Annotated in this window: 51 protein-coding genes and 1 pseudogene (2 of these 52 only partly in view); 26 read left to right on the top strand and 26 right to left on the bottom strand. The window is 64.6% G+C overall.

All coding sequences use genetic code 11. The annotated features are described in order from the left end of the window. From ACIGJB_RS25415 to ACIGJB_RS25395, 5 genes are all read left to right on the top strand, one after another. A protein-coding gene (locus ACIGJB_RS25415) for an acetyl-CoA C-acyltransferase (protein ID WP_483732743.1) crosses the window boundary here: on the top strand, window positions 1-21 show its 3' portion. 1,182 nt of this gene lie to the left of the window's left edge; the window shows 21 of its 1,203 coding nt (coding positions 1,183-1,203); the start codon falls outside the window, past its left edge; its stop codon occupies window positions 19-21. Between the two features lie 238 nt (window positions 22-259). After that, on the top strand, window positions 260-1,222 hold the full coding sequence (locus tag ACIGJB_RS25410) for a WD40/YVTN/BNR-like repeat-containing protein (RefSeq protein WP_483732742.1): 963 nt from the start codon (window positions 260-262) through the stop codon (window positions 1,220-1,222). Between the two features lie 38 nt (window positions 1,223-1,260). After that, window positions 1,261-3,714, top strand: a complete 2,454-nt coding sequence (locus ACIGJB_RS25405; protein WP_483732741.1) for an efflux RND transporter permease subunit — start codon at window positions 1,261-1,263, stop codon at window positions 3,712-3,714. Window positions 3,715-3,742: 28 nt separating this feature from the next. Next, window positions 3,743-4,984, top strand: a complete 1,242-nt coding sequence (locus tag ACIGJB_RS25400) for an NADH:flavin oxidoreductase (protein ID WP_483734658.1) — start codon at window positions 3,743-3,745, stop codon at window positions 4,982-4,984. A 71-nt stretch (window positions 4,985-5,055) separates the two neighbouring features. Next, window positions 5,056-6,159 (top strand): 3-ketosteroid-9-alpha-monooxygenase, oxygenase component, encoded by a 1,104-nt coding sequence (locus ACIGJB_RS25395; RefSeq protein WP_483732740.1) that lies wholly within the window; start codon window positions 5,056-5,058, stop codon window positions 6,157-6,159. Between the two features lie 96 nt (window positions 6,160-6,255). Here the strand turns inward: ACIGJB_RS25395 and ACIGJB_RS25390 are convergent. The 10 genes and pseudogenes from ACIGJB_RS25390 to ACIGJB_RS25345 all read right to left on the bottom strand — a co-directional run. Further along, window positions 6,256-6,414 (bottom strand): annotated as a pseudogene (locus tag ACIGJB_RS25390) (3-keto-5-aminohexanoate cleavage protein); the annotation flags it as partial. A gap of 490 nt (window positions 6,415-6,904) precedes the next feature. Next, window positions 6,905-8,284 carry a DUF1329 domain-containing protein gene (locus tag ACIGJB_RS25385; RefSeq protein WP_483732739.1) on the bottom strand — a complete coding sequence of 460 codons (1,380 nt, stop codon included), beginning with the start codon at window positions 8,282-8,284 and terminating at the stop codon, window positions 6,905-6,907. Window positions 8,285-8,520: 236 nt separating this feature from the next. Continuing rightward, on the bottom strand, window positions 8,521-8,904 hold the full coding sequence (locus tag ACIGJB_RS25380; protein WP_483732738.1) for a hypothetical protein: 384 nt from the start codon (window positions 8,902-8,904) through the stop codon (window positions 8,521-8,523). 152 nt (window positions 8,905-9,056) lie between these two features. Continuing rightward, on the bottom strand, window positions 9,057-9,464 hold the full coding sequence (locus ACIGJB_RS25375) for an Hsp20/alpha crystallin family protein (protein WP_483732737.1): 408 nt from the start codon (window positions 9,462-9,464) through the stop codon (window positions 9,057-9,059). A 16-nt stretch (window positions 9,465-9,480) separates the two neighbouring features. After that, a complete protein-coding gene (locus tag ACIGJB_RS25370; RefSeq protein WP_483732736.1) occupies window positions 9,481-9,921 on the bottom strand; it encodes an Hsp20/alpha crystallin family protein in 441 nt (146 codons plus the stop codon). A 224-nt stretch (window positions 9,922-10,145) separates the two neighbouring features. Next, a complete protein-coding gene (locus ACIGJB_RS25365) occupies window positions 10,146-11,201 on the bottom strand; it encodes a YncE family protein (protein ID WP_483732735.1) in 1,056 nt (351 codons plus the stop codon). 18 nt (window positions 11,202-11,219) lie between these two features. After that, window positions 11,220-12,143, bottom strand: a complete 924-nt coding sequence (locus ACIGJB_RS25360; protein ID WP_483732734.1) for a DUF1259 domain-containing protein — start codon at window positions 12,141-12,143, stop codon at window positions 11,220-11,222. Between the two features lie 58 nt (window positions 12,144-12,201). After that, window positions 12,202-13,371 carry an MFS transporter gene (locus ACIGJB_RS25355; RefSeq protein WP_483734657.1) on the bottom strand — a complete coding sequence of 390 codons (1,170 nt, stop codon included), beginning with the start codon at window positions 13,369-13,371 and terminating at the stop codon, window positions 12,202-12,204. 90 nt (window positions 13,372-13,461) lie between these two features. Further along, window positions 13,462-14,667 carry a chromate transporter gene (locus ACIGJB_RS25350; RefSeq protein WP_483732733.1) on the bottom strand — a complete coding sequence of 402 codons (1,206 nt, stop codon included), beginning with the start codon at window positions 14,665-14,667 and terminating at the stop codon, window positions 13,462-13,464. Window positions 14,668-14,714: 47 nt separating this feature from the next. Continuing rightward, window positions 14,715-15,689, bottom strand: a complete 975-nt coding sequence (locus tag ACIGJB_RS25345) for a chromate resistance protein ChrB domain-containing protein (protein WP_483732732.1) — start codon at window positions 15,687-15,689, stop codon at window positions 14,715-14,717. A 259-nt stretch (window positions 15,690-15,948) separates the two neighbouring features. On the opposite strand from ACIGJB_RS25345, the gene ACIGJB_RS25340 reads away from it, so the two are divergent. Beyond that, entirely contained in the window at window positions 15,949-17,004 is a 1,056-nt protein-coding gene (locus ACIGJB_RS25340) for a DMT family transporter (RefSeq protein ID WP_483732731.1), read from the top strand. 100 nt (window positions 17,005-17,104) lie between these two features. Here the strand turns inward: ACIGJB_RS25340 and ACIGJB_RS25335 are convergent, their stop codons facing one another. Continuing rightward, window positions 17,105-17,905 (bottom strand): YecA/YgfB family protein, encoded by an 801-nt coding sequence (locus ACIGJB_RS25335; protein WP_483732730.1) that lies wholly within the window; start codon window positions 17,903-17,905, stop codon window positions 17,105-17,107. A gap of 190 nt (window positions 17,906-18,095) precedes the next feature. Here ACIGJB_RS25335 and ACIGJB_RS25330 point away from each other — a divergent pair, with 190 nt between their 5' ends. Beyond that, window positions 18,096-18,449 (top strand): hypothetical protein, encoded by a 354-nt coding sequence (locus ACIGJB_RS25330; RefSeq protein ID WP_483732729.1) that lies wholly within the window; start codon window positions 18,096-18,098, stop codon window positions 18,447-18,449. Window positions 18,450-18,542: 93 nt separating this feature from the next. Here ACIGJB_RS25330 and ACIGJB_RS25325 read toward each other — a convergent pair whose 3' ends face one another. Continuing rightward, on the bottom strand, window positions 18,543-19,511 hold the full coding sequence (locus tag ACIGJB_RS25325; protein ID WP_483732728.1) for a helix-turn-helix transcriptional regulator: 969 nt from the start codon (window positions 19,509-19,511) through the stop codon (window positions 18,543-18,545). A gap of 95 nt (window positions 19,512-19,606) precedes the next feature. Between ACIGJB_RS25325 and ACIGJB_RS25320 the strand changes: the two genes are divergently transcribed. From ACIGJB_RS25320 to ACIGJB_RS25300, 5 genes are all read left to right on the top strand, one after another. After that, complete coding sequence (locus tag ACIGJB_RS25320) at window positions 19,607-19,870, top strand: H-NS family nucleoid-associated regulatory protein (RefSeq protein ID WP_483732727.1); 264 nt, start codon at window positions 19,607-19,609, stop codon at window positions 19,868-19,870. A gap of 155 nt (window positions 19,871-20,025) precedes the next feature. Then, on the top strand, window positions 20,026-21,552 hold the full coding sequence (locus ACIGJB_RS25315) for a DUF1254 domain-containing protein (RefSeq protein WP_483732726.1): 1,527 nt from the start codon (window positions 20,026-20,028) through the stop codon (window positions 21,550-21,552). A gap of 58 nt (window positions 21,553-21,610) precedes the next feature. Then, window positions 21,611-23,149, top strand: a complete 1,539-nt coding sequence (locus ACIGJB_RS25310) for a DUF1254 domain-containing protein (RefSeq protein WP_483732725.1) — start codon at window positions 21,611-21,613, stop codon at window positions 23,147-23,149. Between the two features lie 150 nt (window positions 23,150-23,299). After that, window positions 23,300-24,064, top strand: coding sequence for a bestrophin-like domain (locus ACIGJB_RS25305; protein WP_483732724.1), 765 nt, complete (start codon window positions 23,300-23,302; stop codon window positions 24,062-24,064). Between the two features lie 487 nt (window positions 24,065-24,551). After that, window positions 24,552-24,902, top strand: a complete 351-nt coding sequence (locus ACIGJB_RS25300) for a hypothetical protein (protein WP_483732723.1) — start codon at window positions 24,552-24,554, stop codon at window positions 24,900-24,902. 54 nt (window positions 24,903-24,956) lie between these two features. Here ACIGJB_RS25300 and ACIGJB_RS25295 read toward each other — a convergent pair whose 3' ends face one another. From ACIGJB_RS25295 to ACIGJB_RS25285, 3 genes are all read right to left on the bottom strand, one after another. Next, the gene (locus ACIGJB_RS25295) at window positions 24,957-27,095 is read right to left on the bottom strand and encodes an ESPR-type extended signal peptide-containing protein (RefSeq protein ID WP_483732722.1); all 2,139 of its coding nucleotides are present in this window, start codon (window positions 27,093-27,095) and stop codon (window positions 24,957-24,959) included. Window positions 27,096-27,248: 153 nt separating this feature from the next. Next, window positions 27,249-28,973 (bottom strand): response regulator, encoded by a 1,725-nt coding sequence (locus ACIGJB_RS25290; protein ID WP_483732721.1) that lies wholly within the window; start codon window positions 28,971-28,973, stop codon window positions 27,249-27,251. 139 nt (window positions 28,974-29,112) lie between these two features. Further along, window positions 29,113-29,637: a MarR family winged helix-turn-helix transcriptional regulator gene (locus ACIGJB_RS25285; RefSeq protein WP_483732720.1), complete on the bottom strand. Its 525-nt coding sequence runs from the start codon at window positions 29,635-29,637 to the stop codon at window positions 29,113-29,115. 327 nt (window positions 29,638-29,964) lie between these two features. Between ACIGJB_RS25285 and ACIGJB_RS25280 the strand changes: the two genes are divergently transcribed. From ACIGJB_RS25280 to ACIGJB_RS25250, 7 genes are all read left to right on the top strand, one after another. Next, window positions 29,965-30,951 (top strand): Bug family tripartite tricarboxylate transporter substrate binding protein, encoded by a 987-nt coding sequence (locus ACIGJB_RS25280; protein ID WP_483732719.1) that lies wholly within the window; start codon window positions 29,965-29,967, stop codon window positions 30,949-30,951. Between the two features lie 52 nt (window positions 30,952-31,003). Then, the gene (locus ACIGJB_RS25275; protein ID WP_483732718.1) at window positions 31,004-33,301 is read left to right on the top strand and encodes a xanthine dehydrogenase family protein molybdopterin-binding subunit; all 2,298 of its coding nucleotides are present in this window, start codon (window positions 31,004-31,006) and stop codon (window positions 33,299-33,301) included. Then, window positions 33,294-34,160, top strand: a complete 867-nt coding sequence (locus ACIGJB_RS25270; RefSeq protein WP_483732717.1) for an FAD binding domain-containing protein — start codon at window positions 33,294-33,296, stop codon at window positions 34,158-34,160. Before ACIGJB_RS25275 ends, ACIGJB_RS25270 begins: the two co-directional genes overlap by 8 nt. A gap of 9 nt (window positions 34,161-34,169) precedes the next feature. Beyond that, window positions 34,170-34,646, top strand: coding sequence for a (2Fe-2S)-binding protein (locus tag ACIGJB_RS25265; protein WP_483732716.1), 477 nt, complete (start codon window positions 34,170-34,172; stop codon window positions 34,644-34,646). Next, window positions 34,636-35,385 (top strand): SRPBCC family protein, encoded by a 750-nt coding sequence (locus tag ACIGJB_RS25260; protein ID WP_483732715.1) that lies wholly within the window; start codon window positions 34,636-34,638, stop codon window positions 35,383-35,385. Before ACIGJB_RS25265 ends, ACIGJB_RS25260 begins: the two co-directional genes overlap by 11 nt. Before the next feature lie 150 nt (window positions 35,386-35,535). After that, window positions 35,536-36,360 (top strand): IclR family transcriptional regulator, encoded by an 825-nt coding sequence (locus ACIGJB_RS25255; protein ID WP_483732714.1) that lies wholly within the window; start codon window positions 35,536-35,538, stop codon window positions 36,358-36,360. A gap of 12 nt (window positions 36,361-36,372) precedes the next feature. After that, complete coding sequence (locus tag ACIGJB_RS25250; protein ID WP_483732713.1) at window positions 36,373-37,404, top strand: Bug family tripartite tricarboxylate transporter substrate binding protein; 1,032 nt, start codon at window positions 36,373-36,375, stop codon at window positions 37,402-37,404. A gap of 12 nt (window positions 37,405-37,416) precedes the next feature. Here the strand turns inward: ACIGJB_RS25250 and ACIGJB_RS25245 are convergent, their stop codons facing one another. The 4 genes from ACIGJB_RS25245 to ACIGJB_RS25230 form a co-directional block, all read right to left on the bottom strand. Further along, window positions 37,417-38,253, bottom strand: a complete 837-nt coding sequence (locus tag ACIGJB_RS25245; protein ID WP_483732712.1) for an IclR family transcriptional regulator — start codon at window positions 38,251-38,253, stop codon at window positions 37,417-37,419. A gap of 91 nt (window positions 38,254-38,344) precedes the next feature. Next, window positions 38,345-39,484 (bottom strand): FAD-dependent monooxygenase, encoded by a 1,140-nt coding sequence (locus ACIGJB_RS25240; RefSeq protein WP_483732711.1) that lies wholly within the window; start codon window positions 39,482-39,484, stop codon window positions 38,345-38,347. A gap of 243 nt (window positions 39,485-39,727) precedes the next feature. Continuing rightward, on the bottom strand, window positions 39,728-40,963 hold the full coding sequence (locus ACIGJB_RS25235) for an acyl-CoA dehydrogenase family protein (RefSeq protein WP_483732710.1): 1,236 nt from the start codon (window positions 40,961-40,963) through the stop codon (window positions 39,728-39,730). A gap of 51 nt (window positions 40,964-41,014) precedes the next feature. Then, window positions 41,015-42,160 carry an acyl-CoA dehydrogenase family protein gene (locus ACIGJB_RS25230; protein WP_483732709.1) on the bottom strand — a complete coding sequence of 382 codons (1,146 nt, stop codon included), beginning with the start codon at window positions 42,158-42,160 and terminating at the stop codon, window positions 41,015-41,017. 281 nt (window positions 42,161-42,441) lie between these two features. On the opposite strand from ACIGJB_RS25230, the gene ACIGJB_RS25225 reads away from it, so the two are divergent. Both ACIGJB_RS25225 and ACIGJB_RS25220 read left to right on the top strand, forming a co-directional pair. Beyond that, complete coding sequence (locus ACIGJB_RS25225; protein ID WP_483732708.1) at window positions 42,442-43,986, top strand: AMP-binding protein; 1,545 nt, start codon at window positions 42,442-42,444, stop codon at window positions 43,984-43,986. A 165-nt stretch (window positions 43,987-44,151) separates the two neighbouring features. Further along, window positions 44,152-46,935 carry a winged helix-turn-helix domain-containing protein gene (locus ACIGJB_RS25220; RefSeq protein ID WP_483732707.1) on the top strand — a complete coding sequence of 928 codons (2,784 nt, stop codon included), beginning with the start codon at window positions 44,152-44,154 and terminating at the stop codon, window positions 46,933-46,935. 36 nt (window positions 46,936-46,971) lie between these two features. On the opposite strand, the gene ACIGJB_RS25215 is transcribed toward ACIGJB_RS25220, so the two are convergent. Both ACIGJB_RS25215 and ACIGJB_RS25210 read right to left on the bottom strand, forming a co-directional pair. Beyond that, window positions 46,972-47,643, bottom strand: a complete 672-nt coding sequence (locus tag ACIGJB_RS25215) for a nitroreductase (RefSeq protein ID WP_483732706.1) — start codon at window positions 47,641-47,643, stop codon at window positions 46,972-46,974. Between the two features lie 12 nt (window positions 47,644-47,655). Then, window positions 47,656-48,531 carry a crotonase/enoyl-CoA hydratase family protein gene (locus ACIGJB_RS25210; protein ID WP_483732705.1) on the bottom strand — a complete coding sequence of 292 codons (876 nt, stop codon included), beginning with the start codon at window positions 48,529-48,531 and terminating at the stop codon, window positions 47,656-47,658. A 164-nt stretch (window positions 48,532-48,695) separates the two neighbouring features. On the opposite strand from ACIGJB_RS25210, the gene ACIGJB_RS25205 reads away from it, so the two are divergent. From ACIGJB_RS25205 to ACIGJB_RS25195, 3 genes are all read left to right on the top strand, one after another. After that, on the top strand, window positions 48,696-49,667 hold the full coding sequence (locus ACIGJB_RS25205) for an NAD(P)H-dependent flavin oxidoreductase (RefSeq protein ID WP_483732704.1): 972 nt from the start codon (window positions 48,696-48,698) through the stop codon (window positions 49,665-49,667). 4 nt (window positions 49,668-49,671) lie between these two features. Continuing rightward, window positions 49,672-50,139 (top strand): PaaI family thioesterase, encoded by a 468-nt coding sequence (locus tag ACIGJB_RS25200; RefSeq protein WP_483712060.1) that lies wholly within the window; start codon window positions 49,672-49,674, stop codon window positions 50,137-50,139. A gap of 115 nt (window positions 50,140-50,254) precedes the next feature. After that, window positions 50,255-51,433, top strand: coding sequence for an acetyl-CoA C-acetyltransferase (locus tag ACIGJB_RS25195; RefSeq protein WP_483732703.1), 1,179 nt, complete (start codon window positions 50,255-50,257; stop codon window positions 51,431-51,433). A 311-nt stretch (window positions 51,434-51,744) separates the two neighbouring features. Here the strand turns inward: ACIGJB_RS25195 and ACIGJB_RS25190 are convergent, their stop codons facing one another. The 3 genes from ACIGJB_RS25190 to ACIGJB_RS25180 form a co-directional block, all read right to left on the bottom strand. Continuing rightward, window positions 51,745-52,419, bottom strand: coding sequence for a histidine phosphatase family protein (locus ACIGJB_RS25190; protein WP_483732702.1), 675 nt, complete (start codon window positions 52,417-52,419; stop codon window positions 51,745-51,747). 213 nt (window positions 52,420-52,632) lie between these two features. Then, window positions 52,633-53,319: a TetR/AcrR family transcriptional regulator gene (locus ACIGJB_RS25185; RefSeq protein ID WP_483732701.1), complete on the bottom strand. Its 687-nt coding sequence runs from the start codon at window positions 53,317-53,319 to the stop codon at window positions 52,633-52,635. Between the two features lie 169 nt (window positions 53,320-53,488). Beyond that, window positions 53,489-54,379 (bottom strand): LysR family transcriptional regulator, encoded by an 891-nt coding sequence (locus ACIGJB_RS25180; protein ID WP_483732700.1) that lies wholly within the window; start codon window positions 54,377-54,379, stop codon window positions 53,489-53,491. A gap of 110 nt (window positions 54,380-54,489) precedes the next feature. On the opposite strand from ACIGJB_RS25180, the gene ACIGJB_RS25175 reads away from it, so the two are divergent. After that, on the top strand, window positions 54,490-55,158 hold the full coding sequence (locus ACIGJB_RS25175) for a glutathione S-transferase family protein (protein ID WP_483732699.1): 669 nt from the start codon (window positions 54,490-54,492) through the stop codon (window positions 55,156-55,158). A 55-nt stretch (window positions 55,159-55,213) separates the two neighbouring features. After that, window positions 55,214-56,260, top strand: coding sequence for a pyridoxamine 5'-phosphate oxidase family protein (locus ACIGJB_RS25170; protein ID WP_483732698.1), 1,047 nt, complete (start codon window positions 55,214-55,216; stop codon window positions 56,258-56,260). 14 nt (window positions 56,261-56,274) lie between these two features. Here ACIGJB_RS25170 and ACIGJB_RS25165 read toward each other — a convergent pair whose 3' ends face one another. Continuing rightward, window positions 56,275-56,727, bottom strand: a complete 453-nt coding sequence (locus ACIGJB_RS25165; RefSeq protein WP_483732697.1) for a hypothetical protein — start codon at window positions 56,725-56,727, stop codon at window positions 56,275-56,277. 119 nt (window positions 56,728-56,846) lie between these two features. Continuing rightward, window positions 56,847-56,971 carry the end of an exonuclease domain-containing protein gene (locus tag ACIGJB_RS25160; protein WP_483732696.1) on the bottom strand. It continues 1,468 nt past the right edge of the window, so the window shows 125 of its 1,593 coding nt (coding positions 1,469-1,593); its start codon lies off the right edge, out of view; the stop codon is at window positions 56,847-56,849.

Genomic DNA, 56,971 nt, shown 5'->3' with positions numbered 1-56,971 from the left:
GCGCTGTTCGACGTGCTGTAGTCCCAGACAGGGGGGCCACTCCCAGTTCAGCGATTTCGAAGGAGGTGGTCCCCACGCGCTTGGGCTTGTGCCCGCAGGAAAACGCGTTTTTTGGTTACTTTTTGTCGCTCGGACAAAAAGTGACTCGCCGGCTACGCCGGCGAAACAGCGGCGCTTGCCAGGCAGCCAAGCTCACAACCTCGCAGGAACCTGGCACGCCACGAGGCCGCCTGCCACCACTCCACACGGAGGAGACATCATGAAACGACTGATCGGCATCGCCATGTCGGTGGCCGTGCTTGCCACTGCGGTATGGGCCTTCGCCCCGCGTCCGCTGCCGCCGTTCCCGGCCACCGCGCTGCGTCCCGATGGCCTGCAGATCAACGGCATCGCCCGCGCCGGAGAGCGTCTGGTCGCAGTGGGCGAGCGCGGCAAGATCCTGTTCAGCGATGACCTGGGCCGCAACTGGCGCCAGGCAACTGTGGACAAGCCGCAAGGCGCCACGCTGACGCAAGTGTCCTTTGCCGACCGCCGCCAGGGTATTGCGGTCGGCCACAGCGGCCTGATCTTGCGCACGGAAGACGGTGGCGCGCACTGGCAGCAGGTTGCCTTCGATCAGCAATCCTCCGACCCGCTGCTAGGCGCCTTGGCCCAGGCCAACGGGCCGTGGTTCGCCGTGGGCAGCTTTGGCCGTTTCCTGGTCTCGCGCGATCAGGGCAGGCATTGGGAAGCCGCGCCCGACAAGGCCATGCAGGACCGCCACCTCAACGCCATCGCCGCCGACGCGCAGGGGCGCCTGATGCTGGTCGGCGAAGCCGGCCTGGTGCTGCGCTCGACCGATGGTGGCACCCACTGGGAGCCGCTCAAGACCCCGTATGAAGGCTCGCTGTACGGCGTGCTGCCGCTACGCGACGGTGCCTGGCTGGCCTACGGCATGCGCGGCAACGCACTGCGCAGCGAGGACTTCGGCACGACATGGCAGGCTGCGGAAACCGGCCTCAGGACTTCATTCTTCGGCGGCGCCGAGCTCCCGGATGGCCGCATCGTGCTGGCCGGCCAGGGCGGCATGCTGGTGATGTCCGCCGACGGCGGCCGCCACTTCGCTGCGCTGCCGGCCGGCAGTCCGCAGTCACTAGCCGCGCTGATCCCGACCGGCAAGGACACGCTGGCACTCGGTGGCAACGGCGGCCTGGCCGGCACCACGCTCGCAGCCACCCGCTGATCCCCGCCGAACCCGCACGAACGAACGCGAGAACCACCATGACCCGCCCCCATTCCCCCGGCCGCCTGGGCCGCTTCGTCGATGCCTGCGCCAGCGTGCTGATGCGCCGGCGCCGCCTGCTGTTGCTGCTATGCCTGGCCGTGACCATGGCGCTGGGCTTCTCCGCCACGCGCCTGCGGCTCGATCCCGGCTTCAACAAGATGATCCCGCTGCAGCATCCGTACATGCAGGTGTTCACCAAGTACGCAAGCACCTTCTCAGGTGCCAATACCGTGCTGGTGAGCCTGCGCTGGAAGGGCGACGGCGATATCTACAACGCCGCCTTCATGGACAAGCTGCGCCACGCCACCGATGAAGTGTTCTTCATCCCCGGCGTGGACCGTTCGCGCGTGTTCTCGCTGTTCACGCCCAATGTGCGCTACACCGAAGTGACCGAAGCCGGTTTCCGTGGCGATGTGGTGGTGCCCGGACGCTTCTCCGGCGCGCCGGACGAACTCGACAAGGTGCGGCGCAACGTGGCGCGATCGGGCCAGATCGGCCGGCTGGTCAGCAATGACCTGAAGTCCGCGCTGATCCGCGCGGAGCTGCGCGAGACCGATCCCGCCACCGGCAAGACCATCGACTACAGCTCGGTGGCGCACCAGCTGGAGAAGATCCGCGCGCAGTTCAGCGGCACCGATGTCGAAGTCAATGTGGTCGGCTTCGCCAAGCTGGTGGGCGATGTGGAAGAGGGCATCGCAGGCGTGATGGGCTTCTTTGCCCTGGCCTTCGCCGTCACGGCGCTGCTGCTGTGGCTGTACACGCGGTCGCTGCGCATCACCGTGCTTTCGCTGGTGGTGGCGCTGCTGCCCGTGTGCTGGCTGCTGGGCCTCCTGCCGCTGCTGGGCTACGGCATCGATCCGATGTCGATCCTGGTGCCGTTCCTGATCTTCTCGATCGGGGTCTCGCACGCGGTGCAGATGACCAATGCCTGGAAGCAGGAGGTGGTGCAGGGGCACGGCGCGCTGGACAGCGCCAGCGCAGCCTTTCGCAATCTGTTCATCCCTGGCACGGTGGCGTTGCTGACCAATGCGCTGGGCTTCATGGTCATCATGCGCATCGAGATCGATATCGTGCGCGAGCTTGGCATTACCGCCTGCCTGGGCGTGCTGCTGATGATCGTGACCAACAAGGTGTTCTTGCCGATCCTGCTGTCGTACACAACGCTGGAGCCGTCGGCGCTCGCCCGCGCACAGGCGCGGCGTGCGCGGGAGACAGGTCAGGGGAGTGGCGGAGTGTGGCAGAAGTTCGGCGCGCTGGCCCGCCCCGTACCTGCCTTCTGCGTGTTCCTGGCCGCGCTGGCGCTGCTGGCGGGCGGGGCCATCGCGTCGCGCGGCCTCAAGATCGGCGATGTGGGCACCGGTGCGCCGGAGCTGCGCGCCGATTCGCGCTATAACCGCGACAGCGCCAGCATCGTGAGCCAGTACAACATCGGCTCGGATGCGCTGACCGTGGTGGTGGAGCCGACCGGCTTCGACGATGGCTGCCTGCACTACCCGGTGATGAGCGCGGTGGAGCGCTTCGAAATGCATATGCGCGGCGTCTCCGGCGTGCAGTCGGTGGTCAGCGTGTCGTCGCTGGCCAAGGTGGTGATCGGCGCCTACAACGAAGGCAACCCGCGCTGGGAGGCGCTGCCGCGCAGCAGCGAAGGCCTGGGCCAGGGCGCCAAGGCCTATGACCCGGACAATGGCATGAACACGTCCAACTGCCAGGCCATCCAGGTGCTGATCTACACCGCGAACCATGAGGGCGCGACCATCGCCCACATCATCCGCGAGATCCGCCGCTTCAACGCCACCGACAAGACGCCCAACGTGGCGTTCCGCCTGGCCGGCGGCAATATCGGCGTGATGGCGGCCACCAATGAGGCCGTGGAAGAGGCCGAGGTGGCGATGCTGCTGGCGATCTTCGGCGCGATCACGCTGCTGTGCCTGCTGACATTCCGCTCGTGGCGCGCGGTGCTGTGCATCATCGTGCCGCTGACGCTGGTGTCGGTGCTGTGCAATGCGCTGATGGCGCGGCTCGGCATTGGCCTGAAGGTGTCGACGCTGCCGGTCATCACGCTGGGCGTGGGCGTGGGCGTCGACTACGGCATCTACCTGTACGAGCGCATCCAGCACCAGATCCGCGAAGAAGGGCAGGCACTGCCGCAGGCGTTTGCCGAAGCCATGCGCCAGCGCGGATCGGCGGCGCTGTTCACGGCGCTGACGATGTGCATCGGCGTGGGCACGTGGGCCTTTGCTGCGCTCAAGTTCCAGGCCGACATGGGCCTCCTGCTGGCCTTCATGTTCCTGGTGAACCTGTTCGGCGCGGTATCGCTGCTGCCGGCGCTGGCGGCATGGCTGGGGGTGGAGGGCGAGGAGCGCGCACGCGCGGCGGCGCGCACCGCTGCTGCAGCGGCAAGCGGCCAGGCCGTACCGCCGGCCCACGCGCTGAAGTCGGACGCGACCTGATCCTCGCAGGGAACACCGGAGAGACATGATGCGCGATACCCCGGCATCCGCGGCGGCGGCCTTCACGCCGCTGCGCATCGGCCCGCTCACGCTGCGCAACCGCTTTATCAAGGCCGGCGCGAACGAGGGCATGACCCCACATGGCCTGCCCACGCAGGCGCTCGTCAGGCATCACCGCGATCTTGCCGCGGGCGGCGTGGGCATGACCACGGTGGCTTACGCGGCCGTGGCCGACGACGGCCTGACCTTTGCGCACCAGCTCAGCCTGCGCGCGGAACAGGTGCCGCACCTGCGCGTGCTGACCGACGCGGTGCATCGCGAAGGCGCGGCGGCCTGCCTGCAGATCACCCACGCTGGCTCGTTCACCACCATGCGGCACGGCGGCAGCCGCGCGCCGGGCAGCGCATCGTCCGGTCTCAATGCCTTCGGCATGATGCATGGCGTGTATTTCCAGCGCGCCATGCGCGCGTCCGATATGGCGCGCGTTGCCTGCCAGTTCGCCGCGGCGGCGCGGCTCGCGCGCGAGGCTGGTTTCGATGCGGTCGAAATCCACATGGGGCACGGCTACCTGCTCAACCAGTTCCTGTCGCCGCTGAGCAACCGGCGGCGCGATGCCTTTGGCGGCAGCGTGGAGAACCGGACCCGCTTCCCTGCGGCGGTGCTGCGGCAGGTGAAGGATGCTGTCGGTGCCAGCATGGCGGTGTGCTGCAAGCTCAGCGTCAGCGACGGCGTACCGGGCGGCAACCAGCCGGTGGACTCCGCTGCGACCGCGCGCATGCTTGAAGCAGAAGGCGCAGACCTGTTGACGCTAAGTGGCGGTCGCAACGTGGAAAGCCCATGGGCGCTGTTCGGCAGCCCGATGCCGACCGCGCAGATGAAGGCCGCCGCGCCGACCGCGCTGGCGCGCTTTGGCATCACTATGCTGGAGAAGCGCACGCCGCACGATCTGGCTTTCCGCGAGTTGTACTTCCTTGAAGCCTCGCGCGTAGTGCGGCAGGCCGTGCGCATGCCGCTGGCTTATGTCGGCGGAGTGAAGTCGATCGGCAACGTGGCGCAACTGATGGAAGAGGGCTTCGACGGCATCGCGCTGGCCCGTGCTCTGATCCATGATCCGGCGCTGGTCGCCCGCTGGCACAGCGGCGCCGTGCAGCGCTCGGCGTGCGACAGCTGCAATGGCTGCGTGGCGCGCATCTACGATCCCGCCGGGGTGAGCTGCGTGCATGGCCCGGGCAACGATCCGGCGCTGACGCGCGTTGTCGCACTGCAGTAGTCCGATGGGACGATGAGCCGCATGCCGGACGCTCTTATCTTGAAGTTCCCACGGGATATCAAGGAGACACCATGAGCACGAACGGCACTAGCGGGACTAGCCGCATCAGCGGCTACAAGATCGAATCACGACCGCCGGAGGATCGCTTCGCGCGCGGCTGGCACTGCCTGGGCCTGGCCGATGCCTACCGCGATGGCAAGCCGCATACGCTGGACATCTTCGGCCGCCGCCTGGCCGCGTTCGCCGATTCGACCGGCGCCATTCGCGTGATCGACGGCCACTGCCCGCACATGGGTGCGGACCTGAGCACCGGCACTGTACAAGGCGACAACCTGGTGTGCCCGTTCCATGGCTGGCAGTGGGGCGGCGACGGCGGGTGCAAATCCATCCCCTATTGCAAGCGTGTGCCGCCCAAGGCCCGTGTCGGTGCCTGGGAGACCTGCGAGCAGAACCAGTTTCTGTTCATCTGGCACGATCCGGAGGGCCGCCCGGCGCCGCCGGAAGTGGCCATCCCGCGCATCGACGCTTGCTATTCGCCGGAGTGGTCGGACTGGGCCATCGACGAGATGCTGATCCGCACCAACTGCCGCGAGCTGGTCGACAACATTTCCGACATGGCGCATTTCGGCGTGGTGCATGGCGCGCCGGTGGACTACTTCGCCAACTTGTTCGAGAACCACAAGGCGACGCAGCTGATGATCGGGCGCAGCGCGCGCCTGTCCGGCGATGCGCGGCTGACGGCGCTGTCCACCTACTTCGGGCCGGCGTACCACATCACCGAGATGACCGGGCAGATGGGCGATCAGCAGATTCATTCGATCCTGCTCAACTGCCACGTGCCGATCGACCAGAACAGCTTCGTGCTGCGCTATGGCGTGCTGGTGAAGAAGATTCCGGGGCTGTCGGAAGAGCAGAACCGCGCCATGGCGCAAGCCTATGTGGAGCAGGCGCGCGGTGCGTTCTATGAGGACGTGGCGATCTGGGACAGCAAGATCCGCATTGACAACCCGCTGCTGTGCGAAGGCGACGGGCCGATCTACCAGATGCGCGACTGGTACCAGCAGTTCTACACCGACGTGGAACACGTGCGGCCGTCCAGCGTGGCGCGGCGCGTAGTCGAGATGAACCTGGCCAACATCGAGCCGCCGGTGCTGCGGCACGTGTTCGAGGGCTGAGCGGAAAGACTTCTGTCGTGACCGGCGCGGACTTCGAGATCTCGATGGGTCCGCGCTAGCCCAGGTTGTGTCGTAGCGAGTGGTGCGCAGATGCTGTCAGTTCAGGTTCAGCATCTCGCGAGCCTGCGCTGCGGTCGACAGGCCGGCCATATTCCTCAAAGATCGGCAACCTTGCGCACAGTGCGGCATTGGAAGGCGCGAGGGTTTCTTGTCAAGCCGCACATTGTCCTCGAGCCCGGTGCAGCAATGCCCGCCGGCGGCCCATTTCTTTGGTGCCTCCTGAGTGCCCCATCATTTCCTGCGGGACGCACTAGTCGAATGGGTAGCGGCGTCCTGTCGTCCGTTCGGTCTTTCACTGAGCCGCGCGCAGCGCAGCCGAAGGCGATAATGCGATATCGGGGACAGTGTCGGGCCACGGACAGTTTCGGGGCTGGTTCAATCATTGTGGGAGAGCCTGCAGGCGGACGCGCTCCACGCGGCAGGCAGCCGGGCAGACTCTGAAGCTCATACCCGTACGAAATTCTTCGCACACTACGATCAAAATTCGCCCGTTAGGGCAAGTAAACGCGTTCTTTGGTTACTTTCTGTCGCTCGGACAGAAAGTGACTCGCAGGCTACGCCTGCGAAACAGCCGCGCCTGCCAAGAACGATCCCATCACCGTCCCAAGCAATCCGTGGATAAAAAAATGCCCTTGCCATGACGACAAGGGCATCCGTAATCAAATTCCCAGTGCACTGCGATAAATCAGGTCCCCGATCCGCGCGCCGCGTCCGGCGAGAACAGCGCCTCGCTGAATTCCGGATTGCTGTTGAGTTTCGCCATCGGCCCCTCATTGGTCAGCCGGTCAGCTAGGTACGCCCCTGAGATAAGGTCGTGATAAAACACCGTAGCCGCAGAGAACCGGCGCGCATCATACGCATAGACCAGCGCCTGGAGGTTGGTACGCCACAGCTGCCCGCGCCCATCGTAGTTATCGGCCGCCACCGACTGCCAGGTATCCTCGTCGAGATACAGCACCCGTTTCGCGTACTGATGTCGGAACCCCGGCTTCAGCGTAGCCTCCAGAATCCACACCCGATGCAGCTCGTAGCGCATGACGTCCGGGTTGGCGTGTCCATTCGTCAGCAGGTCCTTGTACTTCACCGAAGCGCTCATCAGCTTGTAGGTGTGGTACGGGACATAGATCTCCTTCTTGCCGACGATCTTCCAGTTGTAGCGCTCGCCCGAGCCGTTGAACAGCCGGTCATCATCCACCGTGCGGAAGCCGCCGGGCCCCTGGGGCTGATCAAAACCATACTCCGGCGCCTGGCGTACGCGGCGCGTGCCAGGGTTGTAGATCCACGTCCGGTTGGTGTCCGAACCTTCCTGGTCCCAGACGGCATACCCGACGATTACCTGGCCGCGGTCACGCAAGGGCAGGTCGGTTGCCGTGCGGAAGAAGGTGCGTTCGTTGAGGGGATTCTTCGGGTCGAACTTGCCGTTGTTGCGCGGTGAAAAAATGCTGTACGAGACCCGGCCCCATGCGATCGATCCGTTCGGATAGACCACGGCCTGGTCGTACTGGGCCTTCTCGGTCCCGATGGCCGCTGAGAATCGCTGGTTCCACAGCAGTTCCATGGCCGTCTTCGGAATCGGGTACGGCACCTGCGGTCCCGCATCCTTCAGGCCATTCGCATCGGGCGTCATGCTGACGGTAGTAGCGTAGGTGCGGATGTCCTTGTACGCGGCGTCCTCGTAGCGGAAGTCGCGATGGCTCGGGTACACCGGCATCCTGAAGGTCTCGGGGTACTTCTTGAACAGCGCCTTCTCGCCTTCGCTCAGGCGCTCGGCATACTGCGCCATGTTTTGCGCGGTGATGACGAACAGCGGCTTCTCGTCGGCATACGGGTCGGGATAGCGGTCGCCACGCTGGTATTTGACGTGAGGCGGAGTGCCCTGCCACTTGCCCGACCAGGCCGGGATGTCGCCGTCCTTGCTGCCGGCACGCTCCGCGCCCATGGGGGTAAGGGTGCTGTCAAGCTGCTTGAGTTCTTCCGGGGTGGCCGCTGCCCACGATGCCGCGGCCAGTGCCATGCTGGTGACCAGCACGCTGCCGCGCAACAGGCGTTTTGTTGGGGATGTCATTGAAGTCTCGCTCCTTGTAAGGGATTGCCCGGCGGCGCCCGCGCCGGTACGGAAGCCGTCGGCTTTTTTCCCGATGGCGGCCGCAGGACCGATTTGATCGGCTCTACGGCGCATTGTCGGGGGACCAGGCACGCGGGGCGTGTGTCGGTGAGGACAGGGTAGAGAGCGAGGGCTGATGGTGAATCGTTGGAATGGACTAGAGGGTTTCCCTAGCCTATCAGTCGCTTGAAATTGCTTCACTGAATTTGCGGAACGATTCCGATCTTCTCGGCCAGCATCCGTTCGTACACGCCAAAGTGGAGATCCACTTCGGTCTGGCTGACCACCGTGACGTCCAGGCTGATCTGGTCCGCTTTTAGCCCGAGCACGGTGGCGAGCGCCACTTCCAGATGTGGCGCCGCAGCCGTGTCTTTGGGAAACGTCGTGCCAATATTGATGGAATAGGAATTTGAACGGTCAGCGACGACCTCCAGCAGTCGCGCTGCAGCACTCATATTGTGCTCGATGGCAATGCGCGAGAGTTCTGCGATGGTCCGCATCTTTTCAGTCGGGAAACCACGCACGCAGCGCAGCCGAACGCGATGGGGACCTAACGTTGTCCAATCGGTATCGAACTCCATGATGACCTCTACGGTGTAGGTAGTGACTTACCGGATCTTTGTCTTTCTAACCGACGACGATGATCCGTCTGCCCTGGGAAGCGCGGCAACACGAGAGATGCCCGGCTCGACCAGGGCGCCCGGTGAGACGTCCTGGTCGATACCATGCCTGCTTACGTCACATTGATCGCAATGCGTCGCGGTCGCGCTTCCTCACGACGCGGGATGGTCAGCTTCAGCACCCCGTCTTGCAACTGCGCGCTGATTTGTGTGCCATCCAGATCCGGACTCAGTGAAAAGGAACGCGCGAAGTGAGGCTGGCTGATTTCCGCGTACTGCACGCGCAGTCCGGAAGGCATTGGCACGACCGCTTCGGCAGCGATATGGAGGTTGCTGTCGTGGACGCTTACCTCGAGCTTGTCACGACTCACTCCCGGCAGATCGGCCCACAAGGTCACGCCGTTTTTATCCTCGATGATGTCTACTGCGGGCACGAGGGTCACCGTCCGCGCAGCTTTGTCCTCTTTACGTTGAGCCAACGCACTGTCGTTGCGTTCGGCGACTTGGTTGGTATCGTTCATGGCAGTCTCCTTCCCACTATTGCACGGCGATGGCACGCGGCTTCGATGCCTCACGTTTGCCCACGCTTACGGAAAGACAACCATTGGCATAGCGCGCCTGTACCTTGTCGGGATCAGCGCCGTCGGGCAATTCAATCACCCTTCGGAACGCACCAACAAAACGTTCCTGAGCGTACCGTCGCGCATCCGGCGCGTCGTCGGACCAAACGGAGTGCCGCTCGCCGCTGATTGTCAGCAGCCCTCTGTCGATAGAGACCTCAAAGTCCTCCTGCTTGACGCCGGGTGCGAACGCGACGATCTCGATGGAGTCGTCCGTTGCCCCGATATTGATCGCAGGAAAGGCGCCGTAACGCCCGGCGCGGATGCTGGAGGGAAACCCCCCGAACAGCCCCGACATCTGCCTTTGCAAGCGATCGAGGTCACCGAAGAGGTCGGTTCCAAAGAATGCGTCAGTCATGGTCGTATCCTCCTATCGATGCCAGCGAGGAGGAAGGGGCATTACGCGCTCCCATTCACCTGCCCCATTGCTGGCAAACAAACAGAAACACGCAGCGCGAAGTCGCGACTGCCTGAGCGGAAATAAAAATAGCAAGAGAAAAAGGCGATTTCAAGAGATGCATAAGGCACCTTCATGCCCCGAGCCGAGGGCTCGAGACGACCCCCTGGCGCTTTGCGGGCACGCTAATAGCCTCGAGGTTTCATGACCCGCATCACGGAGTGACGACCACCACCCTTCAAAGGAAGGTAGATTTCATGCGAGGCAGGGTCGATCGCCAAACTGTGGGCATTCGTTCCTACAAAGCCCTCCCCGATTTTTGCCACACCCGTTTCCGTGACTTTGAATATCGACAGCACCCCGGACTCGCTTGCCACATACACCCGGCCCAGGGCTGCGTCGTAGCCCATAACGTCCGGCTGTCGGCCGACCCCGAAGTTAGCGACGATCCGCTTGCTCTTCATGTCGAGTACGAGCAAACGATCATTCCCTTCGCAGGCGATAAAGGCCAAACGCAACTTTGGAACGATCAGCAGCCCGTGGTTGCCTTTCGCGCCGGGCAAGGCGATGCGATCGATCACCTGGTCGGTGTGCGGATCGACTTCGACCAGAGACTGGCGTCCCTGGACGTTCACGAAGATGTGTCCAGAGGCCGGGTCGTACTGTGTATTGCCCACAGCGCCTCCCAATTCAATGGTGGCGATGCGCTGGTTGGTGCGGACGTCGATCACGGTTTCGGCATGGCCGGTTTCATCAGAGACGTAAAGCTTGCCAGCTTCGGGGGCGTAGGCAATACCGTCCGGATATACGCCGCCTGGTACACGGCCCACGATCTTCAGGGTGGACGCGTCGATCGCTACGATTTCGTCGGTTGCGGTCGCCGACGCATACACACGATTGAGCTCAGGAATGGCGAGGATGCCGTGCACATGGCCCACATCGCCAATCGATGCCAGTATGGCTTTGGTTCTGGTGTCCATGACGACGACTGCACTATCACCGAGGTGCGCAACAAAGAGACTTGACCTCGTCGGGTCCAGGCTAAGATAGTCCCAGCGCGTCGTGCCGCCGGGCAACGCAAAATCGCCTACATGTTGGAGCGGTAAATCTCGGGACGGCAGTGCAGTTGTAGCGGCAAGGCTGTGAGCCGGGGCGAGCAACACGATAAGCGCGAAGGCCCAACCGGAAAAAAGTCGGCATCTCCGCGTTGGCGTTTGGCATAGGATTCGCCTCGTGGCCATCCCTGGCTTCCCACATTGCTACCGAAGCATGGTGGCCTGCGCATCCAGGGCCTTCTTGACGCTTGCCGCCAGATCGGTGGCCTTCCCCTTGCCCCAGTAGTGCAGGAACATAGAGCGCGGTTGTTCATCAATCATGTGCTGATGGATCGCAACGATGTTGATGCCGCCCGATCGCATGGCCTTCAGCACCGGCTGAAGCTCATCCTCGCGCATCACAAAATCGCCGTCCACGACGGCCATATCGTCAGTTCCGGCGAATGCCGCCCAGGTGTTGACGCCCATTTCATTGCCGAAGGTCACCCCATGCATGGTCGCTTTCGCGCCGACCACAACCTTGAACATCCCGTTGCTGGCTTGTCCCTTTTTCCCGAGGATAGCTTCCAAGGGCGCAGGGCTGATCGCGTTGTTTTGCCCAATGGTGCCCGGGAACGTGGATGCCACCGAGGGACTCGCGGCCCGGATTTCTGCGACCTTGTCATACAGCTTCTTTACGCTGCCGGCGAGCTGCGCAGGGTCCCCCATGCCACTGATGTGCATGAAGTACACCCGTGGCTGGTCAAAGAAGAAGTGGTTATGGAGTGCCGTCACCTGCAGTCCGGCGTCAAGCGCCGCGCTCATGGCCGGGTTCACCTCGTCTTCAAAGAGGACCGTGTCTCCCATTAGCATGACCTGACGCCCATGTGCAGGCGTGAACGCTGCCCAGGAGGTCAGCCCCATGAAGGGCGGCATGGTCGCGCCATCCACCTTGACTGGAATATCCGTACGCGGCTTCGAAACCTTGAACACATTCTCGGCCTCGGAGAAGCTGCCTTTCAGGCCCGTGATTTGCTCGATCTGTGCGGTATCCATCGTCGCGCGTCGATCGGCAGGCGCTGCCACGGCGATCGAACATGCGCCAAAAATGCTGGAAAGGGCCACAACAATTTGTTTTGCCATTCGCATGATTCACTCCAGTGTCACTGTTGGACGAACGCCAGGTTGGCTCGACGCCGATATCCGCTCAATTGAGCGGCTTGACACGCCTGAAGGCGTGCAACATGGCAAGGTCGTAGCCAATCTTCAACACTCCACAGGCCAGCAATGGCGCCCCGATCCAGCCCATCGCCATCAAGCCTCCCGCAAGAACCGGGCCGACTGCGGCGGCGAGGCTTCTGGGAACCGCTGTCAAACTGGCGGCCACAGTGCGCTCGGCTGGCGTGACTACTGCCATGACGAATGCGGTCCGGGTCGGCACATCCATTTGCGACAACGCACTACGCATCAGCAACAGCGTCAAGGTCAGCATCAATGACGGCGCGAAGGCTGCGGCAATCAGGAAAGCACTGGAAGGGATGTGCGTGAACACCATGGTGTTCAACAAGCCGATCCTTCTTGCCAGCGGCACGGCAATGAGCTGAGAGGCTGTTGTCAGCAATCCCGCCCAGAAGAAGAACTGGCCCGCTGCGGCGGGAGACAGCCCGAAGCGTTGCATCAGCCAAAGTGACAGCAAGGCGTTGACGACCAGGCCGCCTGCGAACGCATCCACGCTGAACAACATTGCCAGGTGGATGACAATGCGACGCGACGGCCCCAAGGGAGTTGTCGCCGACGATGCCTGCGGACGCTGCTCGGGCAGTCTCGTATAAAGCGCCCAGAGTGCTACGCCGGTAGAGGCATAGGCGACGAACATCAGGCGCATGGCAGCCATCATCGACAGACCGGCATGCACGGATATCCACGCTGGCAGGGCCGCAGCCAAGGCGCCGATGGCAGCGGAGAAGGCGCCAACAAGGCTGTAGCGGGCAAACAGCGACGTACGCGCTTCCGGTGTCGCCGCCTCGGCCAGGCGAGCGTGTTCGAGCGGCAAGAACACGCTGACATCCCCGGAGCTCGGGTTCAGGGTACCGATGAAGGCTACGATCAACAGTGGCCAGAGGGAGGACAGACCGGCAAAGCCAACTCCGGTGATTGCCATAAGGACTGCCGCCAAGATCAGCAGGCGACGTAGCGGAAAGCGGCTCCCGATGACTCCGACCAGGATGGTTGCGAGCGCCGAGCCGATCAGCGTGGCGCTGCTGATCAGGCCGACCGAAAACTGACCAAAGCCGAGACCCAGCAGGTATGCGGGCAGAAGTACGGCGACGAAGCCGTCGCATACGCCGCGCAGCGCCCGTCCAACGAGCAGCGGCATCACGCTTGTATCGATGCCTGGCGGAAGCAGCAGACCGGTGAGCTTCGAGCGGGCGACCGAGACGGATGTCACCTGAGGATCTCCTTTGACTCAGTGATGCAGCAGCGGATAGGCCACCAGGCCGATCAAGGCCGCTCCTGCAACAATCATGGGCTCGGACAGCTTCTTGAACTTCAGCAGCAGGGCCACGGTCACCAGCGCGAGCAGCGCGGTCGGGATATCGACGATCGAACGTTTGGCGAGCACGATGACCGCGCCGGTAATGGCGCCGATGGCGGCAGCGGTAACGCCATCGACGAATGCCAGAATGGCGGGCAGCTTGCCGTACTTCTTGAAGTACGGCGCAGGCAGGACAGTGAAGAGGTAGCAGGGCAAAAATGTCGCGGCTGCCGCCACGCAAGCCCCAGGGAGTCCAGCCACCAGATACCCGATGAAGCCGACAGTGATAACGACCGGGCCGGGTGTGATCATGGCCACTGCCACGGCGTCCACAAACTGCTTGTCGTTCAGCCAGTGGTGTTCGGTGACGACACCGCCGTACAGGAAGGGCACGATGGCAAGTCCCGAACCGAAGACGAACGCGCCGGCCTTGGCGAAGAACACCCCAATCTGCGACAAGAGCGGCCAGTCCACCGTGCTCATCATGCCGCTTGCAGCCGGCAATGGTATTGCCGCCAGCGCATTGAGCTTGCCTTGATGCAGCCACCTGGGCGGTGCGCGCCAGAACCAGGCCAGAACACCTGCCGCCACGAACAGCCAGGCTACCTCCGATTCGGTAATGACTGTGACTGCCACGAGAACCAGGTAAATAAACCACAGCAGCTTGTCCTTGCCCACGCTCTTCCTGGTCAGCTTGTGGGCGCTGATCGCGATGATGCCGATCACTGCCGCGCCGACCCCGTAGAACACCGACTGCATCCAGGTCAGGCCGCCGAAGCGCACGTAGGCCCAGCCGAGCGCGAGCACCATCAGGAATGACGGCAGCACGAAAGCGATGCCAACGAGCGTGGCGCCCACAATCCGATAGTGGACATAGCCGAGGTAGATCGCCAACTGAGCGGCCAGCGGGCCGGGTGCCAATTGCGCGAGCGCGAGGCCTTCCTTGTAGTCGGCATCGGTGATCCACTGCCGCGCATCAACGAGGTCTCGGTGCATATAGCCGGCGAGCGCTACGGGACCGCCAAAGCCAAGGGTGCCAAGGCGCAAGAAGTACAGCACCAGTTGCCGCAAGGTGTATCCAGGGCGTTCGTGCGGGGAATGGACCGGGGAGGTATCAGAAGGCTGGGGCGAATTCATCTGGTGTGGTCTGAAGGGAATCCGAACGTGGCTGGATGGGTAGCGACCTAGCGCTTGCGCGGGCCTGAGAAATGGGCGTACAGCGAGTCGAGGACACGGCCAACTTCGTCCAGCAATGCATCGTCATCAGGAAAGCGCTCGCGCGCGCCAGCCAGCATCGCCTCGAAGCCACTCGCTTCCGCGACCGGCGTGCCGCCGATGTCCAGCACATGAATCATCTGGCCAAGGCGCGACAGGCCTTTGTCCTCGTCGAGCCCGAAGCTCGCCAGCAAGACTTCAAACGAAACGCGGTCGCCAATATGGGTGAAGGTGGCGCCGTCGAAGTCGAACCCCAGCAGGTCCTCCGGGCATTGGCGAATGTCCTCGAGCCAGACGAACGTGGCATGGGGATCGATAAAGCGCCGGATCAACCAGGCGCAGGCGACGCGGTCTACCCAGAGATGCCGCCGGGTCCCCCAGCGTCGGCCCTGATACTGGGTGGGGTCGCGCCGCGGGATACTGCCCGCCACGCCATGCGGCTCACCTGGAGACAGCAAGATGTCGATGGCCGCATTGAAATCGCGCCATTGCGCTTCGGCGCGGGCGGAAGACTCGTTGGGGAAAAAATCGATCTTGCGGATCGCGTCGAACCCCCGGCCGTGCCGGCGAGCCATGCGCAGCAGTTCCGCCTCGTCCGCGTGGCTCAACGCCGCTCGGGCGCCGGAAAGCTCTGCCATCCAGGCTGCGTATTCGGCAGTCCGGTCGAACAGTGCGCGATACGCGGCTTCTTGCTGTTCGTCGTCGGCTTGAACGGACAGTATCCAGACTTTGCCGTCCTCGCTGGCCGCGTCCTCGGCCAGCGCTTGTAGCTGGACTCGCTGGCCCGGCAGGTTCGGCAGCAAATAGGCCCCATCGCGCAACGACGCGCTGCCCAACGACTTGATGCCACGCCACAGCCGCATGCGCGGCGTGGCGGCCGAGGTCGGCAGGCTGACGACGAGTAGTAGCCACGCGGCTTCGGGAATGGATGAAAGAGCAGTCATGGGTTCAGCTTAGCCGGGCGTAACGGCTCCTTCAATGTTGTAGAGATCTTTACAAACGCCAGTGACTTGGAGGACGCATTACCGCTACCGCTTTGACTTTGCTCGTGCTACCGGCCATTTGTGGCATGGTGCTAAGGAGCCGGGTCGCTAAGGATCCGGAACGGCATGCGGTACTCGAGCTGTGAGGCTTGAAACCACCCTCACGTGCGTCTGATACAGCGCAGCAGCATAACCACCCGTCCATTGGCCAGATCCGAGAATGTCTATTCGTACTGCGTCTCCCGCATTACTGGCCGCCTTGCTGTTCGGGGCAAGCACACCGCTCGCGAAAGCGCTAACTGGGTCCGTAGCTCCGCTCCTGCTCGCAGGCCTGCTTTATCTTGGCAGTGGCCTTGGGCTGGCGCTGGTGCTTGCTGCTCGAAGGATCTGGACAGCGCCAGACCCGGGCATTCATCAGAGCGGTATTCCGCGGGGAGAAATACCGTGGTTGATCGGAGCAATCCTTGCGGGAGGTGTTGCAGGGCCCGCCTTGCTGATGACCGGACTCGTCTCAACCAATGCAGCCTCGGCATCGCTGCTCCTGAATGTCGAGGGCGTGTTCACGGCGGTTATCGCCTGGGTGGTGTTCAAGGAAAACGCCGATCGCCAGATCGTCCTCGGGATGGTCGCTATCGTGGCCGGTGGCTTACTGCTTTCGTGGCAGCCAGGTAGCGTGCAGATCTCGTCCGGGGCGTTGTTGATCGTTGGTGCTTGCCTATGCTGGGCTATTGATAACAACCTCACCCGCAAGGTGTCGAGCAACGATGCACTGCTCATTGCATGCCTGAAGGGCCTGGTTGCGGGGTTGTGCAATACGGGGCTTGCCCTCACGCATGGGGCGGTACTTCCACCGATCAGTACTTTGGCGGGAGCGCTGATTGTCGGATTCGCTGGATACGGTGTGAGTCTCGCCCTGTTCGTGGTTGGCTTGCGCGTGTTGGGAACCGCGCGAACCGGGGCGTACTTTTCCGTCGCCCCCTTGTTTGGAGTCCTGATTTCCTTCGTGATTTGGCCCGAAGCGCCAGGCTTGGCATTCTGGTTTGCTGCGGCTTTGATGGCCCTTGGCGTGTGGTTGCATCTGCGTGAGCGGCACGAGCATGAGCATACCCACGAACCACTGGCGCACAGCCACTCGCACCGGCACGACGAGCATCATCAGCATGAACACGATTTCCCGTGGGATGGTAAGGAACCCCATAGGCACTGGCACGAGCATAAGGTGATGGTCCACAAGCATCCGCACTATCCGGACGTGCATCATCGCCATACTCATTAGTGTGGTGTTGCCAGTGTCCTGTCTGCCTGGGCGAGCGGCCGACCTGGGACGCGTCGAGTCGCCAGGGGGCAGCTATAAACCGCGAGAAAGCGCTTTTCCCTTATTTCCCGTGGCACTTCTTGAACTTCTTGCCGCTGCCGCAAGGGCACGGGTCGTTGCGACCGGGCTGGTCGCCCCTCACCACGGCCTCCACCCGGGGGCCCAGGCTCTTCCAGATCTGGCGCAGGTCGTAGACGGCCCAGATCGCCTCGCCGAAGGTTTCCACGCGCGCCAGGCTGGTGCTGGGCGGGCCGTCCTCGCTGTACATGCACACCTCGGGCTGGCCGGTGTCGTCCTCGGTCAGGGCGACGATGCCGTCGAGCGCGTCGTCCAGCCACTGGGCGGCCTCCTTGTCGCGCGGGGCAGCCCATTCCTCGGGCCAGCTCTCCACCGCGAACATGAAGCCCAGCGCCCACACCTGGCCAAACGACGGGATTTCCCGCCCGTCGATCTCGGCGCGCTCTTCCTGGGGCAGGCTCAAGATGGCGCCGCGCATGTCCATGGCCTCGGGATGGAAGGTGCGTTCGTCCTCCAGCGTCTCCACGGGCTGGTCGAGCTGGTACTCCACCTCGTTCCATCGGCGCTGCCACAGTTCCATGAAGCGGGCCTGTTGGGCCGCTTCATGGAACGCGGGCAGCAACGGCAGCGGGCTGCCCTCAGCCACGTCGAGCGCCGCGCCGTCGCCCAGCAGCATGGGCAGGTAGTCGGCAGCGGGGATGCGGCGGCGCGTGCAGACCAGGGCCGTGAGAAAGCCGTCGCAGAACTCCCATTGCGGGATTTCCTCAGCGCGCTGGCGCAGGTCGTCCAGTAGATCATCAAGCTCCTGGAGTTCGTCGGGCGTCAGGGCGGTGGCTTCGGTCATGGGTGGGTTCTCGCGGTGTGGGGGCAGTGATTACTTGGGGATGCGCTGAACGCATCGCCGCGAAGTATAGCGCCGCCCCTTTGCAGACTTGCCGGCCTACGACTTGCAAGACCGTGGCGTTCGGTCTCGCGCCTAGCCAGGTGCATGGCTGCTTTTAATTTCCGTCGTCTTCGCATTCGCTTCAAGCGTCGTGAAGGCGATCCGCAAGGCCCTGCCAGGGAACGACGCAGGCTATGCCTCCTGGGCCTATCTGTTTGCCGTCGGAGCCCTGGTCATGAGCGTGTTCGACACCCGTATCGAACGCATCTCCGGCGGAAAGGTCAAGGCCGGCGACGTGCAGCGCAAATCAGAGTATCTGGTGAGTTTTATCGCAGCAGGTATTCGTGCAGGGATGCGAACCGGCAAGAGCAGCGCGCTTGAACTCGCGGACGCCACCACGAAGCTGAATACCGAAACCGGGGCATGTGGCCCCGTAGCAATCGATATCGTGCGAGATGCTAGTGTGCCGTGGCGACGGCTGCTGCTGACGGCAGAGCCGCGTTGAATTCGGGGGCTTCGCTGAGCGCCTTCTGCAGATTGATGAGCACGTTCTCACTGGCGCTGGGCCGACAGCATTCCGTGCATTTGTCTTTCCGACTCATCGGCGCGCCCGCGCCAATGTCTGGCTCGGTGTTTCCCCGAATACCATACGGTACTGCTCTGAAAATCTAGACAAGTGCCTAAATCCCCACCTCAGGGCGATCTCTGAGACAGACGTTGCAGAGGCCGGGGTAAGCAAGTCGCGTAGAGCGCCGTTCAAACGAACGTTTAAAAACCACCGGCTCGGTGTCATTCCTACGCTTCGACGAAAAATCAGTTCGAGCCCGCGCAAGCTATAACCGCTGCGACGGGCGATTTGGGCGATCGCCACGTTTGGATCCTCGCCGGTCATCACGAGTCGTTCACAGGCGAGAATCAGATGGTAATGCCGCTGCGCCGTAGTGGTCTTTCCCGGACGAAAGCTGACATTAAACAAAGAATCCACATAGCCCGCTAGAAGGGCCTCCGACATGGCGTTGGCGAGATTCGGGTGAATTCCTCCAAATGGCACTAATGATCTAGCTAGTGCCATGGCATTGTCTGCCACGCGGGTCAGCAGAAAGCGCCCACCTTTCGCGAGCTGTACCGACGCGGATTCCCTCGTTGGTAGTTCCAGAGGCCTCCCCGTACGCGCCGTCGCTATTTTTTGCAGTGCTTCTTCCGCCACCGTCAGCGTGATCCAGCGGGACGCACCGCGCGCGTCGTATAGCAATTCTGCGCCTTGCGGGTAAATCTGTATCTCGTCTTCGTCGATCGATAGGGTGTTGTAGCGTGTGCATTCGCTCCCGGCGGCCACGAATCCTATGCAAATCGCATCGGGCGGCATATTGCCCTGAGCGATAACCGGAAAGTCATAACTTCCTGTCTCGACGCGGACATTGCCGACCACAAGCCGCTGGTGCTCCATGGCTGCGCGTTGGGCGGACAGCAGCCGATGTTCGAAACGCCCACCGTAGATGACGTCGAACGCCTGCGACGGCTCGAAGCCGGAATAGGTATGCCTCAGGTACGTGAGCGGCAGTTGCACGCCAGACCCTCCAACGGGCTTTTCGCTTTTCGGATAGCGCCCGTGCGTTGTGGTGACTATTTTAGCTGCAGGACGGCGAAATCGAGGTACGAGGGATGAGCCACCGCGAAGCAAAAGAAAGGATTCAATCGCTGGAGGATCGACCCGGGCCATTGCGGCGCGAGGCGTTGCGTCGCTTGCTCGAACAGATGCGGCGCTCCATTCGGGAATACGGCATTACGCCGGATCAGCTTTTCGGCCCCGATCTGTCGGACTCAGTGCGTTTCCGTGACCCAGAAACCGGGAACACCTGGAACGGACTGGGGCGTCCGCCAAATTGGATCCGGGGCAAGGATCGCGACCGGTATCGCGTCGGCTGAATCCATTTGTGCACTTTGCTTAACTCACGATTCCAAAAGATTCACTTCCGCGTGACACCGGCGCTGCCGGAGACTCCGCGGAGACAGGGGCGCTCGTCGTATCCACTGGCATGTGCCCAGGCAAGGCAACAATACCTCAGCAAGGAGTAGCAGCCATGAAGGCCCCCCTTCAGTCTTTCACGCGGTTCGCCGTCGCGGCGGCCATACTTGTCTGTTCGAGTGCATCGCCGGCCCAGACCTCGCGCTACGACGCGCTGGTCAATGCGCCATTCGAAAAGGACTATCCCACACCTGCCGCAGCCAGCCTTCTGCGCGAAGAATTGCTTTTCCAGCGTGCCGTGCAGGCCTATCTCTGGGCTCTGCCTGCGATGAACCTTTGGGCGATGAAAGAAGGCTCGGAGAAGATCTTTGGTGCCGGTTACAACGTGCTGCCCACGTGGAAGGAGCGCATCCGGACATCGACGCTCGTGACGACACCCAACTCCGACGTCGTCTATGCGATGGGGTATCTGGATCTGAAGAAAGACGGCCCACTTGTCGTGGAAGCGCCGGCAGGCGTCCAAGGCATCCTGGACGACTTCTTCCAGCGACCGCTGGTCGGTCCGACCGTGGACGGACACACGTGGATTGGCGACGTTGGCCTTGCGGGGCCGGACAAGGGCAAAGGCGGCATTTACGTCCTGCTGCCGCCGGACTACAAAGGCGACCCGCCAAAGGGCAGTCTGCCGAAGGGCGCTTTCGTCTACCGTTCGCGCACCAACAACGTGTTTCTCTTTTGGCGGACGTTCTTCACCGATCCCAAAGATCTTTCAAAGCCCAATGCGCAAATTGCGGCCACGCGAATCTATCCGCTCGGACAGAAGGCGAGCGCCAGGCCCATGCAGTTTCCGGACGGCAATGCAAAGCCCGCCGACCTGCTGTTCCCGCGCGACGGCACCTATTTTGACATGCTTGCACGGTTCATCGACAGTGAGTATGTAGATCCGTCCGACCTGGACATGCGCGGCTTTCTCCATACGATTGGCCTCGAAAAGGGAAAACCGTTCTCGCCGACGCCCGAACTACGGGCACTTCTCGATCGGGCCGGAAAATCCGCGTTTAAGATCAGCAAGGTGGTGATCGACGAGATGCTCCCGCACGAGCCAGGCGGAAAATATTATCCGGACCGCCAGTGGGTCAATGTGTTTGCCGGCGAGGACACGTCGTTTCAATCGGCCCGCTCTTACACCAATCTCGAACAGCGCTCAGCGTACTTTACGAGCGCATATTCTGCCAGTCCTGGCATGGTGAAGAACCTCGTCGATGCTGGCGCGAAGTACCCAGTCACGTTCCGCGACAGGGATGGCAACTACCTCGATGGCGGGCAATCGTACAAGCTGCATCTGCCACCGAACATCCCGGCGAAAAACTTCTGGTCAGCCACGGTCTATGACGCGACGACCGGGTCTGGTCTCGACAATGGCCAGGACCACCCCTCGCTGAACCAGATGGACAAGCCGGTGCAGAACGCCGACGGATCTACCGACCTGTATTTCGGTCCGACTGCCCCAGCCGGCCAGGAGAAGAACTGGCTCCGCACACTACCCGGAAAAGGGTACTTTGTGATCCTCCGCCTCTATTCTCCGCAGAAGGCATTCTTCGATCAGACCTGGAAGCCCGGGGATATCGAAAAGGCCAGATGACAATCTTCATCCCTTGGGATTCGTATGGAACCGGTGGTCGAACCCGTGAGGTAGAAAAATGGCTCAGAAAGACGATGTGGACATGACGCGCAGGCTGCTGACGGTGTTGGGCGGCGCATTGCCCCTCGCCGCTGGAGCGTCCCTGGCTGTGGCGCCAGACGTGGCCGTTTCCGCAGAACCGAAAAGTAATGCCGGGAAGTCTGCAGGCGCGGGAGGAAGACCCACGACAGCAGAATTGCTTCCGCCGGCGAATCTTCCAATGCATCCGGCCTATGCGCAAGTCATTGCCCGCATGGCTTATGTTTGGGGTTGGCCCATGGTCAACATGCTAAATCGGGAAGCGCGGATCACGCAGGCACCGCATCCGGGTCTTCTCAATGGTGTCTTGCCCGCTGCGCCAAGGGGGCAGGTGGGCATGCTTCATGACTATATCGATCCAGCCGAGACGTTTGTGACCTGTCCGAACCAGGACGTGGTCTATGGGCTTGGATTCTTCTCGCTCGATGAGGAACCAGTCGTCGCGCAGGTACCTGACTTTGGCGATCGGTTCTGGGTCTATGCGCTATATGATGCTCGGACCAACCAGTTCGGCCATGTTGGCAAGCCGTACAAGACACGCCGCGGGTTCTACCTGCTCGTCGGGCCGAACTGGAAAGGCAATAAGCCCGCGGGCATTACTGAGATCATTCGCTGTCCCACTGCGCTCGCCAATGCTATTCCACGGGTATTCCTGAACGATACGCCGGAGGACAGGAAGGCGATCCAATCGGTCATCAACCAGATTGTCTTCTATCCGCTAAAGCAGTTCGACGGCCGCATGAAGACGATCGACTGGGCCAACGCACCGGCGATCCAGGGACCAAAGTCGGACAGCAGCAACAGCGGCGAAACGAAGTGGGTGATTCCCGAGCAGTTTTTCGATCAGTTCCCGCAGGTACTTGACACTGTGCCGCCGCTGCCCGGCGAAGAAGCACTGTACGGCCAATTTCGTTCGATGATGGAAGCCGCGAAACGGGATCCGGAAGTCAAGAAGGCAATTAATGCGATTGCGCCCGACACGGAGCGCGATGTGATCGGACCGTTCTTCGAGTGGCGTCGGAACGGGCTTCCCGCTGGCAACGGGTGGAATCGCTCCACCAACAATGCGCAAACCGGACTCGACTACTTTGACCGAACCGGGACGGCGAAGTCGAACATGTTTGACAACCGGCCTAATGAGACGCAGTACTTCTATACCGACCTCGACGCATCGGGCAGCCAGCTCACTGGTGGAAGTGCTTACGAGATCGTCTTTGCCCCGGGGCAGGAGCCGCCAGTTAACGGGTTCTGGTCGCTGACCCTCTACAACGACAAGCATCTCTTTCATCCGAACGATCTGAAACGCTACTCACTCGGGACGAAGAACAAGAACCTCAAGCGTGGTGCGGACGGCTCACTGACGCTGTACGCCGGAGCTAAGTCGCCCGGCGGCGACAAAGAGACGAATTGGTTGCCGGCACCGGTCGGAACGTTCTCGTTGTACATCCGGGCTTATTGGGGTAAGCAAGGCATTCTTGATGGCTCTTGGAAGCCACCTGCAGTACGCAAGGTCGGGTAAATGATGGTTCCGCAGCTCGCGGCTCGATTGCTTGCGATCACGGATGCGCGATGTCCGCGCAATGCCAAGAGGTCCGCCGTACTGAGATGGACAGGGTTGCGGCCGGACCTGGCGCGTTCCGCCAGACAAGACAATGCCCTGTGAGGATGTATGCATGACTTGATTCGCCATCCCGCCATTCTCTTCGTCGTACTGTTGCTCTTCATGGGCGGCGCTACGGCCATCGGGGCACTCGTCTTTCGCCGTATCTGGCCTATTCCGAAGCAGAATCGGGATGACTTCAATATCATCCAGGGCGCTACGCTGACTCTTCTGGCGCTATTGATCGGGTTCACGTTGTCGATGGCCGTGGGCCGATACGATCAGCGGAAGAACCTTGAGGAGGAAGAGGCAAATGCGATCGGCACCGAGTATCTCAGGGCGGAGTTGTTGGCGGCCGACGCGCAAGTCATCAGGAAGCTGCTCGGTCAATACCTCGAACAGCGCATCCTTTATTACCAGACGCGCGATCGGGAGAAGGTAAAGGAGATAGAGGAAAGGACCACGCGCATCGAAGCGGAGATGTGGCGGGTGGTGCGCGACGCAGCCGGGGCTGCACCCAATCCGATCACCGCGCTCGCGGTGGCAGGCATGAACGACGTTATCAATTCGCAGGGCTATGCCGAAGCAGCCTGGTTGAACCGTATCCCCGTCTCCGCCTGGGGGCTGATGATTATCATCGCGTTCTTCAGCAGCCTGCTGCAGGGATACGGCATACGCGCAGAAGGAACGAAACTGTTTCTGCTGTTGATCGTGCCGCTGACGGTGTCGCTTTCGTTGTCCCTGATTTCGGATATTGATAGTCCGCGCGGCGGTCTGATCCGTGTCGTTCCACAGAACCTGCTAAGCCTTCAACAATCCCTGGATGTCCCATGATGCATAGGGGACACTGGCCGAAGCCGGCCTGCCACGAAATCGCGGTGAACTCATCTTGGGTCGATGTGGCCAGCCGGGACCCGACCATCTTGTTCCCCCGATCCTCACCATTCCCTCAATGCCCGATGTCTTAACTTTCACAGCATTCTGCGATTGATTTCCCGTACCAATCTTTCACAATCGCGAACTTGAGTGTGAACGGCAGGGTTCCCTAGACTGGTCGGGCTCCTGATACATCAGGAGTCGGGTGTGAGAGCCCGGTTCACACGAGCGAGTGATGGCGCGAGCCATCATTCGTCTTCCCGATGCGCGCAATTGCTTTTCGGCGGGCCGGGCGGGGCCAGCTTCGTGCTGGGCCGGTTTCCGTGTGTCCGGTCTCTCACCTCCGTCGTTAGGCCCGCCACCTCACGTGACAATGAGTGGTGGTCCCTTGCTCATCCCTTACTGAGGTCAGCAATGCCAGATTCCCTCAACGACCGGATCGACAGTGTGTATCAATCTGCCATCGATTCCAATCTTCATCACGCCATCGCTCGACGACCCAATCTCCTACTTCAGTCCCGAAACCCTGCGCGCAGCGCGGACCGATTCACTGTCCATTCCCCGGCAACTGTTGTTGCTCACCCTGCTGGACCACGCCCACTCAGTCGTATGTGGCGCAGCGTGTGTCCTGACTCTGCTCACTCAGAGCGATTGCAATGCCCAGGATGACGGGATCGTGGCGCTGCGTCCGACCAGCGCCGATGCACTGAGAGGCCTGTGCCAGGCCGCGCTGGCATTGCTGGGAGATCCCATCAGCGAAGTCGGCGATGGGATAGAAGCCGCAGCGGCGGCGTAGTCGGATACGGCATGGCACTGCCAAGGGGCAGTGCCGTGCTGTAGCGCACCATCATTACCATTGGTACGCGATGCCGCCGCCGACCGTGGTGCCGCTGGCTGCTATACCCGCGCCCGCGCGAAGCTTGATGTTCTGGTTGATCCGGGCCGAGATGCCGATCGCACCCGCGCCATAGCCCTGATAAGAGGCGCCGGCGACGCCGACCGAGATCGTCTTGCCGGGGTCCACATCGGGAAGCATCGATAGCGCTGTAGCACCGGCAATGCCGCCGTACGCCTTGGACGCGACGTCGCCGATCAGGCCGGTGACCTGGTCAATGCGGGTGCCGAGCTGCCCATACGAGTAATCGAGTTGGCGGCGATTCACGGCATCGGTCGGTTGCACGCCATCCGCAACGTTGGCAATGATCCGTTCATTTCCCTGCGCTCCGACCGATACCGTGTTGGCACGGTCGGCCACGGAATTGGCGCCGATCGCAACACTGTTGTTGGCCGTTGCTGACGAGCTCGCACCGATGGCAACGCTATTCGTCCCCTGCGCACTGGCGTTCGCGCCCGCCGCGACGCCCTTGGATCCAGCAGTCGCATTCGCACGATCGGAAGAGTCATTAGCCCCGTCAGCCTTGAAGTAGGCATTCGCGTTCGCAATCTGGCCAATCTGCTGGCCAACGCTCTGTTCCAGCCCGCTCACACGGGTATTGGTCTCATGGAGCTGGTTGCCGGTCACGGCGTCGGTACTTCCCGCTGCAATGGTGCCGTCGCTCACACCAGTAACCGTTCGCGTGCCCGCCGTGCCCGCTACATCGACGCTCGAGCCGGCCTTGTCCGCCGCAACGGTGACCGTGCCATCTGCGGCCTGCCGGACGAGGCCGATCTCGCCGTTGTTAATTTGCTGTGTCACGTTGCTGACCTGGCCTTCCACGTTCGTGACGCGGGAGTCCAGGGCATCGACCGCGCCCTGGACGCCTTGCACCTGCTGGCCGCCAACGGAGTAGACCGGCACCGAGACCGTACCGTCGAACAGCACCTGGGAGCCGCCGCCGAGGGCAGTGGAGATGGAGTTGCCAACCGCATGGATCTGCCCGCCATTGACGGCAAAGGTGCTGTCACTGGTGATGGCGCCGGCGGCGACACCTTGAATCTGACGGGCTTCGCCTTGCGAGTTGGTCAGGTCGACCACCGAGCCGCCTGTTTGCGACCCGACCGTGATCACACCGGTCGAGGGGTCTTGCTGAACCAGGCCGATTGTCCCATTGGCGATGCTGGTGCTCAGGTCGGTGATGGCCTGGTGGTTCGTGGTCGTGCGTTGATCCACGCTCGCCAGCGCGTCGCCGACATTGCTGAATGTGCCGTCGCTCAAATTGTAGGAGGGCATGATCAACGCGCCCGTATCGGGGTCGTATCTTGCGCCGCCACCAAGCGCCTCGGCGAAGGAGTCGGCGGAGCGGGTCAGTTGCCCGACGGTTGACGCATCGGTCGCGAGAACGCCGTCTCGCACGTTCGCGATGACACGCTCGTTGCCCGCGGCGCCCACAGACACCGTGTTGTCGCGATTGGCGACGGAACCGGATCCGATTGCCACCGAGCCGGCGGCGGTCGCTTGCGCGCCGCTACCCAAAGCTGTCGAGTTGGTCCCGCTTGCCGTAGCGCTATGGCCGAAAGCCGACGCGTTTTCCGCTGCCTGAGAGTAACCGCCAACTGCCGTGGCATGGCTCTCATTGGCTTTGGCCGACGCGCCTACTGCTACCCCATCATCGCCGTGCGCCTCGGCGTCCTGGCCGAGCTTCACCCCGTTATTCGCGGCAAGCAAAAGGGGCTGGCCGAACGTGTCGAAATCGGGGACTTGATCCTTGCCGGTCACACCGCCGTTTTCGTCAGGGACAGGCGCGGAAACAGGACCAGGGGTCGTGTCCGCGGCTGCGGATGTGCCATGGCCGCGGAAGTCTGTCGCGTCCGCTGCTGTGCCGGACCCGCGAGAGGGGCTGTATACGTGACCTGCAATCGCGGGGCCGTCCAGTGTGCGGGTTGACGGGGAGGTCGCGCCCATTGCCGGCTGTACTACCGTTGCGATAACCAGCGCTGCGGCGGCTAAGCCGGCTGTCGAACGCCCCTTCCCGCGACCCTTGGTGTGCTCGGAGGCCGCCACCCAGGTTTGGGTCGCGGCATTCCATATGGAGCGGAAGATCGTGTTCATGATGGCCTCCTTGTCAACACTTCATTTGTTGTGCGCAAATGGCGCTCTTCACGCAATGAAGTATTGGTCTGAGACCATTTGGTGGCATATAACGGAACCGCGATACTGTCGTCACGTTTCCGCTACAGCCCCGCCAGCAAGGAGGGGTGATGGTTACTCGGCTACGGCCTGGAGCACAGCCGACGTGCTGATCTGTGTATGGCCGGCGCAGTCGTCATATCGAAGCGTGCCGGCCCATCCTCCCAGAATGTCTTTGAGACGACTCAGTTCCGGCCCGAACATCTGAAGGCTGGTGCCAGCCGCCGGCGCGTGAATGTCGAGGCCCACCTCCACCAGGCCGCGTGTCTTCTTGTCGGCGACCATCCGCACAGTGATCGGGCCGCTCGCGGACGCTCGATAGGCGATATCGATGACGGCGAAGACCACGTGTCGAAACCTGGGCGCGTCAGCCCATATGCGAAGGGCGGACGGTCCGATGAACTCCAACGCCAGGTCGCGGCCATCCCGCCTGGCGACTTCCATGGCGGGCTGACTGGCAGTTTCGAACAACGCTTTCAGGTTGCAACGCTCGCGCAATGGCCGCGCTGACTCGGCCACATCTTCGACCAGCACCTGGATATTGGCCAGCCGATGTTCCAGCGTCAGCATCGCACGCTCGGCATCGGCGAGGTGCCGTTCCGCTGCAATCGAATTTCCGATTGCCGCTCTTGCTTTGCTGATGGACTCAAGGCCAACCTGCAAGGGCGAAGCCAGATCCCGTTCGAGGTCGGAAAGCAGCAGGCTTCGGAGCTTTGCGAGACGTCCCAGTTCCTCTCGCGACTGTCGCAACTCGCGGATCGTCATATCAATGCTGGTAATGTCCTGGATTCCGCTGACCAATGCCAGGACTTGCCCCTGCTCATCCAGTAATGGGGCACTCCAGATAATCGCGCTCCGGGGAAGGCCGTGCAGCGTTAGCGCGTATTCTTGCGCGAAAGGCTCGCCGCTTGCCGCGGATCGTTCGAATGCCTTTCTCAGGGCGTCGGCCTGGTGTTCCGTCATCCCGAGCACGCGTGCCAGGGATTCGGATTTCCTTGCAGCGACTTCGTCAAAGAGCGCCCCCGATTGCTCGCGCAGGTAGGCGTTAGCGAACAGGACGTTCCCTTGCTTGTCCCGGATGCTTAATGCGGTGGGGATGCTGTCGAGAAGATTACTGACCACGGACGATTCATCCGCCATCCAGCTCGGCATGCCGTGGCTTTCGCTGCAGTGATTGGGGTTGCCGGTCAGGTTGTTGCGGCGGGCAATGTCGGCAAGCTCCACCACGGAGGTCGCGTTCAGTTTCCGAAGCAAACGCGTTTTGTAAGTGCTGACGGTGCTCTCGCTTACCACCAATAACTGCGCGATTTTGGTCAGGCGATAACCGCGCGCGAGATACGCGAGCACGGAACGTTCGCGGTCGGAGAGGTGGGAGAGCTGGCTGGCTTCGTCTTGCTTCGCGACATCATGCTCTTCACCGAGATCCGGGAAGTATGTGCGGCCGCGCTGGAGCGCATCCAACGCCCGCTGCAGTTCCGAGACATCGTCGAGCTTGCTGACAAAACCGTTCGCGCCGGCGGCGATACACAAGCCGATGGAGTGGGGGTCGTCCTGAGACGATACGACGAGGATTTTCGCCGGACATTTCATCGAGCGAAGCCGTTTGACGACTTCGACGCCGCTCAGGCGATCGAGCCTTAGCGCAATGATAAGCAGGTCGGGCGATTTTTCGATGGCCTGGCGGACTGCCTGCAGCCCATCGCTGGCTTCGCCGACGATCTTGTGGCCATCCGACTCGATCACTTGTCGAAGCGCATGTCGGGATAGCCCCTCGCTCTCGGCAATGAGGATGTTGCTCATCTCGCCTCCGATTTGTCGCACTGGCTCGGCGCCTAGTGTGCCAGCGCGGACGTAGCCGGAGAAGTGAACCTTTCTGCATTACCCGTTAAGCGACGGGGAAGAGGGCATCACTAGCGTGATTGGCAGGGAAAGGCGCCCCTTATCCCTGCCCCTTCAGCAATTTCTTCAACCCGAGATAAACCGCCCGCCGTTCCTCCGGCTCCAGCTGCCGGATTACGTCCGCCTGCCCGCGCCGCGCCAGCGGCATCACCTCGTCATGCAGGGCAATTCCGGCGTCCGTCACGCTGCAGATCAGCTTCTTGCGCGGTGTGTTCCCTTCGGTCTCCAGCAACACAAGCCCCCGTTCCTCCAGTAGCCGCAGCGTGCGGCTGACCAGCGCCTTGTCCGAAGTGGACTGCACGACCAGTTCCGAGAACGGCAGCCGCCGCGCATAGGCCAGCAGCGCCAGGATGCGCCACTCCGGCACGGTCAGCCCGAACTGTTCGGCATAGGGCTGCGTCACCGTGCTCCGCAGCCGGGTGATGAGCTGACTCAGCATGGTGGTCAGGAAGTTGTCCACCGTCAGGCCGCTGCCAGCCTCGTCCAGGTCTGTCCAGGGGCTTTCGTCCGCGTGGGGCGCCGGCTGTGCTGGCGGGTCTGCTGCAGGCGCGGTGTTTCGGGTCATCGGGGTCTTTCCGGTTCCGGTTGAGGTAGTTCGGCATGCCAAGCGGCGTGCAGGGCGCCCGATTGTCTCACAGGCTGTTGCATTGTCCGCCGGGGTTGGTCGGGGACAAGCTGATTTGCATTTCATATCCATCGATATGTCAATTAGGGATTAACGTAAGTTGAGCAGTCAATAAGCTCGACCTACGATAGACCCATGTTCCCCTAGTGAACATGCGTTTTACCAATAAAACATCCGTAGAGATGTTTCCCATCGAGCCACCCCTGTCTTCGCGTTGAGCACAACCGACCAGATTCCCGCCGCGGAGCGCCCCCACAGGAGCTGTTGATGAAACGAGACCGCCGACTTTTCCTTGCCGCCACTGCCATGGCGGCACTGGCGCTTGCTGCGGGCAGCACGGCCGCCGCTGCTGCCTATCCGACCAAGACCGTGACCATGGTGGTCGCCTATCCGCCGGGCGGCGATACCGACGCCATGGCGCGCCTGTATGCCGACAAGCTGTCCGCGCGCCTCAAGCAGCCGGTGATCGTGGAGAACCGGCCCGGCGCGGCGGGTGTAGTGGGGACCTCGTTCGTGAGCCGCGCGCCAGCTGACGGCTACACGCTGCTCTATACGCCGAACCCGTTCACGCTCGCGCCCATGGTGCTCAAGCTCGCGCCGGCGGCCAGCTATGACCCGCTGCACGGCTTCACGCCCGTGATCCAGACCGCGGTGCAGGCGGTGCTGCTGGTCGCCAATCCGGCCGCCGGCGTCAAGACGGTGCCGGAGATGATCGCCGCCGCGAAGGCCGGCAAGAACTTCACCTATGGCAGCCCGGGCGCCGGTTCGCCGATGCACATTGCCGGCGAGATGCTGAACCGCGCCGCGGGCGTGAAGATCCAGCATGTGCCGTACAAGGGCGTGGCGCCGGCCGTCAACGACGTGGTGGCCGGTCACGTGAACTTCGCCTACGTCACGCTGGGCCCGGTCGCGCAATACATCAACACGGGCAAGCTGATCGCGCTGGCCATCACCGATGCCAAGCGCTCGGCGCTGCTGCCGAACGTGCCGACGCTGGCCGAACTCGGCTACAAGGACGTGGTGGTCGGCGCATGGCATGGCGTGATGGCGCCCAAGGGCACGCCGCCCGAGGTGGTGAAGATCCTCAACGCGCAGCTCAACGACGTGATCAAGCTGCCGGACGTCGCGGAAAAGATGGCGACCTTCGGCGCGCTGCCGGTCGGCGGTGCGCCCGCGGCGCTGGAGAAAGTCAACGTGTCGGACTACGAGCGGCTGGGCAAGGTCATCCGCGACATGGGTATTTCTGCGGAATGACGCAGCACGCAGCACGCAACAGACGATGCAACACAAGACGCAGGAGGCCGGCATGAGCCAGTCCATCGTGGGAGCATCCACGCCGCAGGTGACCGCGCGGGAGAAGGTCATGGGACGCGCGCAGTATGCCGGCGACATCAAGCTGGCCGGCATGCTGCACGCCAAGGTGCTGCGCAGCCCGCATCCGCACGCGCGCATCGTCAGTATCGATACCTCGGCGGCGAAGGCGCTGCCGGGCGTCAAGCTGGTGGTGAGCGGGCGCGATACCCCGACGCGCCTGTGGGGGCCGCACCGCAAGGAGCAGCGCATCCTGGCTGTCGGCGTGGTGCGCCATGTCGGCGAGGAAGTGGCGGCCGTGGTCGCGGTCAGCGAGGAAATCGCCCGCGATGCGCTGGACCTGATCCGCATCGAGTACGAGCCGTTGCCGGCGCTGCTGAGCCCCGAGGCCGCGCTGGCCGATGGCGCGCCGGAGATCCATGCCGGCACGCGCAATATCGGCCATGAAATGCGCATCGAGCGCGGCGACGTGGAGGCCGGCTTTGCGCAGGCGGCCGCAGTGTACGAGGCCACCTACGACATGCACTCGCAGTATCCGGGCTACCTGGAGCCGATGGCATCCGTGGCGACGCAGGACGGCAACGGGCGACTGACCGTTTATGCGTCGACGCAGTCGGTATTCCTCGCGCGCAGCCGCCTGGCGGAGGCGCTCGATCGCCCGGCATCGACCATCCGCGTGGTGCAGGCCACCACGGGCGGCGGCTTCGGCGCCAAGATCGTCGAGGAAAACAACAGCCTGATCTGCGCGTTCCTGGCGACTAAGCTCGATCGTCCGGTGCGGATGGTCAACAACCGCCTGGAAGATTTCCAGGGTGCGCGTGCGAGCGTGCCGGCGAAGGTGTGGCTGCGCATGGGCCTGTCGGCCGACGGCCTGATCGTGGCCAAGGATGTGCGGATCATTGCCGAGTGCGGCGCCTTTTCAGGACTGGCTGGCGACGTCATGCACGTCAGCGCCATGCGCAGCGACAACATGCACCGCATCGCCAACGTGCGCTCGCATGCGGTGCTGGCCTATACCAATAACCCGCCTCGCGGCGCTTTCCGCGGCTTCGGCGGGCAGCAGATGCAGTTCCCGCTGAACTGCCACCTGACGGTGCTGGCCGAGATGATCGGCATGGACCCGATCGAGGTGCACAAGCGCAATGCCATCGGCCGTGGCGAGACCAGCGTGCATGGCTGGCAGATCGGCAGCACGGGCATGCAGGAATGCCTGGAGATGACGCGCAAGGCCATCGGCTGGGACGCCAAGCGCGACGCGCCGCGCGGCACCGGCACGCGTCGGCGCGGCGTGGGCATTGCGGCGGCGATGCACGTCAGCGGCAACCGCACGCTGGGCAACTGGGACGGCTCCACCATCCTGCTCAAGCTCAATGAAGACGGCCGCGTGATGCTGCAGACCAGCGAATGCGACATGGGGCAGGGCGCCAACACCATGCTCAGCCAGATCTGCGCGCAGGAGATGGGGATTCCGCTGTCGCACGTGACCGTGATGGCACCGGATACGGATACCTCGCCGTTCTGCCTCGGATCGCTGGCGTCGCGCGTGACCATCATCTCGGGCAATGCGGTGCTGCGCGCCGCGCGTGAGGCAAAGCAGAAGGTGATGGCGCTGGCGGCGGAGAAGTTCGGCGTCGATGCGGAAAGCCTGCTGTATGCCGATGGCCGCATCAGCGTGCCGGGCCAGCCGGACAAGTCCGCCACGCTCGCCGAGATCGCGCGGTTGCATATCTTCCGCCATGGCGGCGAGGGCATACACGTGCGCGCTACCTATGACGCGCCTACGGTGATGCACGACGCCAACTACTACGGCAACGTCGCGCCCGCCTATTCGTTCGCGGCGCAGGCGGTGGAAGTCGAGGTGGATACCTGCACGGGCCGCGTGACCGTGATCGACAGCTTTGTCGCCGACGACTGCGGCAAGGCGATCAACCCGCTCGCGGTGCATGGACAGACCCACGGCGCCACGGTGCAGGCAATCGGCTGGACGCTCTACGAGCAACTGCGCTACGAAGACGGCCGCCTGCAGAACGGCAACTTTGCCGACTACACCATGGCCACGGCCGATGCGCTGCCGATGTTGCGCACGGATCTCGTGGAGTCCAACGATCCCAATGGCCCGTTTGGCGCGAAGGGCGCGAGCGAAACGGCCATCCTGCCCGGCGCGGCGGCCATCGCCAACGCGGTGCATCACGCCATTGGCGTGCGCATCCACTCGCTGCCGATCACGCCGGAGAAGGTGCTGGCCGCGCTGCGCGAGCGCAATGAGACGGAGACGGAGGCCACCCATGCGTGATTTCGAATTCCTGGAACCGGCGACGGTCGGTGAAGCCAGTCGCATGCTGGTTGACCTTGGCGACAACTGCCGCGCCTATGCGGGCGGCACAGCGCTGATGCTCGGCATGCGCCAGCGCATGCTGACGCCGAGCCATGTGATCTATCTCGGCAAGCTGGACGCGCTGCGCGGCATCACGTTCGATCCACGGCAGGGCCTGCGCATCGGCGCACTGACTTTGCATGCCGAGGTGGCGCGTTCGCCCATCGTGCAAGCGCATTACCCGATGCTGGCCAGCATGGCATCGCGCGTGGCCAATCCGCAGGTGCGCAACCAGGGCACCATCGGCGGCAATCTCTGCTATGCCGATCCGGCCACCGATCCGCCAGGTTGCCTGATGGCGCTGGGGGCGCAGATCGTGCTGAGCGGGACCGCTGGCGAACGCGTGCTGGCGATCGAGGATTTCCTCGTCGACTACTACGTCACGGCGCTGATGCCGGGCGAGATCGTCACCGAGATCCGCTTGCCCGCACCGGCAGCGGGCGCGGACGGGCGCTACGCGCGCTTCCTGCGCACGGCGGCGGAACACCGGCCGCTCGCCAGCGTGGCGCTGTCGGTGCGGCGCGAGGGCGATGTCTGCGTGGAAGCCCGGCTGGCCGTCGGCGCTTCCACGCCGATCCCGGCTCGCCTGCATCGCGCCGAGGCGCTGCTGGCCGGCAAGACCGTGACCGCGGATCTCGCCGCCGAGGCCGCGGACATCGTAGCCGCCGACATCAACGCGGTTTCGGATATGCGCGGTTCGGAGGACTTCCGCCGCCACATCGTGCACACCGTCGCACGCCGCACCATCGCCGAGTTGTTCGGCGTCGCTGCGGACTGAGGAGTTCCCATGAGCAAGATCACCATCGATGTCACCGTCAACGGTGAAGCCCACACCGTCGAGGTCCCGGCGCGGCGCATACTGTCCGACCTGCTGCGCGACGACCTGAACCTGACCGGCACCAAGCGCGGTTGCGAGACCGGCATCTGCGGCGCCTGCACGGTGCTGGTCGACGGCGAGGCCGTCAAGTCCTGCCTGATGCTGGCCGCGCAGGTGCGCGGGCGCCACGTCATGACCGTGGAAGGCCTGGCCGCCGAAGGCGAACTGCATCCGTTGCAGCAGTGCTTCATGGAATGCGGCGGGCTGCAGTGCGGCTACTGCACGCCGGGCTTCCTGATGACGTCGTGCGCGCTGCTGGCCAACAACCCCAACCCAACGGAAGAGGAAGTCCGCCATGGGCTGAACGGCAACCTGTGCCGCTGCACGGGCTACGTCGGCATCGTCGAATCCATCCTGTCCGCCGCGGAGAAAATGCGTGGAAATTGAAAAGACCCTGGTCACCGCGGCGCCGCCGGCGCGCGTGTGGGAACTGCTGCTCGACCCGAACGTGATGGGCGCCTGCGTGCCCGGCATGGAATCAATCGAGGTCATCAGTGATGTCGAATACATCGCGCACATGGCGGTGAAGATCGCCTTCATCAATGCGCGCTTCCGCCTGCATACGAAAATCGTCGAGACACGCGCGCCGCACTACCTGCGCACCGAAGGCACCGGCGAGGATGCGTCCGTCGCCAGCTCGCTGCGCCAGTCGAGCGAGATCTTCCTGACGGAGCAGGAGGATGGTTCGACGCAGCTGCGCATCACGGTCCAGGTCGATGTGCTGGGCCGCCTCGGGACCTTTGGCCTGAGCGTGATGAAGACCAAGGCCGACCGCATGTGGGACGAGTTCGGGGCCAACCTGCTGGCGCGGCTGTCGCCGCAAGGCGCGCAAGCGGTGTCGACCGCGGCACCCGCCGCGGTCGCTGCGCAGCAGCCCGCCACCATGCCGGCGGTTGCCGTGCCGGTGCCGCTCGCTGCCCACAACGGCCATGCCGTCAGTGCGCCGGCCGTGAATGGCCATGGCGGCGGACTCCTCGCCCGGCTGTTCGGCCGTGCGCCGCTGCAGCGCGGGCCGCACTCGGACATCTGCGTGGAACTGCGCCGCCGCGACGAAACCATCGTGGTGCGCTGGCCGGCCCAGTACGGGGAGCAGTGCGCGGGCTGGTTGCGCGACTACCTGAAATAAGCGCGGGGTTTGTGGGCGTGACGGGTACCCTACGGGGCTCAGGCGTGATATATGGGACAGCTACGGATGCGCGGGAGTGGCGGGAGGCCGCTCACGCAGCACCTCGCACTGCATCAAGATCGCCATCACTCGCCATAGCAGAGACAAACCATGACCACCGAATCGCCGCCAGATGATGCCCAGGACAAGTACATCGTGCCGGGGCTGGAGCGCGGCCTGCGGTTGCTGGGAGAGTTCAGCAGCCGCGAGCGCACGCTGTCGGCCGCGGAGCTGGCGCGGCGCCTGAAGGTGCCGCGCTCGACCGTTTTCCGCCTGCTGGCCACGCTGGAAATGATGGGCTTTGTCGAGCGCACCGATGGCGGCCGCGAATTCCGGCTCGGCATGGCGGTGCTGCGGCTGGGCTTTGACTACCTGGCGTCGCTGGAACTGACCGAGCTGGGCCGCCCGCTGCTGGACCGCCTGCGCGACGAAATCCATTACCCGTGCAACCTCGTGGTGCGCGACGGGCGCTCCATCGTCTATGTGGCCAAGTCCGTGGCGCCGCGCCCGTTTGCCAGTACGGTGAATGTGGGCACGCGGCTGCCGGCGCATGCCACGGTGCTTGGGCGCGTACTGCTCGAAGACCTGTCGCTGGACGAGCTGCGCGCCCTGTATCCCGAATCGCGGCTGGAGGTGTTCTCGGAAAGCACGCCGCGCACGGTGGAGGAACTCTACGACATGGTGCAGCGCGACCGCGAACGCGGCTATGTGCTGCATGAGGGCTTCTTCGAGGCCAGTATCTCGACCATTGCAGCGCCCGTGCGCGACCGTACCAGCAAGGTGGTGGCGGCGCTGGGCGCAACGATTCCGGCATCGCGCATCGATCCGGAGCAACTCGACAACATGGTGGAAATGGTCAGGGGAGCCGGCGCCGAACTGTCGCGGCTGCTCGACTATCGTCCGCCCGAACCGCCCCGGCCGTTTGGCCTGGGCTGAAACCATCTACCGATGCAGCGAAGTCATTTCTGTCAGGCCGGCGAGCGGGCCGTGGTCCCACGCCGGCGCCGTTGGCTTGCCGCCATGTCGGCGGGTTTGCTCGTAGCGGCCGGCCTGGCGGCGCAGAACGCCGCGGCCGCCTGCGCCACCGTACGCATCGTCGTGCCGTTTCCGGCCGGCGGACCGGCCGACCAGTTGGCGCGCACGCTTGCGCACGGGCTGCAGCAGCGGCATGCGAATGTTCCGTACATCGTCGACAACAAGCCCGGCGCCAACGGCAATATCGGCATCGACGCCGTGCGCCGTGCCGCGGGCGATGGCTGCACGCTGCTGGTCGTGCCGGCCGGCAACCTGACCATCAATCCGACGCTGTTTCCCGCGCTGTCGTATCAGGTGGAACGCGATTTTCGCCCGGTATCGCTGCTGGCCAGTTCGCCCAACGTACTGGCCGTGCATCCGTCGGTCAAGGCCAACTCAGTGCAGGAGCTGATCCGGCTCGCGCGGCAGTCGGCGCAAGCCGGGACGCCGCTTGGCTATGCCAGTCCCGGGGTTGGCAGCGGCCTGCACCTGGCCGGCGAACTGTTCCGGCACAAGGCCGATGTGACGCTGCTGCACGTCCCTTACAAAGGCACGACGCAGGCCCTCAATGATGTGGTGGGTGGCCAGGTGCCGCTGCTGCTGGGCACGTGGCCGACGCTGGCGCCGTTTATCCAGTCGGGCAAGCTGCGCGCGCTGGCGGTGACGCAGTCGAAACGGTCCCCGGCGGCACCGGGCGTGCCGTCGCTGGCCGAGCAGGGGGTGACCGGCATCGACGTCAGTTCCTGGTATGCGTTGCTGGTGCCGCGTGCCACGCCGGCGGCAGCCGCCGACGGGCTGGCCGCCGAAGTGCGGTCGTTGCTGGGCAGCGCGGAGGTGCGGAAGGAGCTTCAGCGCCAAGGCATGGAGCCTCTTGCCAGCACGCCGGAAGCGCTGGCTGCCCGCATCCGCGAGGAAACGGCCGCCTGGGCGAAGCTGATCCACGAATACGGCATCAAGCCCGAATAACGGCCGGGCGTGCTACCGCGTCCGGCTGCTTCCGGTTCGGTCGCCGAGCAGGGCGGACAGGTCGCGTGCCGCGGTCTTGACCTCACGCTCCACGCGTTCGCGCAATGTGCCATCGGCCTCGAAGCGCTGCTGCGGACCGGCCACGCTGATGGCGGCAATCACCTCGCCGCTGGCATCGCGCACGGGTGCGGCGCAGGAGTCGATGCCGGCTTCATAGGCGGAAAAACTCCACGCGCAGCCGCGTTCGCGGTCGGCGCCCAGGATTTCGGCCAGGCGTGCATGCGTGGACGGGCTCTGGCCCGTCACGGTCGGCAGTGGATCATCCCCGAGCATGGCGCGCAGTTCGTCCGGCGGCAGATCCGCGATCAGCATGCGGCCGGGTGTGGTCAGGTGCGCGGCCACGCGGCTGCCGACCTGGATATTGCTGACCAGCGAGGTATTGGGCATATCGCGCAGCAGGTAGAGCGCATGGCCGCCATCGCGCACGACCAGATAGGCCGAAAGCTGCAGCGAAGCGCTCAGGCGCGCCAGCACGCGCCGTGCAAACGTCGTCAGGTCATTGGCCGCCAGCACGCGCGCGGACAGCTTCAGGAAGCCGAAGCCGATTTCGTGCCCGCCCTGGGGCAGGCGTTCGAGCATGCCTTCATGTTCGAGCGTGGCGAGCAGCCGCATCACCGTGACGCGATTTACGTCGATGCGCCGGCCGACCTCGCTGAGGTTGGCGGTCGAGCCGCCCTCGGCAATGAAGCGCAACAGCCGCAGGCCGCGGATGACGGGGGAGACCAGTTGCGGGCTGGCGTCGTCGGTGTCGGCAATGTCGTCGGTTTCGGGGCTTGGTGGCTTGGGCATGGTTATCGGGAAAGGCAAACGGCCGCGCAGGCGCGGCCGTGAAAACTGCTGGCAATGCTGGAACACGCAGTCGGCAAGTCGCGCTTACCGCTTATCCCAGCGCAACATTCCAGGCGTCGTAATCGTACACCCAGTCGGCATTGCCACCCTCCTTGAGCCACGCATTGCTGCGCGAGCCGATCTGGATGCGGCTGGTGCGCTCATGGCGCGCGCGCTGGTAGCGCGCCAGCGCGGCCGGCACGGCGGCAAAGCCGTCGCCCGCGGCGTCGGCCAGGCAGCGCGCCAGCACCACGCCGTCCTCGATTGCCATGCCCGCGCCTTGCGCCATGAACGGCATCATCGGGTGGCACGCATCGCCCATCAGCGTGACATGGCCGTCCGACCACGACGGCAGCGGGTCACGCACGTACAGGGCGGAGATCAGCACGTCATCGCAGGCATCCAGCAAGGCACGCGCTTCCGGGTGGAAACCCGCATAGGCGCTGCGCAGGTCTTCCACGCGGCCCGGCGTGGTCCATGACTCATGGCGCCAGCTTTCCTGCGCCACGGTGGCAAAGACGAAGATGTCGCGCCCACGGTTGAGCGGGAAGGTGACGATCTGCGAGGCCGGATCCGTGCCCCACCACTTGGTGAAGGCGTTGAGATTTGGCACGCCCGCCAGGCGCTCGGCCGGCACCACCGCGCGGTACGCCACGACGCCGGTGAAGATCGGGCTTTCCTGGCCGAACAGGGCGGTGCGCACCATCGAATGGATGCCGTCCGCGCCGACCAGCACGTCCACCCGGTCTTCACTGCCATCTGCAAAGCGCACGGTGATGTCACCGCCATTGCGATCGATCGCCACAGCCTTGTGGCCGAGCCTGACGTGGGCGGCCGGCACCGCGCTTTCCAGCGCGCTCATCAGGTCGGCGCGGTGCATGGTCAGTTGCGGCGCGCCGTAGCGCTGCTCGGCCTCGTCGGACATGGGCAGGCGCGAGGTTTCCTCGCCCGTGTCCCAGGTGCGGCTGATGCGGTGGGTCGGGCGCGCGGCGGTTTCGCGCAACGCGTCGCCGACGCCAAGGCCGTCAAGCGCGCGCACGGCGTTCGGGGTCAGGTTGATGTCGGCGCCGACCCGCGCGAAGCGGGAGGCCTGTTCGTACACGGTCACGTCCATGCCGAGCTTGCGCAACGCAATCGCCGCTGCAAGGCCGCCGATGCCGGCGCCGTTGATGCCGATCTTCAATGAAGTCATGTTGTCTGCCTCTTGTCTGCCAGTGATGGGGGCGCCACCGCAGATCTCTCGGAATCTGCAGCTGCCGGTATATGTTCATAAATGAACGCATTGTTCATAAAAGTTTATTCGCGAAAAAAGCTGCGCGTCAAGCCATTCCTGCAACAAGGAGACAAGGAGGCGTCGGGTAGACCGGGAAACGGGGGCTTGCAAAGACAAAAGCCCGCTTCGCGGGCTTCTGTCCGTGGCAAGTTTCGGGTGGTGCTAGAGCCCGAGCATCAGCTTGGCGATGATATTGCGCTGGATTTCGTTGGAGCCACCGTAAATCGAAGCCTTGCGGTAATTGAAATAACGCGGCGCCAGCACGGCGGCATACTCGGGCCCGACGCGCGGCGGTGCCTCGCGGCCCTGGATCTCGGCCCAGGTGTCCTGCACGAAGGGTAGCGCTGCCGGACCGGCTGCTTCCACGGCCAGTTCGCTGATGGCCTGCATGGCCTCCGTCCCCAGCAGTTTGAGCATGCTGGACGCCGCGCCGATCGATTTGCCCGATTCCACGCCGCTGAACAGTTTCAGTTCCACCGCCTGCAGTCCGGCCGCCCGCAGGTGAAGCTGGGCCAGCTTGCGGCGGAAGCCGGCGTCTGCGAGCAGCGGTCGACCATCATCGCCGGGCTGATCGGCGGCGATCGCGGCGACTTTTGCCAGTTGCTTGCCCAGGGTCGGGCCATAGGTGCCGCCGCGCTCGAACTCGAGCAGGTACTTGGCGTAGGTCCAGCCCATGCCCTCTTCGCCGATGCGGTTCTCGACCGGCACGCGCACATTGTCGAAGAACACCTGGTTGACTTCCTGCTGCCCGGGCATCGGGCCGTCCAGCGTGGGTAACGGAGCAACCGTGATACCGGGCGTGCGCATGTCGACCAGTACGAACGAAATGCCCTCCTGGCGCCGCGCGTCGCGGCTGGTGCGCACCAGGCAGAACATCCAGTCGGCCCATTGCGCATGCGTGGTCCAGATTTTGGAGCCGTTCAGGACGTAGTGGGCGCCTTCGCTGTCGGTCGCAAGGTCCGCGCGCATCTGCAGCGATGCCAGGTCGGAGCCGGAATTGGGCTCGGAATAGCCCTGGCACCACCACACATCGGATCGCAGGATGGGCGGGAGGAAGCGTGCCTTCTGTTCTTCGGTGCCGTACTTCATGATGACGGGCGCGACCATTTTCAGGCCCATCGGCGACACCGGCGGGCAGCCGGCCGCGGCCAGCTCCGACTGGAAGATGTGGCGCTGCGCCGGCGTCCAGCCCGGGCCGCCGTATGCCTCTGGCCAGTTGGGCGCGGCCCAGCCGCGCGCGTGCAGCGCCTTTTGCCAGCGCACCTGGCCGGCCTTGTCCAGGTAGCCGTTCTTGGTTTGCGCCATCATGGCGCGCAATTCGGGATCGAACGCCTCGCCAATCCAGGCGCGTACTTCGTCGCGGAACTGCAGGTCTTGCTTGGAGAATTTGAGATGCATCGGCGGGCCTCGCTGAAGGACGGAAGGATGCTGGGGTCGGGTAGCGCAGCCTCAGGCTGCCGCGGGATAGAGCAGGTCGGCGTAGCGGCCCAGGTGGTGCTCGGCGGAGCCGAACTGCAGGTCGATGGCCGTCACGCGCTTGAAGTAATGGCCCACCGCCAGCTCATCGGTCACGCCCATGCCGCCGTGGATCTGCACCGCGGCCTGGCCGATGAAGCGGCCGGCCTGCCCGGCCTGTGCCTTCGCCGCGCAGGCTGCCAGGGCGCGCTCGCGCCACGGCGCCGTGGCCTGGATGGCCGCGACCTGGGTCAGCGCCACGGACTGTTCGAGCTGCATCGCCATGTCGGCCATGCGATGCTGCAGCACCTGGAAGCTACCGATGGCGACGCCAAACTGCTTGCGCTGGCGGGCATAGTCGATCGTGTCCGCCAGCATGCGGGCCATCGCGCCATTGGCTTCCGCGCTCAGCGCCATGAGCGCGGCGTCGCTCAGCTGCTCGATCAGCGGCAGCGCCTGGCCTTCGGTGCCGATCAGGTGACTGAACGGCACCCGGACCTGGTCGAACCGCACGTCGGCGGCGCGGTTGCCGTCGATGGTCGGGTACTCGCGCAGCGTCACGCCCGGCGTATCGCGCGGCACCCAGAACAGGCTGATGCCGTCGGTGTCGCGCCGTGCGCCACCGGTGCGGGCGCTGACGACGAAATGCGTGGCGAACGGTGCGCCCACTACGACGGACTTGTGGCCATCGACTACGTAGCCAGCACTGTCGGCGACCGCGCTGGCCTGCACGTCGTGCCGGCAGTAGCGGCTGGCCGGCTCGGCGTGAGCCCAGCCCACCAGGGCTTCTCCGCCGATGATGGCCGGCACCCATTGTTCCGCCAGTGCGTTGCTGCCTTGCAGCAGGGCACCGCCGCCCAGCACGACGGTCGACAGGTACGGTTCCAGCACCAGGTGCCGGCCGAATTGTTCCATGACGATCAAGTGTTCGGCCGCGCCGCCGCCCAGGCCGCCCAGCGCCTCGGGAAATCCGGCGCCAAGGATGCCTAGCTCGCGCGCGAAGGCGCGCCAGCAGTCGGGGCGCCACCCGGCGTCCGTGCGCACGGCGGCGCGCCGTGCTTCGAAGTCATAGTGATCGGCCAGGTAGCGCGCGAGCGTGTCGCGCAGCATCGATTGTTCTTCGCTGAACTGGAAATCCACCGCGGCTCCTTTGGGCAAGGGATGGGCCCGGAATGGGGATGGGAAGGGGAGGGGCAATGACGCAATGATGTGCGGCGACGGCCATCTTCGGCGCAAGCTTGTCGCGTGCGCATCGTCGCATCGGACGAAGCCCGGCGGACTGCTCTTTCCGCACTGCGGCATGGCGTGCCCGTCCCGTTCGTCGTTTCCGACGATGCCCGAGTCTGGCCCGGCTCATGAGAATGCACCCAGCACAACCGCCGTCGACGCGGCGGTACCCATTCGAATTCCAGGAGACCACCATGCACCCGTATGTCCACGCGCAGCGCACCCCAGACAAGCCGGCCGTCATCATGGACAACGGCACCGTGGTGACGTACCGCGAGCTGGACGAGCGCTCCAACCAGGTGGCCCGTCTCTATCGCGACCATGGCCTGCAACCGGGCGACCGCGTGGCCTTCCTGATCGAAAACCATCCGCGGCTGTTCGAGCTGTGCTGGGGCGCGCAGCGCAGCGGCATCACCTTCATCTGCCTGAGCACACGCCTGAACGTGGCGGATGCCGCGTACATCATCCGCGACAGTGGCGCGCAGATGCTGATCACTTCGCACGCGCAAGCGGAAGTGGCCGCCGCGCTGGCGGAACAGGTGCCGGGCCTGAAGGGCTATCTGATGCTGAACGGCACCTTGCCCGGCTACACATCGTACGAAACCACGCTGGCACAGTATCCGGCCCAACGCATCGAGGACGAAACCACGGGCGGCGACATGCTGTATTCGTCGGGCACCACCGGGCGTCCGAAGGGCGTCTACGCGCCACCGGGCAGCCCGGACATCGACACCCCGACTTCGCTGACCACGCTCACCGAGAAGCTGTATGGCTTCGGGCCCGACATGCATTACCTGTCGCCGGCACCGCTGTACCATGCCGCGCCGCTGCGCTACAACATGTCGGTGCAGGCGCTGGGCGGCACCTCGGTGGTGATGGAGCATTTCAATGCGGAGCAGTTCCTGCGGCTCGTGCAGAAGCATGGCATCACGCATACGCAGGTGGTGCCGACGATGTTCTCGCGCATGCTCAAGCTGCCGGAGGAAACGCGCGCGGCCTATGACGTGTCGTCGCTGCGCGTGGCCATCCATGCCGCGGCGCCGTGCCCGGTGCAGGTCAAGGAGCAGATGATCGAATGGTGGGGACCAGTGGTGTGGGAGTACTACGCCGGCACCGAGGGCAATGGCGTGACGGTGGTCAGCTCGGCCGAATGGCTGCAGCGCAAGGGCACGGTCGGCCGCGCCATGATCGGCAAGCTGCGCATCTGCGATGCGGACGGTACGCTGATGCCGGCGGGGCAGCCCGGTACCATCTATTTCGCCGAGGGACGCCAGTTCGTGTACCACAACGACCCGGCCAAGACCGAGGAGTCGCGCCATCCCGAACACGAGGGCTGGAGCACCATCGGCGACATCGGCTACGTCGACGAGGATGGCTACCTCTATCTGACCGACCGCAAGGCCAACATGATCATCTCCGGCGGCGTGAACATCTATCCGCAGGAGGCCGAGAACCTGCTGATGACCCATCCGAAGGTCATGGACGTGGCCGTGATCGGCGTGCCGAACGAGGATTTCGGAGAGGAGGTCAAGGCCGTGGTGCAGCCGGCCAGCATGGCTGAAGCAGGGCCTGAACTGGCAGCCGAGCTGATCGCGTTCTGCCGCGAGAACCTGTCGGGCATCAAGTGCCCGCGCACCGTCGACTTCGCCGCCGAACTGCCGCGCCTGCCGACCGGCAAGCTGCTCAAGCGAGTGCTGCGCGACCGCTACTGGGCCGGCCACGGCAACAAGCTGGTTTGAGGCCGACCGGCGCCGCGATGGCCTGTCGCGGCCTTGCCTGCCGACGCCCGGGTCGGTTTACGCCATAATTCCCTGTTCATTCCCCGGCACGGCCGCGCCATCCCATCGGCCGGCCCGTAGTACACAGGGCAAGGCTGAACCCGGATGCGGAGCACAAACTAGCCAATGGCGAGCAAAGAGGAGACTGCCCCGCGCCCGGCGCCGGGCACGGGCACTGGCACCCTGGTCGCGAAACTGCGGCCGCCCCTGCTGACCCCTTACCAGGTCGAGCGATCGGCCATCTGCGACACCGTCTGCGCGGCGGGCTTCGTGCGGCTCGTGCTGGTGCGCGCGCCGGCGGGCTTCGGCAAGACCACGGCCATGCTGCAATGCCGGGCGCGGCTGGAATCGACCGGCGTGCCGACGGTCTGGCTGACGCTGGATCGTGCCGACAATGACGCCACGCGCTTCATCGGTTCGCTCGAGGTGGCGCTGTCGCAGGTGCTCGAAGGCGGATCGAAGCGTCCCGCCGATCATGCCGGCGTCGATGCCGGCGAGCAGGCGCTCGCGCTGATGGACCGCGTGGCGCGGCATCCTGGCGCCTTCACGCTGTTCCTGGACGACTTCGAAGCGCTCCAGAACCCGGCCGTGGTGGGGCTGGTCTGGCAACTCGTCGAAAGCCTGCCGCCGGGCGCGCGCGTCGTGGTCGGCACGCGCTGGGTGCCCGAGACCGGCCTTGGCCGTCTGCGCGCACGCGGCGAGCTGCTCGAGATCGAACCCGCGCAACTGCGCTTCAGCGCCGTGGAAACCGAATCGTTCCTGCGCCAGGCGCGTGGCCTGAAGCTGGAGCAGGCCGCCATCAGCGCGCTCCACCGGCGTACCGAAGGATGGCCTACGGCGCTGTGGCTGGCCTCGGTGTCCATGGAGCGGCGCGCGCAGCCCGAGACCTTTATCGCGGGTTTCTCGGGCTCGAACGCGGCCATTGCCGATTACCTCGTCGAGGACGTCTTTCACCACCTGCCCGAGCCCGTGCGCGATTTCCTGTTGCGCACGTCGATCCTCGACCAGTTGTGCGGACCGCTGTGCGACGCGTTGTACCAGGCCGGCCCGCAACCCCCGGCGTCCGTCGAGGGGGAAGTTCCGGCCGGCAACAGTGCCGACATCCTGGCATGGCTGGAGCGTGCCAACCTGTTCCTGCTGCCGCTGGAAAGCGAGCGCTATGGCGAGCGCGGCACGGGCGAGCAGCCCCAGCAGTGGTATCGCTATCACAGCCTGTTTTCCAGCTTCCTGCGCGGACAGCTCGCACAGACCCTGCCGCAGGCTGTGCCCGAACTGCACATGGCGGCGTCGCGCTGGTATGAAGGCCAGGGGCGCCCGGTGCCGGCCATCGAGCACGCGTTTGCCGCGGGGGCCGTGGCCCATGCGCTGCAGCTGCTGGACAGCGCCGCGGGCGACCTGCTGGCGCAGGGGCGCATGCGGCTGCTGACGCGCTGGCTGGAAGTGGTGCCGCCCGACGAACTGGCGCGCTGGCCGAAGCTGCAGATCGCGCGCGCGTGGGCGGTGTCGTTCACGCGCGGGCCGGCGGAGGCCATTGCCTTGCTGCAGTCCGCATCCACCGAAGGGGCGGCCGGTGAACTGCTGGCGCATGTGCGCGCGTTGCGCCACATGCTGCTCAATATGATGGATCGCTTCGACGATGCCCGTGCCTTTGCGCGCAATGAGCTGCCGCCGTTGCCGATGGGCTACGCGTTTCCCGATGCCATCCTCGCCACGTCGATGGGCCGGCTGGCGGCGGTCAGTGGCGACTACGCCGAGGCGCGCCGTCTTCTGGCCGTCGCGCGCCAGGCCGTGCGCGGGTCGGACAGCAATTTCAACAAGATCTTCTCGGAGTCGGTCGAAGGGCTGATCGACCTGCGCCAGGGGCGGTTGCAGCAGGCGCTGGGACGCTTCCGCATTGCCGCGCGCACCATGCTGCCGAACCGGTTCGGGCCGACCAATGGCAATGCCATGGCCTGCATCCTGCTGGCCGAAGGACTCTATGAGAGTGGCGATTCCGACCGCGCCGGCCGGCTGCTCAATGTCTATCTGCCGCTATCGCGAGACCTGGGCCTGCCGGACCAGATTATCACCGGACACCTGGTGCTCGCGCGCATTGCGTTCGAGCGCGGCGAAGCGGACCAGGCCCATGAATGGCTGGCCGCGCTGGAGCATCTCGGCCACCATCGTGGCCTGACGCGGCTGGTCATGGCCGCAATGCTCGAACGCGCGCGGCTGGCCTTGCGCCAGGGCAACCGGCATGCCGCCGAGGAAGCCTTGCAGCGGGCGGCCGACCCCGCGCTGTGGCGTACGCGCCCGGGCGTCAGCTCCTTTGCCAGCGATGTCGAAGACATCACCGTCGGCCGCCTGCGGCTGGCCTTGCATGTCGAGCCGACTGCGCCGGTGCGCGAGGCGCTGGAGCGTGAACTGGCGGCGGCGGTGTCCAACCAGCTGATGCGGCGCGCGCTGAAGCTGCGCATCCTGCTGGCGCAGGCGTATCAGCGCACGGGTGACGGCGCGCAGGCGCTCGTGGTCATGAGCGAAGCGTTGCGCTTCGGTGCGGCGGAAGGCTTTGTCCGCATTTTTGCCGACGAGGGTGACGAAGTGCGCCGCCTGGTGGCGCAGGCCTGTTCGAGACAAGGCGGCAACCTGCCGTCGGCGTATGTGGAAAAGCTGCTCGACGCGTGCGGCATGGGACCGGACGCGGCCCCGGCGAACCAGCCTGCGCCGGCGCCGCTCGTGGAACCGCTGACGCCGAAGGAGCAGAAGGTGCTGCAACTGCTGGCCGAAGGCTTTTCCAACGTCGCCATGGCGCAGCGGCTGTTCGTGTCGGAAACCACCGTGCGCACGCACTTGCGCAATATCAGCGCCAAACTGCACGCCAGCAACCGCACGCAGGCAGTGGCTATCGCCAGGCAGCTCGGGCTGCTGTAAAAAAGGCGCGCCGGACCGGCGCGCCTTGCTACCTTGTCAGATACCCATGAACTCGGTGAACGCCTCCAGCGGCGCGCGTGGCGTGCGCAACTGGTTGGCGCGTGCTTCAGTATCTTCGTAGCCGATTGCCATGCCCGAGAAAAGCATCCGCTCGGGCGGCAGCGACAGGAAGCTGCCGAGGGTCTGCGGATAGATCGCCCAGCATTCCTGTGCGCAGCTGTCCAGGCCTTCCTCGCGCAGCAGCAACATCACCGTCTGCAGGTACATGCCAAGGTCGGACCATTGCGGCGGGCCCATGCGCCGGTCAACGCTGCAGAACAGCGCCAGCGGCGCGCCGAAGAAGGCGAAGTTGTTGGCGAACTGGGCCAGGCGTCCCCGCTTGTCTTCTCGCGGGATATCGAGGCAGCGGTATAGCGCCTCGCCCACTTCGAAGCGGCGATCGCGGTAGGGCGGGGCCAGCTCGCGCGGATAGATGTCGTACTCGCGGTCTTCGCCGCCGGGCGCTTCCGCCACGCGCTGGCGCATGATGCCTTTGAGCCGATCCATCTCTTCGCCGCCGACCACGTGGAGGTGCCACGGCTGCAGGTTGCCGCCCGAGGGCGCGCGTGCCGCGGTGTTCAGCACGCGGCGGATGGTATCGGGATCAACGGGCTTGGGCAGGAAACCACGCACGGATTTGCGGCTGTCGACCGCCTGGCTGACTTTCATCTTGGCTGCTCCTCAAGCGAACGGAGGCTCGCCGCCCCATTCGAAGAAGTCCGGCATGTCTGCCGAAACGCGGTCCGGGAAGGCCGCGGGCCGCTTTTCGAGGAAAGCGCTGACGCCTTCCTTGACGTCGGCCGAGCGGCCGCGCGACTGGATCGCCCGGCTGTCGAGCTTGTGCGCTTCCATCGGGTGGCTGGCGCCGGCCATGCGCCAGATCAGCTGACGCGAGATGGCCACGGACACCGGCGCCGCATTATCGGCGATTTCCCGCGCAATGGCGCGGGCGGCGGGCAACAGGTCGTCGGGCGCATGGAGCGAGCGCACCAGGCCGCGCTCGAACGCTTCCTGCGCCGAGAATACGCGGCCGGTGTAGCACCACTCGAGCGCCGTCGAGATGCCGACCACGCGCGACAGGAACCACGACGACGCGGCTTCCGGCGTAATGCCGCGCCGCGCGAACACGAAGCCGAACTTGGCATCGGTGGACGCCAGCCGGATGTCCATCGGCAACTGCATGGTCACGCCAACGCCGACCGCCGCGCCGTTCACCGCGCCGATGACCGGCTTGAGGCTGCGGAAGATGCGCAGCGACACGCGGCCGCCGCCGTCGCGGTGGGCCGTGTCGGGCTTCGCGCCATAGCGCTTCTCGAAATCGAAGGTGGAGCTGCCGCCCGACAGGTCCGCGCCCGCGCAGAAGGCGCGGCCGGCGCCCGTGACGATGACGGCGCGCACGTTGTCGTCGGCATCGGTGGCGTCGAAGGCGGCAATCAGGTCCTGCATCATCTGGGCCGTAAAGGCGTTGAGCTGGTCGGGCCGGTGCAGGGTGATGGTCGCTACGCCGTCTTCCACGGCGTAGCGCAGGGTCTCGAAGGTCGGGGTGGGTTGGGTCATGGCTGTCAGGCGGCGTGGGTGGGTCTGGTCCACACTAGTGCAGAATCCGTCTCCCGCAATCGTCGTTTTCGACGAAGCTAAGGCGCGCTGGGGCACCTTAGACTGGCCCAGCGTGGCGCGGACTGCCCAGGTGGCAGGCTGCGCGGCTGAAACCAAGGACAACCATGAAGACACGTATCACCGAAATGCTGGGCATCCGCTACCCGATCATCCAGGGCGGCATGCAATGGGTGGGTTATGCCGAGATGGCCGCTGCCGTCTCCAATGCCGGCGGCCTGGGCATCCTGACCGCGCTGACGCAGCCGACGCCCGAGGCACTGGCCGAGGAAATCCGCCGCTGCCGCGACATGACCGATCGTCCCTTCGGTGTCAACCTCACGCTGCTGCCGTCGATCAATCCGCCGCCGTATGCGCGTTATCTCGACGTCATCATAGAAAGTGGCGTGAAGGTGCTGGAAACGGCAGGCAACAACCCGAAGGAGCACATTGCGCGCGCCAAGGCCGCCGGCCTGAAGGTGATCCACAAGTGCGTGGCGATCCGCCATGCGCTATCGGCCGAGCGCCTCGGTGTCGATGCGGTGTCGATCGACGGCTTCGAATGCGCGGGCCATCCCGGCGAAGACGACGTGCCGAGCATGGTGCTGATTCCGCTGGCGGCGCGCCGGTTGCAGATTCCCGTGATCGCTTCGGGCGGCATCGCCGATGGCCGTGGCATGGCGGCGGCCCTGGTGCTGGGCGCCGAGGGCGTGAACATGGGCACGCGCTTCTGTGCCACGCGTGAAGCGCCCATCCACGACAACATCAAGCAGGCACTGGTTGCGGCCAGCGAGCGCGATACCAACCTGATCTTCCGCACCATGCATAACACCGCTCGCGTGCTGAAGAATGCGATCTCCGACGAGGTGGTCAGCATCGAACGCCGTCCGGGCGGCGCAGAGTTCGAAGAAGTGCGGCATCTGGTGACCGGCCAGCGTGGCAAGGCGGCGCTGGTGGCGGGCGAACCCGATGGCGGTATCGTCAGCGCGGGCCAGTGCGTGGGCCTGATCGACGATGTGCCGAGCTGCGAAGAGCTGGTAGCGCGCATGGTGGCGGAGTGCCGCGAGCAACTTGGTGTCGCCTCGCGTTATTTCGGCTGAAGCCATGGCGGAAGGGGACATTGCCGCCATGGCCACCAATGACAATGCGGCGGCGGGCGCTGCCGCGGAGGCCGTGCCCGAGGGCTTCGTGGCCTTACGCGAGCTGGACGGCTACATGGGCCACTTTGGCCAGTTGTATGTCGATCTGCCGCGCCGCACCCTGGCCGTGCGTGTCGGCAAGCATCATCTGAACAATCTCGGCATTCCGCACGGCGGCATGCTGGCCACGCTGGCCGATACCGCGATCGGCATGATGATGCAGATCGAGACCGAGCGGAAGAACGCCGCCGTCACGGTCAACCTGAGCCTGGATTATCTCGACGCGGCGCGCGTCGGCGACTGGCTCGAGGCGCGCGTGGAATTCGACAAGCTCGGTTCGCGCCTGCGCTATGGCACGTGCCGCGTGATGAGCGGGGAACGCTGCCTGCTGCGTGCCACCGCCATTTTTGCGGTGCTCGCGCCGCGGACCTGAGCCCGGGCGCGCGGTTCGTCGCTTCCGACGACGCGCGCACCGGATCACGCCAACACAATACGAGCATCGAGGTTATACGGCTGGTCATTGTGCCGGCACCGTTCAAGGAGATCACATGGCAGAGGCATATATCGTTGGCGCGGTACGTACCGCGGGTGGGCGCAAGGGCGGCAGGCTCGCCGGCTGGCATCCGGCCGACCTGGCGGCGGAGGTGCTCAACGCGCTGCTGGACCGCACCGGTGCCGATCCCGCGCTGATCGAAGACGTCATCATGGGCTGCGTGAGCCAGGTCGGCGAGCAAGCCGGCAACGTGGCGCGCAACGCCATCCTGGCCTCGCGCCTGCCGGAAAGCGTGCCGGGTACCTCGGTCGACCGCCAGTGCGGTTCGTCGCAGCAGGCGCTGCACTTCGCCGCGCAGGCGGTCATGTCGGGCGCGATGGACATCGTCATTGCTGCGGGCGTGGAAAGCATGACGCGCGTGCCGATGGGCCTGTCGTCGCAGTTGCCGGCCAAGAACGGCTTCGGCGTGCCGAAGAGCCCGAACGTCGAGCAGCGTTACCCGGGTGTGCAGTTCAGCCAGTTCACCGGCGCGGAAATGATCGCGCGCAACTACGGCTTTTCGCGTGAGGACCTGGACCGTTACGCACTGCTGAGCCACCAGCGCGCTGCCGCCGCAACGCGCGCGGGCCGCTTCAATGCCGAAATCGTGCCGGTGGAAGTTCGCCTGGCCGATGGCACCCGCAACGGCGAGATGCATACCGCCGACGAAGGCATTCGCGCGGATTCCACGCTGGAATCGATCGGCAGCGTCAAGCTGATCGCCGAGGGCGGTCGTGTGACGGCGGCTACGGCCAGCCAGATCTGCGACGGCGCGGCAGGCCTGATGGTGGTCAACGAAGCCGGCCTGAAGAAGCTGGGCGTCAATCCGCTGGCCCGCGTGCACCACATGACCGTGATCGGCCATGACCCGGTGATCATGCTGGAAGCGCCGCTGCCGGCTACGCAGCATGCGCTCAAGAAGGCGGGCATGAGCATCAATGACATCGACCTGTACGAAGTGAACGAGGCCTTCGCGCCGGTGCCGCTCGCGTGGCTCAAGGCTGTCGGTGCCGATCCGGAACGTCTGAACATCCATGGCGGCGCCATCGCCCTGGGCCATCCGCTGGGCGGCTCGGGCGCCAAGCTGATGACCACGCTGATCCATTCGTTGCATACACATGGCAAGCGCTACGGCCTGCAGACCATGTGCGAAGGTGGCGGGCTGGCCAACGTCACCATTATCGAGCGCCTGTAAGCGCTGCGCCGGGCAACCGGTATCCGCTCGGTTCGGCGGAGGGCAAGGGGTAAAGGGAGCAGGACCGGCGGCGCGGGCATGTCAAAGTGCCTGCGCCAGTCGCCGGGGCGGCAGTTGCCAGGGCATATGGCATCGCCACTGTTCCGACTGGCGTCGCAACGACGCTGGCAGAGAAGCGTAAAGGGAGAAGGACCGGCGGCGCGGGCATGTCAAAGTGCCCGCGCCACTCGCCGGAACAGGCTCCAATTCCAGCCCGGATGCTCCGGGACTTCATCTGGCAAGACCTTTTGACGGCGCTACGCGCCGAGAACTCAGGCGAACGTCTGCGCGCTGCGGCGGTCCGGCGTTTCCAGGTGCGGCACGCTGTTGAAGCTCAGCAAGCGGCGCGTGTCGCGGCCGACGATGATTTCGCAGAATGCGGTATTGCGGAACTGAAGGTTCAACTCGATGGCCGTTTGCGCGGGCGCGCCCAACAGGTCCGCGGCGGCCCGGCCAATGGCGCCGCCCGAGCTCACCACCAGGATGGCATCTTCTCGCGAGGTGCCTTCGCATGCCTGCGTCAGCGCTCCATCGATGCGCGCACCAAACTCGGTCCAGGATTCCGGCATATCGGCAAGGGTGTCCTGAGTCCAGGCGTGATAGGCCGACCTGAACGTGCGCCAGTAGTCATGGTAGTCGCCGTTCTGGTGGGCGCGGTGGTCGGCGCCGCCGGTATAGGCGCGATACAGCGCCTCGCCGTCGTATTCGTTCAGGCCAGGATGCGATGCCATCGAGGATCCCGCCATGCCCATCGCCGACAGGATTTCCGAGGCCGTGTCCTGCTGGCGCACCAGCGTGCCGGCCACGACGCGCTTGAGGTTGAGGCCCCGATCCCGTAAGTACTCGCCGAGCCAGCGCGCCTGCTGCCGGCCGGTTGCGGAAAGGCAGTCGTAGTTGGCCGCGCCGAACGAGGCCTGTCCGTGCCGGACGAGGAAGAGGGTTGCCATGGAGATTCTCGAGGTTCGATGTGCTGGCGCTCCGCGAAAGCGCGGCGCACCGGCAGGAAGGGTTGGATGCGCGGATGGGCCAGCCAGTGTGTAGGCGAGATTCTAGGGGGCTAACATGCGCCTTCCAAGCAAGGCGCATGGAAATTCATAGCGGCTATCGCCGGCCTGCATTACCTGCGGCCGGGATCACGCGGAAACCCCTGAAATGGGACGTCAGGCCGGCGCGACTTCCACGCCCAGGTAGCCGATCAGCATGCGCGTCATCTCGACCGGCAGCCGTTCGTCATCCAGGTGGAATGGCCCGGGGTCGTTCAGTACCGCGTTGACGAGCATGCTGAATACGGCTTGCATGGCAAAGCGCACTCGCTGCTCGGCTTCGGGAACCGGCAAGGGCAGGCGGGGCACGAGCAGTAGCACCATGCGCTCTACTACCGCGTCGCCGTTCTGGCGATGGGGCAGCCATTCCTCCGGGCGAGTCGACGCATGCCGCAGCGAAGCGCGGATGACGCCACGGTTGGCAATGACGCCGAGCACCAGGAAGCGCATGGCCTTTTCAAGCAGCAGGTGCGTCGGGACGTCTTCCCAGCGTTGCTGGCTCAGGTAGCGTTTGACGGACTCGGCCGTTTCTTCGATCACCACGGCGCGCAGGGCTTCGAAGTAGGCCATCTTGTCGCGGAAGCGGCCATAAAAGGCACCCACCGACACCTGGCACGCCGCCGCGATCTGGGCCACCGATACCGCTGCAAAGTCCCGTTGCGCGAGCAGGTCGCGTCCCGCGCCGAGCAATGCCTGTTCGGTTTCGCGCGCGCGGCGCTGGCGCGGAGGCTGCAGGATCGAAGGGGTCTCCACGCGCGGAAAGGCGGAAGTTGGGAAGGTGCCTCCTGGGGTCATGTCTCGCATAGTTTTATTTAGATAATTCGAATTATGATTCGGTTTTGAACCATACGGGCAGGATGGCAGGGACGTCAAGCGTGTTTTCACATTTCCACCTGACGCGTCACTTGCTATGGACGGTCTGCCGGTTTTCCTGTCGGGGCCCCTCGGACGCGCGCTGGCCGGGTTCAGGGCTTCAGCGAAAGCGCGGCTCGAGATCATCGCGCATCCACGCCAGGAAGGCGCGGGTGCGGGCCGGCAGCAGGCGCGCGTGCGGATAGATCAGCGACAGCGGCCAGGCTGGCAGCTCGAACGGCTCGAGCACGATGCGTAACTGCCGTTGCCGCACCAGGTCGTCGACCTGGTAGGACAGGAAATGCCCGAAGCCCGCGCCGGCCGCGCACGCGGCCACTGCGGGCGCCGTCTGGTTGAATTCGAGGTTGCCCGCGACCGGCACCTGGAATTCCTTGTCCTGTTCCTGGAAGGTCCACCAGTGTGCGTTGGCGCCCGTCACGCGGATGCACGCGGACTTGGCCAGCTCATCCGGGTGCCGGGGCACGCCGTGGCGCCGCAGTACCGCCGGCGTGGCCACCACGACCCGGCGGATGTGGCCGACCGTCTGCGCGACCAGCGTGGAGTCGGCCAGCGGACCGATGCGCACGCCGACATCCAGGTCTTCTTCGAGCAGGTTGACAACGCGGTCGGTGAATGACATGCGGCATTGCACTTTCGGGTAGCGCCGGGCAAAGCGTGTCACGGCAGGCGCCACGTACATCTGGCCGAACAGCATCGGCGCGGTCAGGTGGAGCTGGCCGGTCGGCTCGACGTGGCGTTCGGTCAGTCCGGCTTCCACTTCGTCGATGGTGGCGAGAATGCGCCGGCAGCTGTCGAGATAGCGCCGTCCCTCGTCGGTGAGCGACAGGCGGCGCGTCGTGCGGTTGAGCAGGCGGACCTGCAGCGCTGACTCCAGCGCGGCGAGCGTACGCACCACCGCGGGCAGCGAGGAATCCAGCGACGCGGCGGCCGCGGTCAGGCTGCCGTCGTCGACGATGCGCACAAAGGTCTGCATGGCTTTCAGCTTGTCCATTGCGGCACATTACTCCGATTATTGGAGTAGTCAAATACGGCAAGTCCTCTTTATTGCGCCGCTGGCGGCTCCCACAATGGCCTCATTCCACCCAGCCAACGAAGCCTGCCATGCCCAATCCGACCACCCCGCCGACCGCCCCGCCGACCACCCTGCCATCGACGCCGCTGATCCTGTATCGCTTCCCGCTGTCCGGCCACGCGCACCGCGCGCAGCTGATGCTCTCCTTGCTGGGCCTGCCATACCGTCTGGTCGACGTCGACCTGCGTGGCGGCGAGCACAGGCGCGAGGCATTCCTGCGCCTCAATCCATTCGGGCAGGTGCCGGTGCTCGATGACGCCGGCACCATCGTCAGCGACTCGAATGCCATCCTCGTGTATCTGGCCACGCGCTATGACGACGGTAACTGGCTGCCGCGCGATCCGGCCGCGGCCGCGGCGGTGCAGCGCTGGCTCTCGGTCGCGGCCGGAGAGATCGCGTTCGGTCCCGCCGCGGCGCGCCTTTCCGTGCTGTTCGGCGCCGCGCTGCCGGTTGAGGATGCGCGTGCCCGCGCCACGCGCCTGTTCGGGTTGATGGAACCGATCCTGGCCAGCCAGCCATTCCTGGCGGCCAGCCGGCCGACGCTGGCGGACGTGGCGGCATACAGCTATATCGCGCGCGCCGAGGAGGGCGGCGTCGCTCTGTCGCCGTACCCGGCGCTCAATGCCTGGCTGCGGCGCATCGAGGCGCTGCCCGGATTCGTCCCGATGCCGGTGTCTGGCATCGGGCTCGCCGCCTGAGACAGCGCCTGCGACCCAGTCAGCCGCAAGATCCCCGATCATCCAGGAGCCCATCATGGAACTGCCCGTACGCCCGCATCGCGCTTCTCCGTTTCACGCCGGCGAGCTTGCCGCCCAGGAGCGGGCCGGCGTGCGCGAGCAGATGGACGCCGGTGGCCGGCGCATGATCCGTGCCGAGATGCCCGAGCAGCACCGGACGTTCTTTGGCCAGTTGCCATTCGTGGTTGCGGGCGCGGTCGATGGCTCTGGATTGCCGTGGGCGACGCTGCTGACCGGGGAGCCGGGGTTTGCCTGGTCGCCCGATCCGGCCCACTTGCGTATCGATGCCTTGCCGAAGGCCGGCGATCCCCTTGTGCAATCGCTGGAGGAGGGGAGGCGCATAGGCTTGCTCGGCATCGAGCTGCCGACGCGGCGCCGCAATCGCATGAACGGCACTATCGTCCTGCGCGATGACGGCGGCATCACCGTCGCGGTCGAACAGAGCTTCGGCAACTGCCCGCGTTATATCCAGCTGCGCGACCTCGACTCCGCCCGGTCATCGGAGCCGTCGACGGTTGCATGGCACGGACGCGAACTGGATGCGGCAGCCGTTGCCCTGCTGCGCCGTGCGGATACGCTGTTCATCGCCAGCCACTACCAGGCAAAGCCCGGCGAGGATGGGGGCGAAGGCGTCGATGTGTCGCACCGCGGCGGGAGGCCAGGTTTCATTCGTGTGGACGACACGCGCACGCTGACCTTTCCCGATTTCAATGGCAACAAGCTCTTCAATACCATCGGAAACCTGCTGGTCAATCCGCGCGCGGGGATCCTCGTGCCGGACTTCGGCAACGGTTCGCTGCTGCATGTCAGCGGGAATGCCGAGGTCATCTGGGAGGGCGACGAGGTCGAGGCTTTTGCCGGCGCCGAACGGCTGGTACGCGTGCATGTTGCATCCGTGGTGCGCCGGGAGCGCGCGTTGCCATGGCGCTGGCAGCTGCGCGAGTACTCGCCATGGCTGGCAAACACCGGGTCCTGGACGGAAGGCCAAACAGAAGCGCTGGGGACAGGCTGTGAAGGGGTCGGGCGCGAGGATCGATTGAGACGCTCAGTCGCCGAAAGCTGAGCGGGCGCCAGTTCTTATTGGCGAGTCCGGTGCTTCAGCGCGGCGCAGTTCCCGGAGAGCGTGGTGACGCAGCAAGCGTCGCCACGCCAGTCTCCCCACATGACAGCGTCGTCGGGCCCCGCCACCAGCCAGCGTTCACAGCGTCCCGGCAGGCGGGGGGTATCCACGCCAGCGTCGCGAGCCTCGGCAGTCTGTGGCTTGGCGGGCGGCTGCACAATGTCTTGCCAGACGTAAGCCGTACCGCCAGGCACCGCCTGCACGGTCTGCGGCGGCCCCCACTGTGCCTTGGCCTCATCGATCGGTACGCCCTTCCAGGAATCGAGCAGGCTGCGCATCGTGTCGCTTTCGATGCTGGCGCAAGCGCCAGCCAAAATCATGGCGAATACGGCGGCAGCCGCGGGTGCCGTGCGACGGATCGCGGCCCTGGGCGTGCGCAGGGCGAGAAAAAGGAAACTTGAGGCCGGCATGGGCGACTCCGCGGCTGCAATCAGGGCGCCAGGCCCCTCAGTAAAGGCTAGCGGAGCCGCTTCGGCCGGTGCAAGCGCGCTATGCGCGCTGGGGCACGGAGGCCCGGAACTTTGGCGCGTCAGTTGTCGAACAGGCCCGGCGTGGGCGCGTGCCGAGCCGGCGGCTTTCGGGATGCCAGCTGGCGCAACGCTGTCGGGCGGGCATGATCGTCATGCGCGGGGGACTCGTAAAAGGTCAACTCGA

Source organism: Cupriavidus sp. C2SS-8b (genome assembly GCF_057073745.1).
The sequence above is the reverse complement of the archived record's forward strand: the minus strand, read 5'-3'. Positions and strand labels throughout refer to the sequence as shown.

Coding starts and splice junctions, on each gene's coding strand:
- ACIGJB_RS25410 (WP_483732742.1), top strand. CDS start 260: ATGAAACGACTGATCGGCATCGCCATGTCGGTGGCCGTGCTTGCCACT.
- ACIGJB_RS25405 (WP_483732741.1), top strand. CDS start 1,261: ATGACCCGCCCCCATTCCCCCGGCCGCCTGGGCCGCTTCGTCGATGCC.
- ACIGJB_RS25400 (WP_483734658.1), top strand. CDS start 3,743: ATGCGCGATACCCCGGCATCCGCGGCGGCGGCCTTCACGCCGCTGCGC.
- ACIGJB_RS25395 (WP_483732740.1), top strand. CDS start 5,056: ATGAGCACGAACGGCACTAGCGGGACTAGCCGCATCAGCGGCTACAAG.
- ACIGJB_RS25385 (WP_483732739.1), bottom strand. CDS start 8,284: ATGACATCCCCAACAAAACGCCTGTTGCGCGGCAGCGTGCTGGTCACC.
- ACIGJB_RS25380 (WP_483732738.1), bottom strand. CDS start 8,904: ATGGAGTTCGATACCGATTGGACAACGTTAGGTCCCCATCGCGTTCGG.
- ACIGJB_RS25375 (WP_483732737.1), bottom strand. CDS start 9,464: ATGAACGATACCAACCAAGTCGCCGAACGCAACGACAGTGCGTTGGCT.
- ACIGJB_RS25370 (WP_483732736.1), bottom strand. CDS start 9,921: ATGACTGACGCATTCTTTGGAACCGACCTCTTCGGTGACCTCGATCGC.
- ACIGJB_RS25365 (WP_483732735.1), bottom strand. CDS start 11,201: ATGGCCACGAGGCGAATCCTATGCCAAACGCCAACGCGGAGATGCCGA.
- ACIGJB_RS25360 (WP_483732734.1), bottom strand. CDS start 12,143: ATGCGAATGGCAAAACAAATTGTTGTGGCCCTTTCCAGCATTTTTGGC.
- ACIGJB_RS25355 (WP_483734657.1), bottom strand. CDS start 13,371: ATGCCGCTGCTCGTTGGACGGGCGCTGCGCGGCGTATGCGACGGCTTC.
- ACIGJB_RS25350 (WP_483732733.1), bottom strand. CDS start 14,667: ATGAATTCGCCCCAGCCTTCTGATACCTCCCCGGTCCATTCCCCGCAC.
- ACIGJB_RS25345 (WP_483732732.1), bottom strand. CDS start 15,689: ATGACTGCTCTTTCATCCATTCCCGAAGCCGCGTGGCTACTACTCGTC.
- ACIGJB_RS25340 (WP_483732731.1), top strand. CDS start 15,949: ATGTCTATTCGTACTGCGTCTCCCGCATTACTGGCCGCCTTGCTGTTC.
- ACIGJB_RS25335 (WP_483732730.1), bottom strand. CDS start 17,905: ATGACCGAAGCCACCGCCCTGACGCCCGACGAACTCCAGGAGCTTGAT.
- ACIGJB_RS25320 (WP_483732727.1), top strand. CDS start 19,607: ATGAGCCACCGCGAAGCAAAAGAAAGGATTCAATCGCTGGAGGATCGA.
- ACIGJB_RS25315 (WP_483732726.1), top strand. CDS start 20,026: ATGAAGGCCCCCCTTCAGTCTTTCACGCGGTTCGCCGTCGCGGCGGCC.
- ACIGJB_RS25310 (WP_483732725.1), top strand. CDS start 21,611: ATGGCTCAGAAAGACGATGTGGACATGACGCGCAGGCTGCTGACGGTG.
- ACIGJB_RS25305 (WP_483732724.1), top strand. CDS start 23,300: ATGCATGACTTGATTCGCCATCCCGCCATTCTCTTCGTCGTACTGTTG.
- ACIGJB_RS25295 (WP_483732722.1), bottom strand. CDS start 27,095: ATGAACACGATCTTCCGCTCCATATGGAATGCCGCGACCCAAACCTGG.
- ACIGJB_RS25290 (WP_483732721.1), bottom strand. CDS start 28,973: ATGAGCAACATCCTCATTGCCGAGAGCGAGGGGCTATCCCGACATGCG.
- ACIGJB_RS25285 (WP_483732720.1), bottom strand. CDS start 29,637: ATGACCCGAAACACCGCGCCTGCAGCAGACCCGCCAGCACAGCCGGCG.
- ACIGJB_RS25280 (WP_483732719.1), top strand. CDS start 29,965: ATGAAACGAGACCGCCGACTTTTCCTTGCCGCCACTGCCATGGCGGCA.
- ACIGJB_RS25275 (WP_483732718.1), top strand. CDS start 31,004: ATGAGCCAGTCCATCGTGGGAGCATCCACGCCGCAGGTGACCGCGCGG.
- ACIGJB_RS25270 (WP_483732717.1), top strand. CDS start 33,294: ATGCGTGATTTCGAATTCCTGGAACCGGCGACGGTCGGTGAAGCCAGT.
- ACIGJB_RS25265 (WP_483732716.1), top strand. CDS start 34,170: ATGAGCAAGATCACCATCGATGTCACCGTCAACGGTGAAGCCCACACC.
- ACIGJB_RS25255 (WP_483732714.1), top strand. CDS start 35,536: ATGACCACCGAATCGCCGCCAGATGATGCCCAGGACAAGTACATCGTG.
- ACIGJB_RS25250 (WP_483732713.1), top strand. CDS start 36,373: ATGCAGCGAAGTCATTTCTGTCAGGCCGGCGAGCGGGCCGTGGTCCCA.
- ACIGJB_RS25245 (WP_483732712.1), bottom strand. CDS start 38,253: ATGCCCAAGCCACCAAGCCCCGAAACCGACGACATTGCCGACACCGAC.
- ACIGJB_RS25240 (WP_483732711.1), bottom strand. CDS start 39,484: ATGACTTCATTGAAGATCGGCATCAACGGCGCCGGCATCGGCGGCCTT.
- ACIGJB_RS25235 (WP_483732710.1), bottom strand. CDS start 40,963: ATGCATCTCAAATTCTCCAAGCAAGACCTGCAGTTCCGCGACGAAGTA.
- ACIGJB_RS25225 (WP_483732708.1), top strand. CDS start 42,442: ATGCACCCGTATGTCCACGCGCAGCGCACCCCAGACAAGCCGGCCGTC.
- ACIGJB_RS25220 (WP_483732707.1), top strand. CDS start 44,152: ATGGCGAGCAAAGAGGAGACTGCCCCGCGCCCGGCGCCGGGCACGGGC.
- ACIGJB_RS25215 (WP_483732706.1), bottom strand. CDS start 47,643: ATGAAAGTCAGCCAGGCGGTCGACAGCCGCAAATCCGTGCGTGGTTTC.
- ACIGJB_RS25210 (WP_483732705.1), bottom strand. CDS start 48,531: ATGACCCAACCCACCCCGACCTTCGAGACCCTGCGCTACGCCGTGGAA.
- ACIGJB_RS25205 (WP_483732704.1), top strand. CDS start 48,696: ATGAAGACACGTATCACCGAAATGCTGGGCATCCGCTACCCGATCATC.
- ACIGJB_RS25200 (WP_483712060.1), top strand. CDS start 49,672: ATGGCGGAAGGGGACATTGCCGCCATGGCCACCAATGACAATGCGGCG.
- ACIGJB_RS25195 (WP_483732703.1), top strand. CDS start 50,255: ATGGCAGAGGCATATATCGTTGGCGCGGTACGTACCGCGGGTGGGCGC.
- ACIGJB_RS25190 (WP_483732702.1), bottom strand. CDS start 52,419: ATGGCAACCCTCTTCCTCGTCCGGCACGGACAGGCCTCGTTCGGCGCG.
- ACIGJB_RS25185 (WP_483732701.1), bottom strand. CDS start 53,319: ATGCGAGACATGACCCCAGGAGGCACCTTCCCAACTTCCGCCTTTCCG.
- ACIGJB_RS25180 (WP_483732700.1), bottom strand. CDS start 54,379: ATGGACAAGCTGAAAGCCATGCAGACCTTTGTGCGCATCGTCGACGAC.
- ACIGJB_RS25175 (WP_483732699.1), top strand. CDS start 54,490: ATGCCCAATCCGACCACCCCGCCGACCGCCCCGCCGACCACCCTGCCA.
- ACIGJB_RS25170 (WP_483732698.1), top strand. CDS start 55,214: ATGGAACTGCCCGTACGCCCGCATCGCGCTTCTCCGTTTCACGCCGGC.
- ACIGJB_RS25165 (WP_483732697.1), bottom strand. CDS start 56,727: ATGCCGGCCTCAAGTTTCCTTTTTCTCGCCCTGCGCACGCCCAGGGCC.